The following is a 40,889-nucleotide window of genomic DNA, read 5'->3' on the forward strand; positions in this document are numbered from 1 at the left end:
GATGGAGCGTGCGGCCCTGGAGGAGGGTTTAAGAACCGCCATCCACGACGGCCAGTTACAGCTGCACTACCAGCCGCAGGTCGATGGCCGTGGCGTGATTTGTGGTGCCGAGGCCCTGGTGCGCTGGTTGCACCCGCTCCAGGGCATGGTGCACCCAGCCAAGTTCATACCCGTGGCCGAAGAAACCGGACTCATCTTGCCGCTAGGCAACTGGGTGCTGTACACCGCCTGCCAGCAGCTAGCGCACTGGTCGCACCACGCGGTATTGAAAGACTGCACCATTGCCGTCAACGTCAGTGCCCACCAGTTTCGCGATGCCCATTTCGTCACCACTGTGCTCCGCACCCTGTGCCAAACGGGTGCCCGCCCCGACCGCCTGAAGCTAGAGCTGACCGAGAGCCTTTTTATTGACAACGTGGAGGACATCATCGCCAAGATGCTCCTCTTGAAGGCCGAGGGCATTGCGTTCGCGCTGGACGATTTTGGGACCGGGTACTCCTCGCTTTCGCACCTCAAGCGCATGCCTTTGGCGCAGCTGAAGATCGACCAGTACTTTGTGCGTGATATTTTGGTGGACCCGAACGATGCGGCCATTGCGCGCATGGTGGTGGCGCTGGGGCAAAGCATGGGGCTGCATGTCATTGCCGAAGGGGTAGAAACCCAGGCCCAGGCCGACTACCTGGCCCACATCGGTTGCCAAGCCTACCAAGGCTACTTTTTTGGCAAACCCATGGCCATTGCTGCGTTTGAACACTTGGTGGCAGAACGCCTGAGCGGACCTGCACTGCCGGGCTAGGCAGCTGATCCTGGGTACGGTGTTGTTGCTATTGTTTTGATAGCTATTGGTGCAGGTTTTATATGGGCTAGAAGCCATTTTTGTTAATAAAATTGTCACTTGTTCACCCTAAACCCTTTGCGGCACACACGGGTTTGTTGAGAATTGCTACTATTTGACAATCTCAACCCCGTACATTGCCTTATGACCACCCGTACCGAACGCGACACCTTTGGCCCCATCGAGGTACCCGCTGACAAACTGTGGGGTGCGCAGACCCAGCGCTCGCTGCTCAACTTTGACATTTCGGGCGAGCAGCAGCCGCGTGAAATCATCCGTGCGCTGGCGCAGGTGAAACGGGCTTCGGCGGTGGTCAACCACGCTTTAGGCTTGCAGGACGCGCAAAAAACCCAGGCCATCGTGGCCGCCGCCGACGAGGTGATTGCGGGCCAGCACCCCGGCGAATTTCCGCTGGTGGTGTGGCAAACCGGCTCGGGCACGCAAACCAATATGAATGTCAACGAGGTGCTGGCCAACCGTGCCAGCGAGCTGCTGGGCGGCCAGCGCGGCGAGGGCAGGCTGGTACACCCGAATGACGACGTGAACCGTAGCCAGTCCAGCAACGACGTGTTTCCCACCGCCATGCACGTGGCGGCGGTGGATGCCATCACCCACAAACTGCTGCCCTCCATTACCAAGCTGCGCGACACGTTGGCCCAAAAATCGGCAGATTTCGACGACATCGTGAAGATAGGCCGCACCCATTTGCAAGATGCCACGCCGCTCACCCTGGGCCAAGAGTTCTCGGGTTACGTGGCCCAGTTGGACCACGGCGCGCGCCACATCCAGGCCGCCTTGCCGCACCTGTGCGAGCTGGCGCTGGGCGGCACCGCAGTGGGCACCGGGCTGAACGCGCCCAAGGGCTACGCCGAAGCGGCGGCAGCGGAACTGGCCCGGTTGACCGGCTTGCCGTTCATCACCGCGCCCAATAAGTTTGAAGCTTTGGCCAGCTGCGACGCGCTGGTGCATGCCCACGGTGCGCTCAAAACCCTGGCCGCCAGCCTGATGAAAATTGCCAACGATGTGCGCTGGCTGGCCAGTGGCCCGCGCAGCGGCATCGGCGAGCTGAGCATTCCCGAGAACGAACCCGGCTCCAGCATCATGCCGGGCAAGGTCAACCCCACGCAGAGCGAGGCTGTCACCATGCTGGCCGCGCAGGTGTTTGGCAACGACGTGGCGATCAACTTTGGCGGCGCGTCGGGCAATTTCGAGCTGAATGTGTTTCGCCCGATGGTGGCGCATAACTTCCTGCAAAGCGTGCGCCTGCTGAGTGATGGCATGGTCAGCTTCAACGACCACTGTGCCGCAGGGATTGAGCCCAACCGTGACCGTATCACCGCGCTGGTGAACGGCTCGCTGATGCTGGTGACCGCGCTGAACACCCACATTGGCTATGACAAGGCGGCCTACATTGCCAAGAAGGCGCACAAGGAAGGCAGCAGCCTGCGCGAAGCGGCAGTGGCATCCGGCCACGTCACGGCCGAGCAGTTTGATGCGTGGGTGGTGCCGGGGAATATGGTGGGGCGTTGAAAATGCTTGCTATTTAAAGAATAGCTGCTTGCGCTTGTTGTGTATGCGCTGGAGGCACTTTTTACTTAAATGCTCACATACCGCAGCAGCATCTCGACGATGTTCTCCCGCCGCTGGGCGATGGCCTCGGGGCTGTCCATGTCGCGCTTGAAGATCAGCGCGAAGGTGTGTCGGTTGGAGACGTTGAAGAAGCTCAGGGCGCTGATCGACATGTGCAGGTCCACCGGGTCCAGCCCGGGGCGGAATACGCCGCTGGCCACGCCGCGCTGGTAGACCTCGGCAATGCTGTCGATGGCTGGACTGTTGAGCTGCTGGATGCTGTTGCTGCGGGCCAGGGTGGCGCCGCGCTGGATGTTTTCGTTCATCACCAGCCGGATGAAATCGGGGTTGGTACGCTCGTAGTCCACGGTAAAGCCTACCAGGGCGCGCAGCGCCGCTATAGGCTCCAGGTCGGCCAGGTGCAGCTCGCCCTCGATGGTGCGGATGCGGCCATAGGCATCTTCCAGCACCGCCAGGTACAGGCCTTCTTTGCTACCAAAATAGTAGTAGATCATGCGCTTGCTGGTGCGCGTGGCTTCGGCGATCAGATCGATGCGGGCACCGGCAAAGCCTTTTTCCGAGAACTCGTGGGTGGCCACGGCGAGGATGTCGGCGCGGGTGCGCTCGGGGTCGTTGGTGCGGGGTTCGGGTTTTTTGGCGGGTGCAGGCATGGCAGGGAGTGTAGTCAGAGCACTTGCAGCAATGCGGCGTTGAACGCGTCGGATTGCTCAAACTGCACCCAGTGCCCAGCGGTATCCACCAGCTGCAAGGTTTGGAAGGTGGGCGCGGCTTGCAATGCGGTGGCCAGCGCGGGCAGCCGGCCTAGATACAGCGCGTCCTCGCGGCCGTAAATGGCCCACACCGGGCAGCGCACCTGTTGCAGCGCCAGCGACAGCACATCGGTGTACGACAAGCGCCGACCGGGTATGCGGTCGCGCAGCACGTTGGCGATGTGCAGGGCCAGGGTGTCGGCATCCACACTGGCCGCATCAAAAAGCATTAGCGCGGTAAGGTTGTGGCGGTGCCGGGCCTCTTGTGCGGCGGGGTCTGTCAGGTGCCGCCAAGCTTGCAGGCGCACGGTGTTGCGCTCCACCATGCCCAGGGCGGGCGCGCCCACCAGCACCAGCCGGGCCACGCGGGCCGGGTGGGCCTGGGCCAAAAAGCCGCCCACCATGCCGCCAAATGAGAAGCCCACCACGTCCACCGGGGTGTCGCCCAGCAGCCGCTGCAAGCCCGCCTCTAGCGGTACGGGCAGGGCATCGGCATCGCTGCCGCCGGGGGGCAGGGCGGAGTCGCCAAAGCCGGGCAGGTCGGGCACCCACACCTGCCGCCCGGCATCTGCCAGGCTTTGGATATTGCGCAGCCAGTGGGTCCAGCTGCCGCTGCCGCCGTGCAGCAACAGTACGGGCGGCTGGCTGCCGGGCTGGCCCCACACGTGCCATACGGTATGGCCGTCGCCGCAGGGCGTGGTGTGCTGGGTGGCGCGGGCGCGCAGGTGGGCGATATCGGTGGTGGGCATGGGGTGCGGCTGAAAATGAGTTGCTATGCTAATCATAGCTTTCTGCGCAGGTGGAATATGCGCGAGAGGCACTTTTTATCTGGAATTGCATGCGGGGGCAGGCCCCCACCCCGACCCTCCCCCGGCGGGGGAGGGGGTAATGCGGGTCCGGTATTTCTCCCTCCCCCTTCGGGGGAGGGCCGGGGTGGGGGCGGGCGGCTACTAACGGCGCTACCCCGGCGCAGGCCCCCGGGGAAGCCTCAGTTGCGCTGCTTCAGCCGCATGTCGTTGGGCAGCGGCGTAGAGCGGCGCAGCACATCTTCGCTGAGCCACAGCGCGCTTTTGCGGGCGCGGGCGGCCACCACCGGCAGGGGCAGGTTCACGTAGTCGTCGTTAAACACTTCAAAGCTGTAGTCGCCCCGGTAGCCCAGGCGGTCGAGCTTGAGCACCAGGTCCACCATCTGCTCGCTGTGCACGCCTTCGCCGGGAAACACGCGGTAGGTGCGGGCGGTGGTCATGCGCTCCTCGAAGGTCTTGGTTTCCTGCCACATGAAGTCGGCCAGTTGCACCAGAAAGATCTTGCTCGGGTCCAGGTAGTCGATCTCGTCCAGCGAGGTCTTGGCGGCCACGATGTGGTAGCCGTCAATGCCCAGGCCCAGGTTCGGGCAGTCGGCGCGGCACACCACGTCCCAGGCGGTGGTGAATTCGTTCACCGTGCGGCCCCACGACAGGCCCTCGTAGGCGATGCGGATGCCCAGCGGCACGGCCAGCATGGCCAGCTTGCGCAGGTCGCGGGCGATGTGGTCCAGGTCCTGGCTTGCGTGGGGCGAGGTGCTGGAGCAGGCCAACAGCACCTTGCAGTCCAGCGCCGCACACATCTGCAGCATGGCCTTGGCGATGTCGATCTTGTATTCGTGCAGGTGGCCGCTCAGCCCCTCAAAGTCGCGCAGCACCTGGAAACCCGTGCCGCGCAGGCCGCTGGCCTTGACCTCGGCCACGGCGGCCTCCATGCCGTCCGGGTGGCCCACGATGTCGTTGGCCTTGAGCATCACCTGGGTAAAGCCCGCGTCCTTCATCGCTTTGAGCTTGGCCTTGAGCGGCCCGGCCAGGGTGATGGTGTCCATGCCGAAGCCTTGGATGGCGTGGTCTTTCATGCTGCCAGCTCGCTGTGGACCAACTCGAATACGACGGAGCCCAGATAGGTTTTGGTGATCGCGCCCCGGCTTTCGGTGTGGGTGGTTTGGGTTTCCACAAACTCCACGCCCAGCGCGCGCAGGGCCTGCACGGCCGCCAGCACGTCGGGCACGCCCAGGCCGATGCGTTGCAGGCGCTCGTCTGCGTCATGCACATTCAGCTCGGGCTCGATCAGTTGCAGCATGAAGCTGTTGGCGGCCTCCAGCGCCGGGCTGCGCAGCAGGCTGCCCTTGGGCATGATGCCGAAGCGCTCGGCATCGGGGATCAGCGCCATGCCAAACAGGGCGTTGTAGAACTCGATCCAGTCGTAGCTGCGCTCGGGGCCGATGTACTGCACCACGCCAAAGAAGTGCAGCCCGGCGGTGGCATCGGGCTTTTGGTTGACGGAAGGAATCGGGATGAAGTCCACGTCATAGATCGAGAACTCTTTGTAGCGGTCCACAAAGTAGATGCGGCTGCCGCCCGCGCCGTGGATGGCGGGGATGTTCAGCTCCATCACCTCGGCGTGGGTGGTCACCTCCCAGGCGCCGCGCTCGCGCACGTAGTGGTAGGCGGCGCGGGCATCGCGCACGCGCAGGGCAATCGCCGAAATCACCGGCGACTCGCTGCCGTGGCCTGCGCCCTGGGCATCGGTGGGGTGGCCGTTGACCACGATGTTCAGCCCGCCCTGGCGGTACAGCTGCACCTCGCGCGAGCGGTGGCGTGCCACGGGTTTGAAGCCCATCATTTCCAGCACCTGGCCCAGCGCCTGGGGCTTGGGCGTGGAGTATTCGATGAACTCGATGCCGTCCAGCCCCAGCGGGTTGGCGGCATCGCTGAACGAAGCCTGTAGCGGCTCGCGGCTGGGGTTGACGAGTAGGTCACTCATGGATTAAACACTCCTTAATTAATAGCTGCTTGTGCAGGTGCAGCATGCGCTCCACCCAGAAATAGTCGTTCAATGTGCGGATCGGCAAGCAGTTCGGAGGCCGGTTTTTGTAGCACCAGGCGGCCGGATTCCAGTGCGATGGCGGTATCGGATATTTTGAGCGCACTTTTCACGTTTTGTTCCACCATCAACACCGTGGTGCCCTGGTCGGCCAACGTGCGCAGCAGCTTGAACACATCGGCCACCACCATCGGGCTCAGGCCAATGCTGGGCTCGTCGATCAACAGCACCTTCGGTTTCAGCAGCAGGGCGCGGCCAATCTCCAGCTGCTTCTGCTCGCCGCCCGACAAGGCGGAGGCCATGCTGTCCATGCGCTGCTTGACGCGCGGGAAGAACTCCAGCACCTCGGGGATGCGCTGGTGGGTCAGTTCCTTGCCGATGGTGATGCCCCCCAGCTCCAGGTTTTGCCACACCGTGAGCTGGCCAAACAGGTTGCGGCCCTGCGGCACAAAGGCAATGCCTTTGGCCAGCAGCTCTTTTTGCGTCAGCCCGAGCACGCTTTTGCCGTACAGCTGGATGCTGCCTTGCCGGGGTTTCAGCAGGCCAAACAGGGTTTTCAGCACCGTCGATTTGCCCGCGCCGTTGGGGCCGAGCAGCAGGGTGATGGAGCCGGTCTGGGCCTTGAAGCTGAGGTTGTTCAGGATCATGAAGTCCTTGTACCCAGCCACCACATCGTTGAACTCAATACAGGTTTCGCTCATTTTTATGCTCCCAGATAGGCGTCGAGCACCTGCTTGTTGCCACGGATCTCCGCCGGTGTGCCGATGGCCAGCACCTTGCCCTCCACCATCACCATGATGCGGTGGCACAGGTCCATCACGAAGTCCATGTTGTGCTCGATGACGACGAAGCTGCTTTTTTTACCCAAGGCCGGATTCCGGTTCAGGTCTTTCAATAGCGTCGAGATGCCGCCCACCAGGCTGGGGTTCACCCCCGCGCAGGGTTCGTCCAGCAGCACCAGATCGGGCTCGCTCATGAAGGCCATGGCAATGTCCACCAGCTTTTGCTGGCCGTAGCTGAGTTCACCGGCCTTTTTATCGGCCACGTGCTCGATGCGAAAGCGTTTGATGAGCGCATCCGCCTTGCCGCCCAGCCCCGAGTCGCTGGGGGCGAACATGCGGCTGAACATCGTGCCCTGGTGCTCCTGGGCGGCGACGATCAGGTTGTCGCGCACCGTCATCTTGCCGAAGACTTGCAGGGTCTGGAAGGTGCGGCCAATGCCCCGGCGGTTCAGCTCCAGCGGGCCGCACTGGGTCACGTCTTCGCCGTTGAGCTCGATCTTGCCGGTGTCGGGGGTGATCTGGCCCAGCATGCTGTTGAACAGCGTGGTCTTGCCCGAGCCGTTGGGGCCGATCACGCCGAAGATTTCGCCGGGCTGGACTTCAAAGCTCACACCGCCCACGGCCTGGATCGCGCCGTAGGCTTTTTTCAGGTCGGTGACCTTGAGAAGGGACTGGCTCATGGCTTGGCTCCTGCTTCTTTACCCATGTTCGCGCGGGCGGCACTGGCCTCGCGGGATTGTTTTTTAGCCTTCAGGCGGTCCGGCAGACTCAACAGCCCATCGGGCAGCCACACCATCAACAGCACCACGGCCGCACCGAACAGCGGCAAATACCAGTCGGACACGCCCGGCACATCGCGCAGCCACTCGGGCACGATCACGCCCACCGCCGCGCCCACCACCGGGCCGAAAAAGTAGCCCGGCCCGCCCACCACCACCATCAAATACATCATGATGGACGCACCCACGGCAAACGGAGCGGGCTCAATAAACTGCACCAGAGACGCAAACAAGGCCCCCGCCACCCCGGCATAGGCCGCGCCGATGGCAAACGACAGCAGGGTATAGGTGCGGATATTGACGCCTAAGCTCTCGGCCCGGATCGGGTTGTCGCGCAGCGCCGTAAATGCCTTGCCCCAGGGCGAGCGCAGCAGGCCCCACAGCAGCAGTGCCAGCACCACGGCCACGCCCAGCACCAGGTAGTAGTAGTGCAGGTTGCTGTCGGCAAACTCTGGCCGGGCGATGTTGTTGATGCCGAAGGTGCCGCCGGTCAGCCATTCTTCGTTGCGCATCACCAGCCAGACTGCGGTGTTGAAGCCCAAGGTGGCAAACGCCAGATAGATGGTTTGCACCCGCAGCGCCGGAAAGCCCAGCACCAGGCCGGTGCCGAAGCACAGCGCGGCCGCCGCCGGAATGCCCAGCCACCAGCCAAAGCCTGCTTTGAGCAGCAGCGCCATCGTGTAGGCCCCGATGCCAAAGAAGGCCGCGTGGCCCAGCGACTTTTGCCCGGCGTAGCCCACGGTCAAATTCAGCCCCATCGTGGCCACCACAAAGACCAGCCAGGTGGTTAGCAGGTAGATGCCGTAATTTTTAAGAAATAGCGGTGTGGCGCACAGCAGTAGTGCGGCGATAGCTATCGAAATGAGAGTGTTCTTTTTCATACCTTGCGCTCTTCTTTCTTGCCCAGCAGACCTTGGGGTTTGAACAGAATCACCACCATGAAGATCACCAATGCCACCGCGTCTTTGTAGGCGGGCGAAATGTAGGCCGCAGCCAGGTTCTCGCACACGCCCACGATCAGCCCGCCCAGCAGTGCGCCGCGCGAGTTGTTGAAGCCGCCGATGATGGCCGCAAAGAACGCCTTGGTGCCCAGCGATTCGCCCATGTCGAACTTGGCCAGGTACGTGGGTGTCACCAGCACCGCAGCCGCGCAGGCCAGCACGGCGTTGATGGCAAAGGTGTAGAAAATCATGCGCGGCACGTTGATGCCCAGCACGCTGGCGCTCTCGGTGTTTTGCGCCACCGCCTGCATGGCACGGCCGGTGATGGTTTTTTGCAGAAAGGCTTGCGTGGCAAACACCAGCAGCAGGGCCAGCACCAGCGTACCCACGTCGGCCAGGGTGATGGTGACCCCGCCGATGTTGAACAGTTTGTCGGCAAACAGGCTGGGGAAGGGGTGGGCTTCGGCGCTGTACCCGGCGCGCATGCCGTTGCGCAGGGCAATCGACAGGCCGATGGTGGCCACCACGATGGGCATCATGCCGAACTTGAACAGTGGGTCCACCACGCCGCGCTTGAAGGCCCAGCCCAGGACCAAAGTGGCGACGATGCAGGTCAGCAGAAAGCTCACCAAAAACGGCGCACCCATGTGGATGAAGGCCAGCATCATAAAAGCGGGCAGCATCACAAACTCGCCCTGGGCGAAGTTGATGGTGCCGGCCGCCTGCCACAAAAGCGTAAAGCCCAGAGCCGCCAAGGCGTAAATGCCCCCGGTGGCCAGGCCACTGAAGAAGAGTTGGAGAAAGTCGGTCACGGGGGCGGTTCCTGGTGTTCGGTTGTTACCCCTTCCCCCTCCGGGGGAAGGTCGGGATGGGGGCTTGCCCCGGTATCGTCTCAACGCGTGCCCCCATCCCAGCCTTCCCCCGGAGGGGGAAGGAGCAAGATGGGAGCTAGTGGATTTATTTTTTCGTCGCAGGCGTTTTTACGTTGATGTTGGCCACATTCAGCGGCGGCACCATGGCGATCACTTCCTGCTTGCCGTTCTTCACTTCCACCATGAAGCTCTCGCGGTCCAGGTCACCGTTTTTGTCGAATTCCACGTTCATCAGCACGCCGGGGTATTTGTCGGTGGTTACTTTCAGGCCGTGCAACGCGGCGGCTACGGCTTTGCGGTCGGCCTTGCCCACTTTCTCGATAGCGGCCTTCAGCACGTACACGCCGCTGTAGCCCTTCATGCCGTTGTGGTCCGACACATAGCCGTAGGCCTTTTCAAACTTGGCGCGGAAAGCGCGGATGGCGGGAATCGGCGCGTCCACCGTCAGGCCCACGTGGGCGATGGCACCGTTGGCCGCGTCGCCCGCCAGGTCAATCACCTTCTGGCCGGTGAGGGTGGTTTCGCCAATGATGGGCTTGCTCCAGCCCTGTTTGCGCAGCTCGCGCAGGGCGCGGGCGGACTCTTCCTCGTTGGAGTAGACGAACACCGCGTCGGCATTGCTTTGCTTGGCTTTGAGCACAGGGGCCGAGAAATCGACCTGGCCGCTGTCGGTGGAGATCTCGGCCACGATCTTGGTGTCGGTGGCGGCCAGGGCTTTTTTGATGGAATCCAGCCCGCCCTTGCCGAAGTCGTTGTTCACAAAAATCACGGCCAGGGTTTTGGCCTTGGTCACTTCGTTGATGTAGCGCGCCACCTTGGGCATGGCGGTTTCCTGCGTGAAGCTGGTGCGGAAGATGTAGGGGTTGCCTTGCTTGGTGATGCTGGCCGCCTCGCCGCCGGTGAAGTTGGGGATCTCGGCGCGGCGCGACTCGGCCATGCTGACCATGATGGAGCCGGAGAAAACCGGGCCGAAGATGGCGAACACCTCGTTGTCCACCGCCTTTTGCGTCAGGCCCTTGGCCACGCCGGGGTTGCTTTGGGTGTCGTTGGTGCTGGTTTCAAACTTCTTGCCCAGCACGCCGCCGTCGGCATTGATCTCTTTCACCGCCAGCTCCACGCCGTTCTTGAAGTTGGTGCCCGCCGTGGCCCCGCCACCCGACAGCTCGATGATGTTGGCGATTTTGATGGTTTGTTGGGCAAAAGTGCCGCTAGCGCACGCAGCAATTGCGCATGCAGCTATTAATTTGAGAGTGGCGCGTTTGGTCATGGTGTGTCTCCGGTGGTTGTTGTTAAAAAATCAAGGGTGCTTGCGGATTTCGCCCAGCAGCTCGGCAGGGTAGACCAGTGCGCGCAGAAAGTCGGCATCCTGGCGCACCTGGTGGGCCGCCTCGGTAAAGCCAAAAAAGTCCAGGTAGCAGTGGGTTTGCTGGATCATCATCTCAAACCCCGGCTCGGCCTGTAGGCCCCGGGCCCGGGCGGCGCGCACCACGGGCGTGGGTTGGTTTTTCATCAAAATATCCACCAGCGCCGCGCCCGCGTCCATGCGCGCCACATCGCAGGGCAGGGGGTCAGTGGCCTGCAAACCCAGGGGCGAGGCGTTGATGACCACATCAAACCCGGCGGGGTCGTTACGGGTGGCGGCAGACGCTGTGACCGTGGACCCGGCCGTGATGCGGGCCGCAGCCTCGGTGGCGCGCTGGGTGCTGGGGTCAAAAAAAGCGATTTCTGCCGGGGCCTGCGGGCCGGCCAGTGCCAGCGACGCGCCAATCGCCGCAGCGGCCCCGCCCGCGCCCAGTACCAGCACGCGTTTGGCGGCGTAGGCAATGCCAAAGTAGCCCAGGCTGGCCACAAAGCCCTCGCCGTCAAACAGACCGCCTTCGAGCGTGCCGTCGGCCCGGCGGCGCACCGCGTTGACCGCACCGGCCATGCGGGCCAGGTCGGAGCTGTGGTCTAGCCAGGGCAGCATCGGCGCCTTGTGCGGAATGGTGACCCACAGGCCCTGCACGTTCTGGGCGTTGAAGGCGTTTTTTACAAAACCGTGCAGATCTTGCGGGGCCACCCGCACCGGCACCAGTACAGCGTTGATGCCCAGCAGCGCAAAAATGCGGTTGAAGGTGGTGGGGGCTTGCACCTGTTCCACCGGGTCGCCGACGATGAAGTACACGGCGGTATGGCCGTTGATGGCGTGTACGCAAGCGCTGGAGAGGTCTGTGGACATGCGGCTGAGGGTAGGGAGCGGTGGGGCTGTGGGGCGGCGGTAATGCGAGGTGGAATGTAGAGGGTAGGGCCGGTTGGCGGTATCAGATGCTTGCAATTTTGCGCGATTGATGAACGATAGCGCGCGATAATCGGACGAAATAAGGGTTTTCTATGACTTCTTTCCCGCCTGAAAACCCGGCTTTGGCGCGCCGCGACTGGATTGCCGGGCTCGACAAAGGCCTGGGCCTGCTGGAGTCGTTTGACGAACAAAATCCGCGCATGGGCGCCACCCAGGCCGCGCAGCGCTGCGGACTGACCCGCACCGCCGCGCGCCGCTACCTGCTGACGCTGGCGCACCTGGGCTTTTTGGGCACCGACGGCAAGCTGTTCTGGCTCACCCCGCGTGTGCTGCGCCTGGGCCAGAGCTACCTGGATTCGGCCCGCTTACCGCGCATCGTGCAGCCGTTTTTGCAGCGCGTGACGGCGGGCACGATGGAGGTGGCGTATTTGAGCGTGCTGGACGGCGACGACATCGTCTACATCGCCCGCAACGGCCCCAGCCGCGCCATGAACACCGGTTATGTGCTGGGCGGTCGGGTGCAGGCGCAGGTCACGGCAGCGGGGCTACTGATGCTGGCGCAGCGCTCGGCGGCGGATCTTGAGCGCTGGCTGGCCCAGCGCGAACTGCAAACCTACACCACCCACACCATCACCCACAAAGACAGTTTGCGCACCGCGCTGGTCCATATCCGGGCCCAGGAATGGGCCTTGTCGGAGCAGCAACTGGAGCTGCATTACCGGGGCATCGCCGTGCCGCTGCGCGACCGTAATGGAGAAGCCGTGGCCGCCCTCAGCGTTACTATGCCGATGGGTTTTGAGCCCGCCGCCGACGCCGTGGCCCGGGTGCTGCCGGTACTGCGCGAGACGGCGCAGGCGATGCGCAATTTGATTTGAACCAGGCCCACGCAGCACCGGGGATGCCGTTTAAGTTCTATCAAAACCGGCTGTAAGTGGATGTATGCTGTCTACGTTTGTAGCAACTGCTTACATTCAATAATTAATTCCCGGAAAATGGATGAGACATGCACTTCTTTGCAAATATGAAAATTGTGACCCGGTTGAACCTTGGTTTTGGCCTGGTATTGGCTTTGTTAGTGTTGGTGATTGCAGTGGCTACGCTGCGCTTGGATGCGCTAGGCCAGATGAACCGCCACTTGGTGGACGAAGGACTCGCCAAGACGAGCGCTGCGGCCACGGTGAATGCCACCACCCGCGCGAATGCGCGGCGGATCATGGAACTGTTTATCCAAACCGACCCCGCCAAGCTCGCCCAGGTACGGGCGTTCATTGACACCAATAAAAAAACCATCGGCGAGGCATTGCAAACGCTAGAGACGCTGGTGGCCTCAAGCGAAGGCAAGGCGCTGTTAGGCCAGATCCAGCAAACCCGTGGCGAGTATGTTGCGTCGTTCAGCAAGGTCGATCAGTTGCTCAAGGGCGACCAGCGGGACGAGGCTACGGCCCTGCTGCTGGCCCAAACCCTGCCGACCCTGGACGCGCTACAAGAGCAAGTGACGGCCCTGGATGTGTTGCAAAAGAAAGTCATTGCGGACGAAGCGGCCAAGATCGATGCCAGCATCGCCAGCGCCCGTTTTTGGCTGCTGGTCTTGGGGGTCGTGGCCTTGGGGTTGGGCATCGCCACCGCGTATTCCATCGGCGAAGGGATTGTGGGGCCGTTGAAAGAAGCCTTGCTGATCGCCGACACGGTGGCCTCCGGCGACCTGAGCCAAGACTTTGAAACCTCGCGCGGCGGCGAGTTTGGCAAGTTGCTGGGTTCGATGGGCGAGATGGAAGACACCCTGACCGACCTGGTAACCCGCATCAAAGACAGCACCGAGTCGATTGCCTCGGCCTCCAAGGAAATCGCCAGCGGCAACGCCGACCTCTCGCAGCGTACCGAAACCCAGGCCTCGTCGCTGGAAGAAACCGCTGCCAGCATGGAGCAGCTCACCGCCACCGTGCGCCAGAATGCCCAGCGCGAGCAGGCCGCCAATGGCATGGCCATGAACGCCTCCAAGATCGCCCAGCGCGGCGGTGCCGCCGTGGGCGAAGTGGTAGACACCATGCAGGCCATCAGCCGCAGCTCGAAGAAGATCGTGGACATCATCGAGGTGATCGAAGGAATTGCCTTCCAGACCAACATCCTGGCGCTGAACGCGGCCGTGGAAGCCGCCCGTGCCGGCGAGCAAGGCCGGGGCTTTGCCGTGGTGGCCAGCGAGGTGCGCACCCTGGCCCAGCGCAGCGCCGATGCGGCCAAAGAAATCAAGAGCTTGATCGGCGACTCGGTGCAGCAGGTCGAAAGCGGCTCGCAGCGCGTGGACCAGGCCGGGCGCACCATGCAAGAGCTGGTGCAGGCCGTGCAGCAGGTGACTGAGGTGCTGGCCGAAATGTCCGAAGCCTCGGCCCAGCAAAGTGCCGGTATCGAGCACGTCAACCAAGCGGTGGTGCAGCTCGAAGCCGTGACCCAGCAAAACGCCTCGCTGGTCGAACAAACCGCCGCCGCCGCCGCGTCGATGGAAGTCCAGGTGGGCCAGTTGCAGGCGGCGGTGGATACCTTCAAGGTCTAAAAATGCGGCCGGGGGTCACACCCATACGGCGGTGTTTCTGGATGAAATTAGTCCTGATTTGATAGCTGCTAGCGCTTGATCTATATGCGCTAAAGCTCGATTTTGTTATTATTTATTTGCCCTGCACTGCCAGGGCATTTTTTTGGGTGGTGTGTGCCCCCAAGGGTAAATACTGCTTTCCTAAGGGTTTGACGATACGTACACTGAATATACATTCAGAATACTGATCGTCAAAACATCCATCCCCCCAAGGAGCCCCACATGTTCCCCAAAAACGCCTGGTACGTCGCCTGCACCCCCGACGAGATCGCCGACAAACCGCTGGGCCGCAAGATTTGCGGCGAATCTATGGTGTTTTACCGGGGCGGCGAGGGGCTGGTCACGGCGCTGGAAAACTTCTGCCCGCACCGTGGCGCGCCTCTGTCGCTGGGCACGGTGGTGAATGGCAACCTGGTCTGCGGCTACCACGGTTTGGAGATGGGTTGCAAGGGCCAGACGGTGGCCATGCCGGGCCAGCGCGTACGGGGTTTTCCGGCTATCCGCGCCTTTGCGGTGATCGAGCGCTACGGCTTCATCTGGGTCTGGCCCGGCGATATCGCGCTGGCCGATGAGGCCAAACTGCACCACCTGGAGTGGGCCGACAACCCCGAGTGGGGCTACGGCGGCGGCCTGTTCCACATAAATTGCGACTACCGTTTGATGGTCGATAACCTGATGGACCTGACGCACGAAACCTATGTGCACTCCAGCAGCATTGGCCAAAAAGAGATTGATGAAGTGCCGTGCAAGACCGTGGTCCATGGCGATGAAGTGGTTACCAGCCGCTTCATGGAAGGCATCTCGGCCCCGCCGTTTTGGCAGATGGCCTTGCGGGCCAACGAACTGGCCGACGACGTGCCGGTGGACCGCTGGCAAATCTGCCACTTCACCCCGCCCAGCCATGTGCTGATCGAGGTCGGCGTGGCCCTCGCGGGCAAGGGCGGCTACGACGCTGCACCCGAGCACAAGGCGGCCTCCATCGTGGTGGACTTCATCACCCCCGAGACCGAAACCTCGATCCACTACTTCTGGGGCATGGCACGCCAGTTCAAGCCCGGCGATGCCGCGCTGACCGACCAAATCCGCGCAGGCCAGGGCAAAATTTTCAGCGAAGACCGGGAGATGCTGGAACTGCAACAGCGCAATCTGCTGGCCCACCCCGACCGCAAGCTGCTGATGCTGAATATCGACGCCGGTGGCGTGCAGTCGCGCCGCGTGATCGACCGGATTTTGGCCGCTGAACAAGCCGCGCAGCAGGTGGCCGCATGAGCACGATCCGCGTGCGGGTAGCCCGCAAAACAGTCGAAGCGCTGGATATTTGCAGTTTTGAGCTGGTGGCCGAGGACGGTGCAGCGCTGCCCGCGTTCAGCGCCGGGTCGCACATTGACGTGCATGTGCCCGGCGGGTTGACGCGGCCGTATTCGCTGTGCAACGACCCCACGGAAATGCGCCGCTACCGCATCGGCGTGCTGCGCGACCCGGCCTCGCGCGGCGGCTCCCAGGCCATGCACGCGGCGGTGCACGAGGGCGATGTGCTGGAGATCAGCGCGCCCAAAAACCACTTTGCCCTGGCCCCTGGCGCTACCCGCAGCCTGTTGCTGGCGGGGGGCATCGGCATCACGCCCATCTTGGCGATGGCCCAAAGCCTGGCCGCCCAGGGCGCAGCGTTTGGCATGCACTACTGCAGCCGGGCCGAGGAGCGCACCGCGTTCAGGGGCGAAATCGCCCAGTCGGCCTTCGCCCGTAGCGTGCATTTCCATTTTGACGACGGCAGCAGCGCGCAAAAACTGTCCCTGCCCGACCTGCTGGCCGAGCCGCAGCCGGGCGTGCACCTGTATGTGTGCGGCCCCAGCGGCTTCATGGATGCGGTGCTGCAAACCGCCCGCGCCAGCGGCTGGCCCGAGGCGCGGTTGCATTGCGAATTTTTTGCGGCCAACGTAGCACCTTCGGCCAATGACGCGAGCTTTGAAGTGCAGCTGGCCCGCTCGGGCCGGGTGGTGCGCATTGCCGCCGACCAGACCGTCGCCAAAGCCCTGGCCCTGGCCGGGGTGGACATCCCCATGTCGTGCGAGCAGGGCGTGTGCGGCACCTGCCTGACCAAGGTGCTGGCGGGCGAGCCGGACCACAAAGACATGTACCTGACCCCGGAAGAGCAAGCCGCCAACGACCAGTTCACCCCCTGCTGCTCTCGGTCAAAATCAGCGCTCCTCGTTCTCGACCTTTAAGCTGATGCCCCTCTCCACGCCGCCCACCCTGATCGACCTGCAAGACCAACCCGGCCACCTGATCCGCCGCGCCCACCAGATTGCGGTGGCCAGCTTCCACGCCCATCTGGGCCGCGAAGTTACCCCGGTGCAATACGCACTGATGCGCACGCTGCAAGACCAGCCCGGCATCGACCAAAGCACCCTGGCGCTGGCGGTGGCGCTGGATACATCCACCACCGCCGACATCGCCGTGCGGCTGGAGGCCAAGGGCTGGATCACCCGGGCGGTGCTGGCACGCGGGCAACGCAGCCTGTCGCTGACCCCGGACGGCGCGGCCCTGCTGGCATCGCTGGTGCCGGGCATGGAGCAGATGCAGTCCACGCTGCTGGGCGGGCTGGAGGCCGAAGAGCAGGTGCAGCTGCTGCACTTGTTGCGCAAGTTTGTCGCGCCCGATTCGCGCAAACGCCTGGAGCGCTGAGCAAGCCCGATTTACGGGCGCTGCACTACCGCCGCCACTTCCCGCCCCAACTCGATCACCGCCATCGCGTAGTAGCTGCTCCAGTTGTAGCGGGTGATGGTGTAGAAGTTCTCCGTGCCTGCCACGTACTGCGGGGCATCGCCACCGTTGTGCAGCTCCACCAGCGCCAGCGGGCCGGGGTGTTGCAGGGCCGGGCCGTCCAGCACGGCACCCAGGGCCTGGAAGCGGGCCACGCTGAAGGTGGGCAGGATGTCCGGGGCCAGCAGCGCGTCCATGTCCAGGGTTTTGGGGTCGAACTGCACCGGGTAATAAATGGGCATGCCCGGCTGCCAATGAAAGGCCTTGAAGTAGTTGGCCACCGAGCCAATCGCGTCGGCCGGGCTGTTGAACAGATCGACCCGGCTGTCACCGTCAAAGTCCACCGCAAAATTCACCCAGCTGGTCGGCATGAACTGCCCCAGGCCCATCGCCCCGGCGTAGCTGCCGCGCAGGCTCAACGGGTCGATGTTGGCACGCTGGGTCAGGCTCAAATACTGCTCCAGCTCGCCCCGGAAGTAGGCGCTGCGCTCCTTGGCGCGCGGGTGGCTGGCGGGGAAGTCGAAGGCCAGTGTGGCCAGCGCGTCCAGCACCCGGAAGTTGCCCATGTTCTGGCCGTAAATCGTCTCTACGCCAATGATGCCGACGATGATTTCGGCCGGCACGCCGTATTCGCGCTCGGCCCGTTCCAGTGTGGAGCGGTTGGCTTGCCAGAAGCGCACCCCGGCGGCAATGCGTGTGGGGTCAATGAAGCGGCTGCGGTAGAGCGTCCAGTTCTTCACCGTGCCCACCGGCGCGGGGGCCATCAGGCGCGGCACGCTGGGGATGAAGCGGGCCTGCGCCAGCATCTGCTGCACCCAGGCCGGGTCCAGGCCCCGGCGCTCGGCAATGTCGGCGGCGGTGGCCTCCACGTCCATGCGGCTGGCGTACAGCGGGCCGGTGGGTGTGGCACTGGCGGTGGGTTGACTTTTTAAGGATTTTTGGCTCTTTGCGCAGGCGGGTAGTGCGCAGGTAGCTATTAAAATGAGAGTAATCGAGAAGAGTTTATGCATGGGATTGAAGAGGTGACCGCACGAGTCTAGCGCGGCCACACCAGCCGTTTGAAGGCCTGCCGCAGCGCCGCCAGGCTGTTGGGGCTGTGGGGCGCATAACGCAGGGCTTCCAGCTGCAGCAACCAGCTTTGCAGCGCCGGTTGGTCCGGCACCAGCGCGGCCAACTGCCGGGGTGCGGCACTGGCGGGCACGGTGATGCCCATCTTGGCCAATTTGCGCCGCGCCTGGTCCAGCATGCGCAGCCAGGGGTCGTGCTGGCGGCGTTCCCACTGGGTCCAGGCGGCACCGCCCAGGGCGGCCAGCACCAGCAGACCGGCCATCAGCCGGCCCAGGTCTTCCCACTCGGGGCTGTCAAAGCCGATGTTTTTCAGCAAACTGAACTGCTGGCCTTGGCTGTAGTTCAGCACCCACTGGTTCCAGCCGTTGTTGACCGCGTCCCAGGCGGCGCGCAGTCGGCGGGCGGCGTCGGGGCTGACGGTAGCCAGGGTGTTGGCGATGGCTCCGCGCGGGGCTTGCAGGCGGCTAAAGCTGCCCACCCGGCCGGGCGACACCGCGCCGGTGGGGTCCACCCGGGTCCAGCCCTGGCCCGCAATCCACACCTCGGCCCAGGCGTGGGCATCGCTTTGGCGCACCACCCAGAAGCCGCCCACGCTGTTTAACTCTCCCCCTTGGTAGCCGGTGACGATGCGCGCGGGCACGTCCAGCGCCCGCATCAGGATGACGAACGACGAAGCGATGTGCTCGCAAAAACCCTCTTTGCGGTCAAACCAGAATGCGTCGGCCGTGTCGCGCCCATACAGGCCGGGCTCTAGCGTGTAGAGGTAGCCGCCGGTGCGCAGCCGGGTCAGCACGGTTTGCACCAGCGCGCTTGTGTCGGCGCTGGGTTGGGCACGGCGCAGGTCGGCGGCCAGTTGCAGGGTGCGCGGGTTGAAGCCGGGCGGCAGATCGACATAGCGTTGCAGGCTGAGGTTGGCCTGCTGCGGGCCATAGCGGAACTGCGGGTAGCTTTGCGCCTGGTAGCGCCGCAGCTCGGTGGCCGGGCGGCTGGCCAGCCATTGCAGGTCGGGGGTCATCACGGCAGCCAGACCAGCCGGTAGGGTAGGGGCTAGCGGGGTGGCATCCAGTGTGAGCAGCCAGGGGCGCTGGTTGGGCTCCAGCGTCACCTGGTAGCGGATGGGCAGACCCGACACTTGCAAATCGTTGGGCTGGTTGCTGCTGAAGTCGCTGTACTGCGGCTGCCAGGTCAGCCCGTCGAACTGCGACAGCACCGGGCCGCGAAAGTACAGCGCGCGCTGCGCGGGCGGCGGGCCGTCAAATTGCACCCGCATGGCGATGCCGTCGTCCAGCGCCAGGCTGGCGATGGTGCCCACCTGCATGCTGGCAGACAGGCCACTGCGCCCGGCCATCGCGTCGCTGGGCACGCCCCACAGCGGGGCCATGCGCGGAAACAGCACAAACAGCACCGCCATGATGGGCGCACCCAGCAGCGCCATGCCGCCCGCAATCCGTGCCGCCTCGCGCAGCGGGGCCTTGTTTTCTACGGGCCCACTGTTCGGCATATGGGCGTTGACCAAAGCCGTCAACAGCCCCAGCAGCGCCACCAGCATGGCAAAAGCGGTCAGCAGCGATTGCGAGAAAAAGAAGTTGCTGAGCATCGTAAAAAAGCCCAGAAAAAACACCACAAACGCATCCCGCCGCGCCCGCAGCTCCAGGGTTTTGAGGGCCAGCAGCACCACGATCAGCGTCACCCCGGCATCGCGCCCCAGCAGGGTTTTGTGGGTGGCCAGCGTGGCCGCCAGCGCCACCCCCAGCAGCAGTGCCAGCCACCAACGCGACGGCAGCGGCCGGGAGCCCCATGCCAGCCAGCCGCGCCAGCCCAGCACCCCCGCCGTCGCCAGCGCGCACCAGACGGGCAGGTTGCCGACCTGCGGCAGCACCACCCAGGCGATGACGGCCAGCAGGAATAGCGTGTCGCGGCTGTCCCTAGGAAGGGTGGTGAAGGGTGTTAGCCAGCGCATAAAGTTTTTGCTATGAAATAAATAGCTTGTTGTGTAGATGGAATAAGCGTTAGAGGCCGATTTTGCATAAGGCCAACGCCTCCAGGCAGCGCCGCTTGTGTGCCTCGCCCGCGCCCGGCGCAATGTCTTGCCCCGGCAGGCGCAGCCCGTAGTCCAACCCGCGCTGGTCGGCCAGCAGCACCCAGGCGCACAGGCGCGAGAGTTTGGCTTCCCCGCCCAGCGACCCGGCTTGCATGTAGTTCAGCCACAGCTCGTGGCGCTGGGCTTGCTGGCTGTCGCGGCTGACCAGTTCGTCCGCCTTGGCCGCCTTCTTCCAGACCACCAGTTTCAGCGGGTCACCGCGCCGGTAGGGGCGCACGCCGTCGAATTCACCGCTGGCGTTGGGCGCGCTGTGGCTGGCCCCACCGGCGCGGGGCTGGCCCGGGGGCAGTGGCGGCGGGTGGGCTTCGGGCCGGGGGTAGACCAGCAGCTGCGCGGCGGGCCGCCAGTAGGTCCAGACGCGGAAGGTGCCCAGCGGGAAGCGGGTTTCGGCCGTGATGGAGGGCAGGGCTTGCAGGCCGCGCTGGGTGGGGGTGAAGGCAATCTGCACCCTGCTGCTGCCTTGCGCGGGCACGTCGGTCCAGGCCCAGTGGCCGCTGCCCAGCAGACCTAAGCCGATGCCGTGCCGGGTGGTTTTGCGGGTGCTGCTGATGTGTATGGCAATCGGGGCGCTAGCGCCCATGTACTGTGCGCTAGGTGCTATCAAATGCAGAGTCAACCCGCGCAGCGTGGCGTGGCCTACGTGCATACCGACCACGGCGCATCCGGCCAGCAAAAAGGTCAGCACATAGCCCAGATTCAGCTGGTAGTTGATGCTGGCCACCAGCAGCACCAGTAGCGTGGCCGCCAGCATAAAGCCGGGGCCGGTGGGCAGGATGTAGACGTTGCGCTGGGTCAGCAGCGTAGTGTCGGTAGGCTGGATGCGCGCCTGCCACCAGCGCTGGAAGCGGGCACGGAGCATGTTCACGGTAGCGGAACGGCTTGGATCATCGCCTGCACCTGCGCCACCGCGCCGCGCCCGGCATCCCCCACCGGCACCAGGCGGTGCGCCACGGTTTGCGCCAGGATGGCCTGCACGTCGTCCGGGGCCACGTAGTCGCGGCCGCTCAGCAGCGCCTGGGCTTTGGCGGCGCGCACCACGGCGATACCGGCGCGTGGGCTCAGGCCTTGCAGAAACCAGCGGCCGGAGCGGGTGGCGGCCACCAGGTCTTGCACGTAGTCGAGCAGCGCATCAGCCGCGTGGACTTGCAGCACCTGCTGCTGGAGCTGTTGCAATTCAGTGGCACTCAGCAGGCTGGGCAGGTGCTCTACCAGGTCGCGCCGGTCCTGCCCGGCCAGCAACTGGCGCTCGGCGGCGCGGTCGGGGTAGCCCAGCGAGATGCGCATCAAAAAGCGGTCCAGCTGCGACTCGGGCAGGGCGAAGGTGCCGAGCTGGTCCAGCGGATTTTGCGTGGCGATGACGAAGAAGGGCGAGGGCAGGGGGCGGGTTGCGCCTTCTACGGTGACCTGCTTTTCTTCCATCGCCTCCAACAGCGCACTCTGGGTTTTGGGGCTGGCGCGGTTGATCTCGTCGGCCAGCAAAATCTGCGCAAACAGCGGGCCGGGGTGGAACACAAAGGCCTCCTTGCCGCGCTCGTAGATCGACACGCCAGTGAGGTCGCTGGGCATCAGGTCGGCGGTGAACTGCACGCGCGAGAACTGCAAACCAAAGGTGCGGGCCAGCGCATGTGCAAGCGTGGTTTTACCCACCCCCGGCACGTCTTCGATCAGCAGGTGCCCCCCGGCCAGCAGGCAGGCCACGCAGTCTTGAACCTGCGCGGGTTTGCCCACAATCACCGTGTTAAGCTGATTTAGCAGTTCGTTGAGTTTGTTTTGTACGTGCATCCGCTGACATTACCCGAAATACAAAGACCCATTCCCGTGAACAAGACTGGTTACTTCACCCACCCCGATTGCCGCAAACACGAAATGGGTGCGGGCCACCCCGAATGCCCGGCGCGGCTGGATGCGATAGACGACCGCCTGCTGATCAGCGGTGTGGGCGACGCGCTGGAGCACCGCCAGGCCCCGCCCGCCCCGCTGGTCGATATTGCGTTGGCGCACAGCCGCAGCCACATCGCCAGCCTGCGCGGCCTGACCGACACGCTGCGCGAAGAAATTGCCGCGGGTGGCCCCACCCACGCGCAGGTAGACCCCGACACCAGCCTGAACATCCACACCTGGGATGCCGCCTTGGCCGCCGCCGGGGCCACGCTGGCGGCTACGGACGCGGTCATGGCGGGCGAGCTGGAAAACGCCTTTTGCGCGGTGCGCCCGCCCGGCCACCATGCGGGGCGCGAGTCGGCCAGCGGCTTTTGTTTTTTCAACAACGTGACCATCGCCGCCAAGTACGCGCTGGAGCGGCACGGGCTCAAGCGGGTGGCCATCGTGGACTTTGATGTGCACCACGGCAACGGCACCGAGAACATTGTGGCCGGGGACGATCGCATTTTGATGGTCAGCTTCTACCAGCACCCGTTCTACCCGGTGGGCGGGGCGCAGTCGGATGCTGCCAACCTGGTCAACATCCCCGTGCCCGCCTACACGCGCGGCATGGAGGTGCGTGAACTGGTCGAGACGGCCTGGATTCCGCGCCTGGAAGCGCACCGGCCCGAGATGGTTTTTATCAGCGCCGGATTCGACGCGCACCGCGAAGACGACATGGGCCAGATGGGCCTGGTCGAGCAAGACTACGCCTGGATCACCATGCGCATCAAGGACATCGCCCGCCGCTTCTCCAAGGGCCGCATCGTCAGCAGCCTGGAGGGCGGCTACGACCTGAGCGCGCTGGGCCGCAGCGTGGAAGCCCACATCCGCGTGCTGGCGGATTTGTAGATTTTTTTGTTTTCTCCATTGTTTTCATGAATCCTGTTTCCCCTTCCCGCCCCGCCCCCATCACCGATTTAGACAGCTGGCTGGCTGCGCTCTTGCAACCCACCGCTCTGGTCGAGCTGGCCTCGCTGGCCGGGTGTTTGGTGCTGGCTTTGACTCTGGTGTGGTTGCTGCGCCGGGCCGTGGGCACGCCGGACGCAAAGTCCATTCTGTTTGGCCGCCGTATCGTGGATGGCGTGATGTTTCCGCTGCTTTTGCTGGGCCTGGGTCTGCTGGCGCAGCTGCTGCTGGCGCAGTGGATTCCGCTGGCGCTGTACAAGATTGCCATGCCGGTGCTGGTGTCGCTGGCGGTGATCCGCACCGGGGTCAAGGTGCTGCAAGTGGCCTTTCACAACGCACCCATCGTGCGGCTGCTGGAGCGCACCATCTCCTGGGTGGCGTGGGGGGCGATGGTGCTGTGGGTCAGCGGCCTGCTGCCGGTGCTGCTGGACGAGCTGGACCAGTTCAAGTGGAAGGTGGGCGGCTCCACGCTGACCGCCCGCAACCTGGTGGAGGGTGCGTTGACGGCGGGCGCAGTGCTGATTTTTACGCTGTGGATTTCGGCTGCCATCGAGGCGCGGCTGCTCAAATCCGCCACCGGCAGTGCGCTGTCGCTGCGCAAGGCGATCAGCAACGCCACCCGCGCTCTGCTGATGTTTGTGGGGCTGCTGGTGGCCTTGTCGTCGGTGGGCATCGACCTGACGGCCTTGTCGGTGCTGGGCGGCGCGGTGGGCGTGGGGATTGGTTTTGGCCTGCAAAAGCTGGCCGCCAACTATGTGAGCGGCTTTGTGATTTTGGCCGAGCGCAGCATCCGCATTGGCGACTTCGTGAAGCTGGACAGCTTTGAAGGCCGGGTCACCGACATCAACGCCCGCTACACCGTGATCAGCGCCCCCAATGGCCGTGAATCCATCGTGCCCAACGAGATGCTGCTGGTGCAGCGGGTGGAAAACCTGTCGCTGAACAACTCCCGCATTGCGCAATCGACCTCGGTGACGGTGGGCTTTGCTAGCGATGCCGAGGTGGTGATGGCGCTGCTGCAAGATGCCGCCCTGCAAGAACCCCGCGTGCTGCGCGACCCGGCCCCGGCGGCCACGCTGGCCGAGTTTGCGCCCGAGGGGCTGGAGTTCCACCTAGGCTACTGGATCAGCGATCCCGAAAACGGCCAGGGCAACCTGCGCTCGGCCATCAATCTGCGCATCCTGCACGCCCTGCGCGCGCAGCAGATTGGCATCCGGCAGCAAAGCGTGACCGTACCAACACCGGGCGATGGGGTGTCGCCAAATTGACCCTGGGGCAGGATGTGCAGACTTGTTTGCCTCCTATAATTTAAAAAAGAACGACCGTACTATTTTTTCTTGCCACGCGTGTGTTGCGGCATAAAATCACGTTCGACAAGCATTTCCATAACTTTGAGGAGCCATAAGCATGAAGGTCCTGGTAGCCGTAAAACGCGTTGTTGACTACAACGTCAAGGTCCGCGTCAAGTCTGACAACACGGGCGTAGACATCGCCAATGTGAAGATGAGCATGAACCCCTTTGACGAAATCGCCGTCGAAGAAGCCGTGCGTTTGAAGGAAAAGGGCGTGGTCACCGAGATCATCGCCGTCTCCTGCGGCGTAGCCCAATGTGCCGAGACCCTGCGCACCGCGATGGCCATCGGCGCCGACCGCGCCATCCTGATTGAGACCGCTGAAGAACTGCAACCCTTGGCCGTGGCCAAGCTCCTCAAAGCCCTGGTAGACAAAGAACAACCCGGCCTCGTCATTTTGGGCAAACAAGCCATCGACGACGACTGCAACCAAACCGGCCAAATGCTCGCCGCCTTGGCAGATTTACCCCAAGCTACTTTCGCCAGCAAGATCGAAATTGCCGACGGCAAAGCCAGCGTCACCCGCGAAGTCGATGGCGGCCTGGAAACCTTGAGCGTCTCGCTCCCCGCCGTGGTCACCACCGACCTGCGCCTGAACGAGCCCCGCTACGTCACCTTGCCCAACATCATGAAGGCCAAGAAGAAGCAGCTCGACATCTTCAAGCCCGAAGATTTGGGTGTGGATGTGTCGCCCCGCATCAAGACCCTGAAAGTCTCCGAGCCGCCCAAGCGCAGCGCCGGTATCAAAGTCCCCGACGTGGCCACGCTCGTTGCCAAACTCAAAACCGAAGCCAAGGTGATCTGACATGACGACCCTCATCATTGCCGAACACGACAACGCCAGCGTAAAAGGCGCCACCCTGAACACCGTGACCGCCGCACTCGCCTGCGGTGGCGATGTCCACATCCTCATCGCCGGTAGCAACGCCGGTGCTGCCGCCGCCGCTGCCGCCCAGATCGCTGGTGTGGCCAAGGTTCTGCACGCCGATGCACCGGGCTTTGCCCACGGCCTGGCCGAAAACGTCACAGCCCAGGTGCTGGCTCTGGCCGCTGGCTACAGCCACATCCTGTTCCCCGCCACCGCATCCGGCAAAAACGTGGCCCCCCGCGTGGCCGCCAAGCTCGACGTCGGCCAGATCAGCGACGTGACCAAGATCCTCAGCGCCGACACCTTCGAGCGCCCGATCTACGCCGGTAACGCCATTGCCACCGTGCAAAGCCTGGATGCGACCAAGGTGCTGACTGTGCGCACAACAGGTTTCGACCCGGCCGCTGCCACCGGTGGCTCTGCCGCCGTGGAGGTGCTGGCTGCTGTGGCCGATGCCGGTAAGTCCACGTTTCTGGGCAGCGAAATCGCCAAGAACGACCGCCCCGAACTCACCGCCGCCAAGATCATCGTTTCGGGTGGCCGGGCTTTGGGCAGCGCCGAGAAGTTCAACGAAGTCATGGTTCCGCTGGCCGACAAGCTGGGTGCGGCGCTGGGTGCATCGCGCGCCGCCGTGGACGCAGGCTACGCGCCGAACGACTGGCAAGTGGGCCAGACCGGCAAGATCGTCGCGCCACAGCTGTACATCGCCGCCGGTATCAGCGGCGCTATCCAGCACTTGGCCGGCATGAAAGACAGCAAGGTCATCGTCGCCATCAACAAGGACGGCGAAGCGCCGATCTTCAGCGTGGCCGATTACGGGCTGGAAGCCGATTTGTTTGTCGCGGTACCTGAACTGGTTGCAGCCCTGTAAGGCACAGCACAGCAAGAGAAGGCATCCTGCGAGGTGCCTTTTTTTGACCCTTTTTTTGATTTTGGAGACACTAAATGAGCTACACCGCCCCGCAAAAAGACATGCTGTTCAACATCCAGCACCTGGCCCGCATCGACCAGATCGCTGCGCTGCCCGGCTTTGAGGACGCGGGGCTGGACACGGCCCAAGCGGTGCTGGAAGAGGCCGCCAAGTTCAACGAGGGGGTGTTGTCGCCGCTGAACTGGGTGGGTGACCAAAACCCTTCTAGCTGGAAAGATGGCGTAGTCACCGCTACGCCCGGCTTCAAGGCAGCATTCCAACAGTTTGTCGAGGGCGGCTGGCAGGGCTTGCAGCACCCGGCAGCCTACGGCGGTGCGGGCCTGCCCAAGACGATTGGCGCGGCCTGCGTGGAGATGTGCAACAGCGCCAACCTGAGCTTTGCGCTGTGCCCGCTGCTGAGCGACGGTGCCATCGAGGCGCTGCTGACGGCGGGCTCCGACGCGCTCAAAGCCACCTACCTGGAAAAGCTGGTCAGCGGTGAGTGGACCGGCACCATGAACCTGACCGAACCCCAGGCGGGTAGCGATTTAGCCCTGGTGCGCAGCCGCGCCGAGCCCGTGGGAGACGGCAGCTACAAGGTGTTTGGCACCAAGATTTACATCACCTGGGGCGAGCACGACATGGCCGACAACATCGTCCATCTGGTGCTGGCCCGGGTGGCCGGTGCGCCCGAGGGCGTGAAGGGCATCAGCCTGTTTGTGGTGCCCAAATTCATGGTCAACGCCGATGGCACGCTGGGCGCACGCAATGACGTGCACTGCGTCAGCATCGAACACAAGCTGGGCATCAAGGCCAGCCCCACCGCCGTGTTGCAGTACGGCGACCACGGCGGTGCTGTGGGCTACCTGGTGGGCGAAGAAAACCGGGGCCTGGAGTACATGTTCATCATGATGAATGCCGCCCGTTTTGCCGTGGGCATGCAGGGGATTGCGGTGGCCGAGCGGGCCTACCAAACGGCGGTGCAGTTCGCCAAAGACCGCATCCAAAGCCGCCCGGTGGACGGCTCGGCCCGGGAGAGCGTGGCCATCATCCACCACCCCGATGTGCAGCGCATGCTGATGACCATGCGCGGCCACACCCAGGGCTGCCGCGCCATGTCGGCCGTGGCGGCGGCGGCTTTTGATACGGCCCACCACCACCCCGATGCCGACACCCGCCAGCAGAACCAGGCGGTGTATGAATTTTTGGTGCCTTTGGTCAAGGGCTACAGCACCGAAATGAGCCTGGACGTGGCCTCGCTGGGCGTGCAGGTGCACGGCGGCATGGGCTTTATCGAAGAAACCGGGGCGGCGCAGTACCTGCGCGATGCCAAGATTTTGAGCATCTACGAAGGCACCACCGCCATCCAGGCCAACGACCTGGTGGGCCGCAAAACCCTGCGCGACGCGGGTGCCACGGCCAAGGCAATTGCGCGCCAGATCGTGGTCACCGAGACCGAGTTGGCCAAGAGCGGCAGCGCCGATGCGTTGGCTGTGGCCAAGCGCCTCAAAACCGCCCGCACCGCGTTTTTGGATGTGGTGACTTTCGTGGTGGCCCACGCCAAAACCCAGCCCAATGCCGTGTTTGCAGGCAGCGTGCCCTACCTGATGCTGGCGGGCAAGCTGGTGGCCGGTTGGCAACTGGCACGTTCGCTGCTGGCGGCCGAAACGCTGCTGGCCCAGGGTACCGATGCCGCCTTCATGCAGGCCAAGATCACCACGGCGCGGTTCTACGCCGACCACGTGCTGGTCACCGCGCAAAGCCTGCGCGACAGCATTCTTGAGGGCGCGGACAGCGTCACGGCATTGGCTATTGATAGCTATTAATTGCTATTAATTGCTATTAATTTCGTAGCTACTGGCGCAAGTGGTATCTGCGCTAGAGCCTTATTTCTTATAAATATCCAGATCTGGAGACAGCATGTCCAAGCTTCCCGGCGCATTGAGTGCCTTGCCCCTGCCCATCATCGCCTCGCCGATGTTCATCGTCAGCACCCCGCAGCTGGTGATTGCCCAGTGCATCGCCGGGGTGGTGGGCTCCATGCCGTCGCTGAACGCCCGCCCGGCCGCGCAGCTGGACGACTGGCTGGCCGAGATTTCTGAGACCCTGGCGGCCTACAACCTGGCGCACCCCGACAAGCCCGCCGCGCCGTTTGCCATCAACCAGATCGTGCACAAGTCGAACGACCGGCTGGAGCACGACATGCTGGCCTGCGTGAAGTTCAAGGTGCCTATCGTCATCACCTCGCTGGGGGCGCGCGAAGACATCAATGCGGCGGCGCACAGCTACGGCGGGGTGGTGCTGCACGACATCATCAACAACAAGTTTGCCCACAAGGCGGTTGAAAAAGGCGCCGACGGCCTGATCGCCGTGGCCACCGGCGCGGGCGGCCATGCGGGCATCAAGAGCCCGTTTGCGCTGATCCAGGAAATCCGCGAGTGGTTCGATGGCCCGTTGGCCCTCAGCGGCTCCATCGCCACCGGCGGCGCGGTGCTGGCGGCCCAGGCGATGGGTGCCGACTTTGCCTACATCGGCTCGGCCTTCATTGCCACCACCGAGGCCCGGGCCGCGCTGGCCTACAAGCAAGCCGTGGTGGACTGCGATTCGGACGACATCGTGCTGAGCAACCTGTTTACCGGCGTGCACGGCAACTACCTGGCCCCAAGCATCCGCGCGGCGGGCCTGGACCCCGAGAATTTGGCCGAGAGCGACCCCAGCAAAATGAACTTTGGTGGCGACACCGCCGCCAAGGCCTGGAAGGATATTTGGGGCTGCGGCCAGGGGATTGGCGCAGTCCGTAAAATCCAGCCCGTGGCCGACTATGTCGCCCAACTCACCCGCGAATACGCCGAGGCCAAAGCCCGGCTGTCTTTGTAACTTTTACCGGCGCACTGCGCCTCTGATACCCGTCCGCCCGCCGCTGCATTGCCAGCGGCGGGCGGACGTTTTTTGTGACGATGCCGATTTCTACACCCCGAGCTTCCCGCATTCCGTTATTGGATGTTCTCAAAGGCCTGGCCTGCCTGCTCATCGTGGCCCACCACCTGGTGTTTTACGGCCCCATGTCCACCGCCGCCTACCCGCTGGCCAGCGATGTGATGGACTGGCTGTTCAGCTATGGCCGCATGGCCGTGCAGGTGTTTTTGGTACTGGGAGGTTTTCTCGCGGCCAGCACCCTGGCGCCCACCGGCGTGGCCCGGTTTGACAGCCCGTGGCAGCAGGTGCAGCGGCGGTTTGTGCGCCTGTCCATCCCGTACCTGGCGGCCCTGTTGTTTGGTTTGCTGGCCGCCCAGGTGGCGCGCTACGGCATGGAGCACCCTTCCATCCCCAGTGAGCCCTCGCTGCCCCAGCTGCTGGCCCATGTGTTCATGCTGCAAGATCTGCTGGGCTTTGAAGCCCTGTCCGCCGGGGTCTGGTACGTGGCGATTGATTTCCAATTGTTTGTGCTGGCGGTGGCCCTTTGCACGCTGGCCCGGCGCTGGCCGGGGCGCTGGCTGGCCCCGGTGCTGGTGCTGGGGCTCACGGCGGCATCATTGTTCTACTTCAATCTGGATGCCGACTTTGATGCCCTGGGCCTGTACTTTGCCGGGGCGTATGGCCTGGGCATGCTGGCGTTTTGGGCCGGGCGTAGCCCCCGGCCCTGGGCCTGGCTGTCCGCCCTGGCCCTGCTGGGCCTGACCGCGCTGCTGCTGGATTGGCGCGAGCGCATCGCCGTGGCGCTGGTTACCGCTCTGGTGCTGGGCGTGTTGCAGGCCAGCGACTGGGCCCGCCAGTGCGCCCCTTGGCCGCGTGTGCAGCGGCTGGGGCAGATGTCGTACTCGGTGTTTTTGGTGCATTTCTCGGTGTGCCTGCTGGTCAACACCGTGTTCAGCCAGTATTTTCCCGAGCAACCGTGGGCCAATGCGGCGGGCATGGTGGTGGCGTTTGTGCTGTCGCTGTACGCCGGGCAGTGGCTGTACCGGCATGTAGAAATCCGGCTGGTCTGCATGCCCTCGGCCTTGCGTTTGCAGGGCGGGTTTTTGGCAGCCGGGTTGCTGCTGATGGGGCTTAAAGCGCTGTAGGGAAGGGCGTGCCCGCGCTGCCGGACTGCCACGGCGCAAACTTTTGCATCGCTATCGCAAACAGCGCGGAATCCTCGAAATCCACCAGCCATTTTTGGACCTGCGGCCAGGGTTGGGCGGCAAACCAGGCGGCATCCACATGGGCGAACTGGCGCACAAACGGGGCGATGGCCCTATCGGCCAGCGTGGGGTGCGGGCCGAACAGATAGGGCTGCCCGGCCAGCCGCTGCTCCCATTCGGAAACCATATGCCCCGCAGCACTGCGGTGCATATCCACAGTGCGTGAGCAGCTATCGTCTTCATAGCGTCCCGGGTATTTGTAACGGTCCAGGTGGTGTTTGAAGGGGCCGTCTACCTCGGCAATGAGGGCCAGCATCTCCGCCAGCGGTGCTTGCAGCCAGCTTGCCGGGTCGTGGCGGGCCAAAGCCCATTGCATGATCTCCAAGCTTTGCTCCAGCACCCGGCCCTCGGGCAGCACCAGCACCGGCACGGTGGCCTTCGGTGAAGCAGCCAGCAGCTCGGGCGGCTTGTTGCTCAGCACCACTTCGCGCAGTTCTACGCTTTGCCCGCTCACCGCCAGTGCCAGCCGCGCCCGCATGGCGTAGGGGCAGCGGCGGAAGGAGTACAGAACCGGCAGCGTCATTGGGCGAGCTTGGCACCCACGTGTACGGTCTGGCGCTCGCCCGCCAGCGCCATCTGCCGCTCGCGCTCGCGGTAACCCTGTTTTTGGGCTTCGGTGGTTTGATCGGCACAGCGGGCGCAGGCCACACCGCGCTCGAACTGGGGTGCGGCCAGGTCGGCCTCGGTCAGCGGGTGGCGGCAGGAGCGGCATAGTTCCAAGCCGCCGGGCAGCAGGCCGTGGCCCACGGAAACACGCTCATCAAACACAAAGCACTGGCCTTGCCACAGGCTGTCGGCCTCGGGCACGGTCTCCAGGTATTTGAGGATGCCGCCTTCCAGGTGGTAGACCTCGTCAAAGCCCTGGGCACGCAGGTAGGCGGTAGATTTTTCGCAGCGGATGCCGCCGGTGCAGAACATGGCGACCTTGGGTTTGCGCGGGGTATCGGCCAGTGGTTGGCCCTCAGAACGGGCCTGCGCCACCCACAGGGGCAGTTCGGCAAAGCTGCTGGTGTGCGGGTTGAGGGCGCCCGCAAACGTGCCAATGGCCACCTCGTAGTCGTTGCGGGTATCGACCAGCACTACGTCGGGGTCGCTGATCAGCGCGTTCCAGTCTGCGGGCTTGACGTACTGCCCGGCCAGCTGGGTGGGGTCTACGCCGGGCACGCCCAGGGTGACGATTTCGCGCTTCAGGCGTACCTTCATGCGGTAGAACGGGTCGCTGCGGGCCGTGGCTTCCTTGTGTTGCAACTGTGCCAGGCGTGGGTCGCTGCGCAGCCAGGCCAGCACCGCACGCACGCCCTCGGGCGGCCCGGCGATGGTGCCGTTGATACCCTCGGTGGCCAGCAGCACCATGCCTTTGACACCGTGCGCCTCGCAGCAGGCCAGCAGCGGGGCTTGCAGGGTGGTGTAGTCGGGCAGGGCGACGAATTGGTAGAAGGCGGCGGTTAAAAAGTTTGACATGCAGGCACAGGCGAGGACAGGGGGCGGCAGTTTAGTGCAGGTTGTTACGTGGATGTGCCGCAAAAAATCGCCACATCTCGGCCGATGCGTCCGGCCCCAGCGGGTCGGTGTAGCTGCCTTCGGCGCTGCCGCCGGACCACGCATGGCCCACGCCGTGCAGGGTCCAGTTTTCGGCGATGCTGCGGCTGCCGGCTTGGTAGGTGGTGCGGGTGTAGCGCTCGCCTTGGCTGGTGTGCGGGGTGGTTTGGGTGTGGCCGATGGCGGTTTGCAGCACGGCTTCGGCGTTGCGTGGGTGCACGGTCTTGTCGGCATCACCGTGGAACACGATGGTGGGCAGGCGGGACGCGGCTCCGGCGCGGCTGCGGCCCGATTTCATCACCGCCAAGGCGGTGATCACGTTGCGGGCCACGCCGCAGGCCAGGCCGGAATGCACACCCACGGCGGCAAATACGTCGGGGTGGGTGTGGCCCAGAATGCTGGCCATTGCGCCGCCTGCGGACAGGCCCGCCACGTACACGCGGGCCGGGTCGATGGAGCGGATGCGGCCCACTTGCTGCACCAGTGCGGCCAGCCAGGCGGCTTCACCGGTGTCGCGCTGCTGGTCGGCGGGGGTGAACCAGTTCCAACAGCCCTGGGCGTTGGCCGCCGGGTTTTGCGCGGGGTAGAGCACCACAAAGCCGTGCTCCAGCGCCAGCGCGTTCATGCCGGTGCCAGCGGCAAAGTCGTCGGGGTTTTGGGTGCAGCCGTGCAGCATCAGCACCAGCGGCAAGGGCTGTGCCGGTTGGGCGATGGCCTGCGGCGGGGTGTAGAGCTTGTAGCTGCGGGTGCTGTCTGCGTGGGTGAAGCTGGCCTCGGTGAACTCACCGGGCCCGTCGTTGGAGGCCGGATGCACGGGGGTGCGCAGGGGACGCACGGGCTCCGACACCGACGGGTGGATGGTCCGCGCCACCACGTCGATGGCATCGCTTTCGGCCTTGTGCGCGGACCCGGTGGATGGCGTTGCGGGCGGCATCGCACGGCCCAGCGCCTGCTGGATGGCGCGGGTGGCATCTTGCAGGCTGCCGTTCTTGGTAAGCCGGGTGGCTTCCTGCATGAATTTTTTGAAGAGGGCAGTCATGGGGGGCTTTCGGGGGGGGTTAGAGAATGCGGTCGACCAGGGCGGCTTTGACTGCGGGGCTGGCCTGCAACGAGCCCAGCACTTCGAGCGAATCAATGGTGGCCAGCGCCAGTTCGGGCGAAACATCGTGGCCGATGCTGGCCAGACCCAGCACGCGGACTTGCAGTTTTTGCTTGGCCGCCTGCACTGCCAGCAGGTCGGCTTGGCTGAAGTGTTGCAGGCCCAGCACCAGCATCTTGCGGGCTACCACCTGTTTGACCGCATCGGAATGCGTGGCTAGCTGGTTGCGGATGGCGGTGCGGATGAAGTCGGTGCGGTTGGCGTAAAAGCTCTCGGACACCAGCAGGTCGATGTGGCCAAGGTCTACGAAACCGAGGTTGATGGTGATTTTTTCGGAATCGAGGGACTTGGCGGTGGTTTTCGGTAGCATGCCCAGAGTTTAAACCATCCGGTTGGATGGTATGGGGATGTTTTTTGTAATGCCATTCCCTTGGTATGGGTAAATAGAATTTATAAGAAATAGGCCTCTAGCGCATATTTAATATGCGCAAGTAGCTATAAAAATAATAGCATTGATGGCATTTGCTCAGGGCGCTTTGGGCGCATCGTTGAGGCGGCGTTTTTCGCTTTGGTGTTCGGCAATCACCGAAACGTTGCCGTCGGCGCTTTGCCGCTCTAGCCGCACGTTGAAGCCCCACAGCGTGGCCATGTGTTTGAGCACCGTGCCGCTGGACTCGCCCAGCGGGCGGCGCTGGTGGGCGAAGTGGCGCAGGGTCAGCGAGCGGTCGCCGCGCAGGTCCACGTTCCACACCTGGATGTTGGGCTCACGGTTGCCCAGGTCGTACTGCTCTGACAATTGCTGGCGCAGGGCGCGAAAACCGCTGTCGTCGTGGATGCTCTGGATGTCCAGCGTCTTGCGGGCATCGTCGTCCAGCACCGAGAAAAAGCGGAATTCGCGCATCAGTTTGGGCGACAGGTACTGGGCGATGAAGCTTTCGTCCTTAAAGTTTTGCATCGCAAAGTCAAAGGTCTTGCGCCACTCGGAACCCGCGATGTCGGGGAACCAGGCGCGGTCTTCCTCGGTGGGCTCTTCGCAGATGCGGCGGATGTCGCGCCACATCGCAAAGCCCAGCGCGTACACGTTGATGCCCGAGAAATGCGGGCTGTTGTAGGGCGGCTGGTAGACCACGTTGGTGTGCGACTGCAAAAACTCCAGCATGAAGCCGTCGCCCAGGCGGCCCTCGTCGTACAAGGTGTTGAGCAAGGTGTGGTGCCAGTAGGTGGCCCAGCCTTCGTTCATCACCTGGGTCTGGCGCTGGGGGTAAAAGTACTGGCCGATCTTGCGCACGATGCGCACCACCTCGCGCTGCCAGGGGTCGAGCAGGGGGGCGTTTTTTTCTACAAAGTACAGCAGGTTTTCTTCCGGTTCCAGCGGAAAGCGGCGTTCTTCGCGGCTCTCTTCGGCCTCGGCGCGCGGCGGCAGGGTGCGCCACAGGTCGTTCACCTGGGCTTGCAGGTACTCGGCGCGTTCTTTGAGGCGGGTGGTTTCTTTCTCTAGCGACAACCGGGGCGAGCGCTTGTAGCGGTCTACCCCCAGGTTGCTCAGCGCGTGGCAGGCATCCAGCAGTTGCTCTACCGCCTCCAGCCCGTAGCGCTCTTCGCACTGGGCGATGTACTTGCGGGCGAACACCAGGTAATCGACGATGGCATCGGCGCTGGTCCACTGCTTGAACAGGTGGTTGCCCTTGAAGAACGAGTTGTGCCCGTAGGCCGCGTGGGCAATCACCAGCGCCTGCATGGGCAGGGTGTTTTCGTCCATCAGGTAGGCGATGCAGGGGTCGGAGTTGATGACGATCTCGTACGCCAAGCCCATCTGGCCGCGTTTGTAGCGGTTTTCGGTGGCCAAAAAGTGTTTGCCAAACGACCAGTGGTGGTAGTAGACCGGCATGCCGATGGAGGCGTAGGCGTCCATCATCTGCTCGGCGCTGATGACTTCGAGCAGATGCGGGTAGCCGTCCAGCCCGTAGCGTGCCGCCACTTCGCCGATGGCCTGGTCGTACTCTTCGATGGCCTCAAAGGTCCACTCGGAGCCCATAGGTAAAAGTTTCGGTAAGAGTTTCGACTTTGTCATGGGGTCAGGCCCTGCGTTTGAACAACTCTCGGAACACGGGGTAAATATCTGCCACGGTGGCGATGCGCTGCATGGCGAATGCGCCCTGTTTGCTGGCGGCCAGTTTTTGGTATTCGTCCCACAGGTTTTGCGGCGGACCGTCGGTTATTTCGATATAGGCAAAAAACTGGGTCAACGGCAGGATGGACTCCTCCAGCAAGGCCTTGCAGCGGGGCGAGTCGTCGTGCCAGTTGTCGCCGTCCGATGCTTGCGCGCCGTAGATGTTCCAGGCTTTGCTGGGATACCGGGCGGTGATGATTTCATGCATCAGCTTCAGGGCACTGGACACCACCGTACCGCCCGACTCGCGGGAGGTAAAAAACTCGTCTTCGTTGACTTCGGTGGCGATGGTGTGGTGGCGGATAAACACCACCTCGATGCGCTCGTAGTTACGCGTCAAAAACAAATACAGCAGCATGAAGAAGCGCTTTGCCACGTTTTTGCGGCCCTCGTCCATCGAGCCCGATACGTCCAGCAGGCAGAACATTACCGCCTGGGTGGTCGGCTGGGGCACGCGTACGCGGTTGTTGTAGCGCAGGTCGAAGGTGTCCACAAAGGGCAGGGCCTCGATCTTGGCGCGCAGCTTGGCGATGTCGCGGCGGGCTTGCTCCACCTCGGGGTCGTCTTCAGGGCGGGTGGCCAGCAGCTCCATCAGCACGGCTTCCAGCGCCCGGATTTGCGCCGCATACGGCCCGCCGATGGCAATGCGCCGCAACGCCGCGCCGCGCATGGTGCGGCTCAGGTTGATGTTGGTCGGCACCCCGGTTTGCACAAAGCCTGCGCGGATGCGGCGGTACTGCTCGATGCGGGTCAGCTGCAGTTTGACCAGATTCGGCAGCGCCAGTTCGTCGAAAAAAATGTCCAAAAATTCATCGCGAGTGAGGGTGAAGACAAATTCGTCCAGCCCCTCGCCGTCCTGGCTGGCCTGGCCCTTGCCGCTGCCTTTTCCGCCGCCGCTGGGCGGGCGCTCGACCTGGTCGCCGCGCAAAAACCGGTCGTTGCCGGGGCGCACCGTTTCCCAGACACCGCCTTTGCCGTGCTCAAACTGCGGCTCGCCGATGTCGCGGCCCGAAATGCCGATTTTTTCGCCGTTGTCCAGATCCTTGAGGCCGCGCTTGTTGACCGCGTCGGACACAGCCTTGCGGATCTGGCCTTTGAAGCGCTGGATGAAGCGGCTGCGGTTGACCGAGCTTTTGTGCTTGCTGTCGAACCGCCTGTCAACGATGCGTACGGTCATGGAGGCTCCGTTCAAATAAAACCGAACATCCGGCCCCCACCCCGGCCATCCCCCGGCGGGGGAGGGAGTGAAGCCGGGCCCCGCATTGCCCCCTCCCTCTTCGGGGGAAGGTTGGGGTGGGGGCGGGCGGTCATCCGCGATGCCCCTTCAAGAAGATTTGCGCACCCTTAAATACCACTCGCATAGCAGCCGCACCTGTTTCTCGGTGTAACCCTTCGTAATCATGCGGTTCACAAAATCCTGGTGCTTCTTTTGCTCGTCACCACTGCCCTTGGTGTTGAACGAGATCACCGGCAGCAGCTCTTCGGTGTTGGAAAACATCTTCTTCTCGATCACGGCGCGCAGCTTTTCGTACGAGGTCCACAGCGGGTTGTGGCCGTCTTGGCGGGCGCGGGCGCGCAGCACAAAGTTGACTACCTCGTTGCGGAAGTCTTTCGGGTTGCTGATACCGGCGGGCTTTTCGATCTTTTCTAGTTCGTCGTTCAGGGCGCTGCGGTCCAGCATTTCGCCGGTGTTGGGGTCGCGGTACTCCTGGTCCTGGATCCAGAAATCGGCATAGACCACATAGCGGTCAAAAATGTTTTGCCCGTACTCGGAATAGCTCTCCAGGTACGAGGTCTGGATTTCTTTGCCGATAAATTCGGCGTAACGCGGCGACAAAAATTCCTTGATGTAGCGCAGGTACTTTTCTTCCACCTCGGGCGGGTACTGCTCTTGCTCGATCTGCTGCTCCAGCACGTACATCAGGTGCACCGGGTTGGCAGCCACCTCGCGGTGGTCGAAGTTGAAGACGCGCGACAAAATCTTGAACGCGAAGCGGGTGGACAGGCCGGTCATGCCCTCGTCTACCCCGGCAAAGTCGCGGTACTCCTGGTAGCTCTTGGCCTTGGGGTCGGTGTCTTTGAGGTTCTCGCCGTCGTAAACCCGCATCTTCGAGAAACTACTAGAGTTTTCAGGCTCTTTCAGCCGCGACAGCACCGAGAACTGGGCCAGCATGCGCAGCGTGTCGGGCGCGCAGGGCGCTTGCACCAACGACGAGTTTTCTACCAGCTTTTCGTAGATGTGGATTTCGTCCGACACGCGCAGTGAGTACGGCACCTTGACGATGTAGATGCGGTCTAAAAAGGCCTCGTTGTTGCGGTTGTTCTTGAAGGCCTGCCATTCGGCCTCGTTTGAGTGGGCCAGGATCAGCCCGTCGAACGGAATGGCACCAAAGCCTTCGGTGCCCTTGTAGTTGCCCTCTTGGGTGGCGGTGAGCAGCGGGTGCAAGACCTTGATGGGGGCCTTGAACATTTCCACAAACTCCAGAATGCCCCGGTTCGACAGGCACAGCCCGCCCGAATACGAATACGCATCGGGGTCGTCTTGCGAATAGGTTTCGAGTTTACGGATGTCGATCTTGCCGACCAGGGCCGAGATGTCCTGGTTGTTCTCGTCACCCGGTTCGGTTTTGGACACGGCAATTTGCGACAGCACCGAGGGGCGTAGCTTGACCACCCGAAACTGGGTGATGTCGCCGCCAAATTCTTGCAGCCGCTTGACAGCCCAAGGACTCATGATGGTGCCCAGGTAGCGGCGTGGAATCTTGTAGTCGGACTCCAGCAGGTCCGCATCCTCATTCGGGTTGAACAGACCCAGCGGCGACTCGTGTACCGGCGAGCCCTTGATGGCGTAGAACGGCACCTTTTCGATCAGCGCCTTGAGCCGCTCGGCGATCGACGATTTGCCGCCGCCCACCGGCCCCAGCAGATACAGAATTTGCTTCTTTTCCTCCAGCCCCTGCGCGGCGTGGCGGAAGTAGGCGACGATGTGCTCGATCACCTCTTCCATGCCGTACAGGTCTTTGAAGCTGGGGTAGACCTTGAGCACCTTGTTGGCAAAGATGCGCGACAAACGCGGCTCTGTGCGGGTGTCTACCAGTGCGGGCTCGCCGATGGCCATCAGCATGCGCTCGGCCACGCTGGCATAGGCCGATGCGTCCCGTTTGCACAACTCCAGGTAGTCTTGAACCGACATTTCCTCTTCCTGTGCCGCAGTAAAGCGGCCTTGGTAGCGGGTGAAAATGGTCATGGCATTCTCCTAGTGTTGTGCTGTTGGGGGGCGTATGGGTCTGAGTCGCAAGGCTCGTGGGAAGTTCTTCTTTTAAGTTTTAAATCAGCTTGGAAATCATCATAGAGCCTTAGCCCGGATGCGTGTGCAATAGGGGCACTGCTTTAGTGCAGTATCTCCAGCAGCCGGTCCAAGCCACCGGAATTGATAGCCACCATCGCCTGGGCGCGCACGGCGGGCTTGGCGTGGTAGGCCACCGACAAGCCTGCCACGCCCATCATGGGCAGGTCGTTTGCGCCGTCGCCCATGGCAATCGCCTGGTGCGGGCCAATGCCTAGTTTGGCGCAGGTTTCCAGCAGCATCTTGCGTTTTTCTTCGCCGTCGCAAATGTCGCCCCAGGGCTGGTCTACCAGGCGGCCGGTGAGCAGGCCGTCCACAATTTCCAGCTGGTTAGAGCGGGTGGTGTCGATGTGCAGCAGGTCGCGCACGCGGTCGGCAAAAAACGTAAAGCCGCCGCTGACCAGCAGCACCTGCATACCCGCCGTCTTGCAGGCCGCCACCAAGGCGGCGGCTCCCGGGTTGAGTTGCAGGCGCTCGGTGTAGACCTGCTCCATGCTGGCCGCGCTCACGCCTTTGAGCAAGGCCACGCGCTGGCGCAGACTGGCTTTGAAGTCGGTGATCTCGCCGCGCATCGCCGCTTCGGTAATGGCCGCTACCTCGGCCTTGCGGCCTGCGGCATCGGCGATTTCGTCTACGCATTCGATGTTGATCAGGGTCGAATCCATGTCGAAGGCGATGAGCTTGAAGTCGCTTAAACGCAGCGGCGGCGTGATGCCTTGGAGGACGAGACCGGGGGGGATTTCTTGGGACATGGAGCAGGCACAGTTTGAAAGATCGCGTATTTTGCTTGACGTAGGCGGGGCTTGAATCCAATCGCCCATGCACTGCGTAATAGGTGCACAGATATGTCTCACAATCCGCTGCATGCGCCCACCCACCACCATCCCCTTGAATCCGGACACTGAACTCATGGACCTGCTCGACCGCGTTGCCCGCCGGGATGCCCTCGCCCTGAAAGCCCTCTACGAGCACACTTCGTCCAAGCTCTTCGGCCTGGCCATGCGCGTGGTGGGCAAGCGCGAATGGGCAGAAGACGTGCTCCAAGAGGCTTATCTGACCATCTGGCGCGTAGCCGGTGATTACCGGGCCAGCCTCAGCCCGCCGATGGCCTGGCTGGGCCTGATTGTGCGCAGCCGGGGGCTGGACTTTTTGCGCCGCCGTACCGCCGACCGCAGCGGCGTGACCCAAGAACTCGACGAAGTGATGGCCGAGACGCTAGAGGGCGACAGCCCCAACCCGATGGACACCACCCACGCCAGCCAGCAGGCCTGGGCGCTGCACCAGTGCATGGCCCGGCTGGAAAATCGCCAGCGCGAGGTGGTCAGCCTGGCCTATCTGCGCGACCTGAGCCACGGCGAACTGGCCGCACAGCTCAAGCTGCCGCTGGGCACGGTAAAGACCTGGATCCGGCGCGGGCTGGAGCAGTTGCGCACCTGCATGGCGCGGTTTGCGTAAGGAGCGAAGCATGCATTTGCCCCAACACCCCGAACTTTTAGACAAACTGGCCGCCAGCTACGCCCTGGGCACGCTGCGCGGTGGTGCCCGCCGCCGCTTTGAAGCCCTGGCCCGCGAACAAGCCCCGGTGCGCGCGGCGGCCCTCATCTGGCAGGCCCGCATCGGCAGCGTGGCCGAGTTGCAAACCCCGGCCGAACCCGCCCCGGCGGTGTGGACGCGCATCGCCAACCTGGTGCAGGCCGACCAGGAGCAGCAGGCGATGGCTGCCGCCCGTGTGCCCGATGCTGCCACGGGCTGGCTGCGCAACCTGTTTGTTTGGCGCGGTGCGGCTGCTGCGGGGCTTACGGCTGCCGTGATCGCCGTGGTGGTGGGCGCAGACCAACGCACCCAATTACGCATGCAACTCGGGGCGCAAATCGCCAGCCTGCAAACCCAGTTGCAAGCCGCCCCGCAGATCGAATACGTGGCGGTGCTGGCCGATGGACGGGCCGACGCGTCCATGTTGGTTACCTTCGACCCGAAGAGCAAAAAGCTGCTGCTGCAACGCGTGGGCGGCTACCAAGAAGCCAGCGACAAGTCGCTCCAGCTCTGGGCCTTGCCGCCCAAGGGCGGGCCGCGCTCGCTGGGCGTGCTGGGGGGCGACAAGCTCTTGCGCCTGACCGCTGCCGAGGGCGATGTGCGCGAAGTGCCCACCCTGGCCATCAGCCTGGAGCCCAAGGGCGGCGTGCCGAGCGCAGGTGGCCCCACCGGGCCGGTGCTGTTCACGGGCGCGTTGATCCAGAAGATGCTGTAGTGGGAATTTAAGGCCTATTTTTTAGGCATTAAATGGGCTCTCTTCCGTTTCGGGTGGCGCACCACGGGCTAGAAAATTGTGTTGACATCCAATCCCAAAGGAGAAACACAAATGCAAGAAGCGTTATTTTGCCAAGCACTGGGACTGTCAGC

The 40,889-nt window shown here is 63.4% G+C and carries 38 protein-coding genes (1 of these 38 running past the window's edge); 16 read left to right on the top strand and 22 right to left on the bottom strand.

Going from position 1 to position 40,889, the window contains the following annotated elements; all coding sequences use genetic code 11:
• Positions 1-796 carry the final stretch of a sensor domain-containing protein gene (locus AC0969_RS13590; RefSeq protein WP_479624681.1) on the top strand. It extends 1,739 nt beyond the left edge of the window, so the window shows 796 of its 2,535 coding nt (coding positions 1,740-2,535); the start codon falls outside the window, past its left edge; the stop codon is at positions 794-796.
• 183 nt (positions 797-979) lie between these two features.
• Positions 980-2,365 (top strand): class II fumarate hydratase, encoded by a 1,386-nt coding sequence (gene fumC / locus AC0969_RS13595; protein WP_479624682.1) that lies wholly within the window; start codon positions 980-982, stop codon positions 2,363-2,365.
• Positions 2,366-2,430: 65 nt separating this feature from the next.
• Here fumC and AC0969_RS13600 read toward each other — a convergent pair whose 3' ends face one another.
• The 10 genes from AC0969_RS13600 to AC0969_RS13645 form a co-directional block, all read right to left on the bottom strand.
• Positions 2,431-3,075, bottom strand: coding sequence for a TetR/AcrR family transcriptional regulator (locus tag AC0969_RS13600; RefSeq protein WP_479624683.1), 645 nt, complete (start codon positions 3,073-3,075; stop codon positions 2,431-2,433).
• A gap of 14 nt (positions 3,076-3,089) precedes the next feature.
• Positions 3,090-3,923, bottom strand: a complete 834-nt coding sequence (locus AC0969_RS13605; RefSeq protein ID WP_479624684.1) for an alpha/beta fold hydrolase — start codon at positions 3,921-3,923, stop codon at positions 3,090-3,092.
• Positions 3,924-4,162: 239 nt separating this feature from the next.
• Entirely contained in the window at positions 4,163-5,056 is an 894-nt protein-coding gene (locus AC0969_RS13610) for a sugar phosphate isomerase/epimerase family protein (RefSeq protein WP_479624685.1), read from the bottom strand.
• Entirely contained in the window at positions 5,053-5,964 is a 912-nt protein-coding gene (locus AC0969_RS13615; protein WP_479624686.1) for a VOC family protein, read from the bottom strand. Before AC0969_RS13615 ends, AC0969_RS13610 begins: the two co-directional genes overlap by 4 nt.
• 14 nt (positions 5,965-5,978) lie before the next feature.
• Positions 5,979-6,725: an ABC transporter ATP-binding protein gene (locus AC0969_RS13620; RefSeq protein ID WP_479624687.1), complete on the bottom strand. Its 747-nt coding sequence runs from the start codon at positions 6,723-6,725 to the stop codon at positions 5,979-5,981.
• A gap of 2 nt (positions 6,726-6,727) precedes the next feature.
• The gene (locus tag AC0969_RS13625; protein ID WP_479624688.1) at positions 6,728-7,486 is read right to left on the bottom strand and encodes an ABC transporter ATP-binding protein; all 759 of its coding nucleotides are present in this window, start codon (positions 7,484-7,486) and stop codon (positions 6,728-6,730) included.
• Entirely contained in the window at positions 7,483-8,466 is a 984-nt protein-coding gene (locus AC0969_RS13630; RefSeq protein ID WP_479624689.1) for a branched-chain amino acid ABC transporter permease, read from the bottom strand. Before AC0969_RS13630 ends, AC0969_RS13625 begins: the two co-directional genes overlap by 4 nt.
• Positions 8,463-9,338 (bottom strand): branched-chain amino acid ABC transporter permease, encoded by an 876-nt coding sequence (locus tag AC0969_RS13635; protein WP_479624690.1) that lies wholly within the window; start codon positions 9,336-9,338, stop codon positions 8,463-8,465. The genes AC0969_RS13630 and AC0969_RS13635 overlap by 4 nt, the downstream gene beginning before the upstream one ends.
• A 145-nt stretch (positions 9,339-9,483) precedes the next feature.
• On the bottom strand, positions 9,484-10,665 hold the full coding sequence (locus AC0969_RS13640; RefSeq protein ID WP_479624691.1) for an ABC transporter substrate-binding protein: 1,182 nt from the start codon (positions 10,663-10,665) through the stop codon (positions 9,484-9,486).
• Between the two features lie 30 nt (positions 10,666-10,695).
• Entirely contained in the window at positions 10,696-11,616 is a 921-nt protein-coding gene (locus tag AC0969_RS13645) for a shikimate dehydrogenase family protein (protein WP_479624692.1), read from the bottom strand.
• A gap of 152 nt (positions 11,617-11,768) precedes the next feature.
• Between AC0969_RS13645 and AC0969_RS13650 the strand changes: the two genes are divergently transcribed.
• The 5 genes from AC0969_RS13650 (at position 11,769) to AC0969_RS13670 (ending at position 16,948) form a co-directional block, all read left to right on the top strand.
• Positions 11,769-12,551, top strand: a complete 783-nt coding sequence (locus AC0969_RS13650) for an IclR family transcriptional regulator domain-containing protein (protein ID WP_479624693.1) — start codon at positions 11,769-11,771, stop codon at positions 12,549-12,551.
• A gap of 128 nt (positions 12,552-12,679) precedes the next feature.
• Complete coding sequence (locus AC0969_RS13655; RefSeq protein ID WP_479624694.1) at positions 12,680-14,224, top strand: methyl-accepting chemotaxis protein; 1,545 nt, start codon at positions 12,680-12,682, stop codon at positions 14,222-14,224.
• 261 nt (positions 14,225-14,485) lie between these two features.
• Positions 14,486-15,532 carry a Rieske 2Fe-2S domain-containing protein gene (locus tag AC0969_RS13660; protein ID WP_479624695.1) on the top strand — a complete coding sequence of 349 codons (1,047 nt, stop codon included), beginning with the start codon at positions 14,486-14,488 and terminating at the stop codon, positions 15,530-15,532.
• Positions 15,529-16,488 (top strand): PDR/VanB family oxidoreductase, encoded by a 960-nt coding sequence (locus AC0969_RS13665; protein ID WP_479624696.1) that lies wholly within the window; start codon positions 15,529-15,531, stop codon positions 16,486-16,488. Before AC0969_RS13660 ends, AC0969_RS13665 begins: the two co-directional genes overlap by 4 nt.
• Before the next feature lie 4 nt (positions 16,489-16,492).
• Positions 16,493-16,948: a MarR family winged helix-turn-helix transcriptional regulator gene (locus AC0969_RS13670; protein WP_479624697.1), complete on the top strand. Its 456-nt coding sequence runs from the start codon at positions 16,493-16,495 to the stop codon at positions 16,946-16,948.
• A gap of 11 nt (positions 16,949-16,959) precedes the next feature.
• Here AC0969_RS13670 and mltB read toward each other — a convergent pair whose 3' ends face one another.
• Genes mltB through AC0969_RS13690 form a run of 4 tightly spaced genes read right to left on the bottom strand, consistent with a single transcriptional unit; the run spans position 16,960 to position 21,977 of the window.
• A complete protein-coding gene (gene mltB, locus AC0969_RS13675) occupies positions 16,960-18,036 on the bottom strand; it encodes a lytic murein transglycosylase B (protein WP_479624698.1) in 1,077 nt (358 codons plus the stop codon).
• A 26-nt stretch (positions 18,037-18,062) separates the two neighbouring features.
• Entirely contained in the window at positions 18,063-20,054 is a 1,992-nt protein-coding gene (locus AC0969_RS13680) for a transglutaminase TgpA family protein (RefSeq protein WP_479624699.1), read from the bottom strand.
• A 49-nt stretch (positions 20,055-20,103) separates the two neighbouring features.
• Complete coding sequence (locus AC0969_RS13685; protein WP_479624717.1) at positions 20,104-21,054, bottom strand: DUF58 domain-containing protein; 951 nt, start codon at positions 21,052-21,054, stop codon at positions 20,104-20,106.
• Between the two features lie 2 nt (positions 21,055-21,056).
• A complete protein-coding gene (locus AC0969_RS13690) occupies positions 21,057-21,977 on the bottom strand; it encodes an AAA family ATPase (protein WP_479624700.1) in 921 nt (306 codons plus the stop codon).
• A gap of 36 nt (positions 21,978-22,013) precedes the next feature.
• On the opposite strand from AC0969_RS13690, the gene AC0969_RS13695 reads away from it, so the two are divergent.
• The 7 genes from AC0969_RS13695 (at position 22,014) to AC0969_RS13725 (ending at position 30,215) form a co-directional block, all read left to right on the top strand.
• The gene (locus AC0969_RS13695) at positions 22,014-22,967 is read left to right on the top strand and encodes a histone deacetylase family protein (protein ID WP_479624701.1); all 954 of its coding nucleotides are present in this window, start codon (positions 22,014-22,016) and stop codon (positions 22,965-22,967) included.
• Between the two features lie 26 nt (positions 22,968-22,993).
• Entirely contained in the window at positions 22,994-24,292 is a 1,299-nt protein-coding gene (locus tag AC0969_RS13700) for a mechanosensitive ion channel family protein (RefSeq protein WP_479624702.1), read from the top strand.
• Between the two features lie 139 nt (positions 24,293-24,431).
• Entirely contained in the window at positions 24,432-25,181 is a 750-nt protein-coding gene (locus AC0969_RS13705) for an electron transfer flavoprotein subunit beta/FixA family protein (RefSeq protein WP_479624703.1), read from the top strand.
• Between the two features lies 1 nt (position 25,182).
• On the top strand, positions 25,183-26,115 hold the full coding sequence (locus AC0969_RS13710) for an electron transfer flavoprotein subunit alpha/FixB family protein (protein ID WP_479624704.1): 933 nt from the start codon (positions 25,183-25,185) through the stop codon (positions 26,113-26,115).
• A 74-nt stretch (positions 26,116-26,189) separates the two neighbouring features.
• Entirely contained in the window at positions 26,190-27,980 is a 1,791-nt protein-coding gene (locus AC0969_RS13715) for an acyl-CoA dehydrogenase (protein WP_479624705.1), read from the top strand.
• A gap of 94 nt (positions 27,981-28,074) precedes the next feature.
• A complete protein-coding gene (locus AC0969_RS13720; RefSeq protein ID WP_479624706.1) occupies positions 28,075-29,031 on the top strand; it encodes an NAD(P)H-dependent flavin oxidoreductase in 957 nt (318 codons plus the stop codon).
• A gap of 80 nt (positions 29,032-29,111) precedes the next feature.
• Complete coding sequence (locus tag AC0969_RS13725) at positions 29,112-30,215, top strand: acyltransferase family protein (RefSeq protein ID WP_479624718.1); 1,104 nt, start codon at positions 29,112-29,114, stop codon at positions 30,213-30,215.
• Here the strand turns inward: AC0969_RS13725 and AC0969_RS13730 are convergent.
• The 8 genes from AC0969_RS13730 to serB form a co-directional block, all read right to left on the bottom strand.
• Entirely contained in the window at positions 30,202-30,858 is a 657-nt protein-coding gene (locus tag AC0969_RS13730) for a glutathione S-transferase (protein WP_479624707.1), read from the bottom strand. The two genes, AC0969_RS13725 and AC0969_RS13730, sit on opposite strands and share 14 nt — an antisense overlap.
• Entirely contained in the window at positions 30,855-31,796 is a 942-nt protein-coding gene (gene trhO, locus AC0969_RS13735) for an oxygen-dependent tRNA uridine(34) hydroxylase TrhO (RefSeq protein ID WP_479624708.1), read from the bottom strand. Before trhO ends, AC0969_RS13730 begins: the two co-directional genes overlap by 4 nt.
• A 31-nt stretch (positions 31,797-31,827) precedes the next feature.
• On the bottom strand, positions 31,828-32,913 hold the full coding sequence (locus AC0969_RS13740; protein ID WP_479624709.1) for an extracellular catalytic domain type 1 short-chain-length polyhydroxyalkanoate depolymerase: 1,086 nt from the start codon (positions 32,911-32,913) through the stop codon (positions 31,828-31,830).
• 19 nt (positions 32,914-32,932) lie between these two features.
• On the bottom strand, positions 32,933-33,343 hold the full coding sequence (locus tag AC0969_RS13745; protein ID WP_479624710.1) for a CopG family transcriptional regulator: 411 nt from the start codon (positions 33,341-33,343) through the stop codon (positions 32,933-32,935).
• A gap of 156 nt (positions 33,344-33,499) precedes the next feature.
• Positions 33,500-35,044, bottom strand: a complete 1,545-nt coding sequence (locus tag AC0969_RS13750) for a SpoVR family protein (protein WP_479624711.1) — start codon at positions 35,042-35,044, stop codon at positions 33,500-33,502.
• A 4-nt stretch (positions 35,045-35,048) separates the two neighbouring features.
• Positions 35,049-36,320, bottom strand: coding sequence for a YeaH/YhbH family protein (locus tag AC0969_RS13755; protein ID WP_479624712.1), 1,272 nt, complete (start codon positions 36,318-36,320; stop codon positions 35,049-35,051).
• A gap of 147 nt (positions 36,321-36,467) precedes the next feature.
• Positions 36,468-38,390, bottom strand: coding sequence for a PrkA family serine protein kinase (locus AC0969_RS13760; protein WP_479624713.1), 1,923 nt, complete (start codon positions 38,388-38,390; stop codon positions 36,468-36,470).
• Positions 38,391-38,533: 143 nt separating this feature from the next.
• On the bottom strand, positions 38,534-39,241 hold the full coding sequence (serB, locus tag AC0969_RS13765; protein WP_479624714.1) for a phosphoserine phosphatase SerB: 708 nt from the start codon (positions 39,239-39,241) through the stop codon (positions 38,534-38,536).
• 112 nt (positions 39,242-39,353) lie between these two features.
• Between serB and AC0969_RS13770 the strand changes: the two genes are divergently transcribed.
• Both AC0969_RS13770 and AC0969_RS13775 read left to right on the top strand, forming a co-directional pair.
• On the top strand, positions 39,354-39,944 hold the full coding sequence (locus AC0969_RS13770) for a sigma-70 family RNA polymerase sigma factor (RefSeq protein WP_479624715.1): 591 nt from the start codon (positions 39,354-39,356) through the stop codon (positions 39,942-39,944).
• Between the two features lie 10 nt (positions 39,945-39,954).
• Positions 39,955-40,737 carry an anti-sigma factor gene (locus AC0969_RS13775; RefSeq protein ID WP_479624716.1) on the top strand — a complete coding sequence of 261 codons (783 nt, stop codon included), beginning with the start codon at positions 39,955-39,957 and terminating at the stop codon, positions 40,735-40,737.
• Positions 40,738-40,889: the final 152 nt, after the last annotated feature.

This window comes from Rhodoferax sp. LB1P47, from assembly GCF_056521445.1.

What these genes read in the sequence shown, in the direction of transcription:
- fumC (WP_479624682.1), top strand. Translation starts at nt 980, where the DNA reads ATGACCACCCGTACCGAACGCGACACCTTTGGCCCCATCGAGGTACCC.
- AC0969_RS13600 (WP_479624683.1), bottom strand. Translation starts at nt 3,075, where the DNA reads ATGCCTGCACCCGCCAAAAAACCCGAACCCCGCACCAACGACCCCGAG.
- AC0969_RS13605 (WP_479624684.1), bottom strand. Translation starts at nt 3,923, where the DNA reads ATGCCCACCACCGATATCGCCCACCTGCGCGCCCGCGCCACCCAGCAC.
- AC0969_RS13610 (WP_479624685.1), bottom strand. Translation starts at nt 5,056, where the DNA reads ATGAAAGACCACGCCATCCAAGGCTTCGGCATGGACACCATCACCCTG.
- AC0969_RS13615 (WP_479624686.1), bottom strand. Translation starts at nt 5,964, where the DNA reads ATGAGTGACCTACTCGTCAACCCCAGCCGCGAGCCGCTACAGGCTTCG.
- AC0969_RS13620 (WP_479624687.1), bottom strand. Translation starts at nt 6,725, where the DNA reads ATGAGCGAAACCTGTATTGAGTTCAACGATGTGGTGGCTGGGTACAAG.
- AC0969_RS13625 (WP_479624688.1), bottom strand. Translation starts at nt 7,486, where the DNA reads ATGAGCCAGTCCCTTCTCAAGGTCACCGACCTGAAAAAAGCCTACGGC.
- AC0969_RS13630 (WP_479624689.1), bottom strand. Translation starts at nt 8,466, where the DNA reads ATGAAAAAGAACACTCTCATTTCGATAGCTATCGCCGCACTACTGCTG.
- AC0969_RS13640 (WP_479624691.1), bottom strand. Translation starts at nt 10,665, where the DNA reads ATGACCAAACGCGCCACTCTCAAATTAATAGCTGCATGCGCAATTGCT.
- AC0969_RS13645 (WP_479624692.1), bottom strand. Translation starts at nt 11,616, where the DNA reads ATGTCCACAGACCTCTCCAGCGCTTGCGTACACGCCATCAACGGCCAT.
- AC0969_RS13650 (WP_479624693.1), top strand. Translation starts at nt 11,769, where the DNA reads ATGACTTCTTTCCCGCCTGAAAACCCGGCTTTGGCGCGCCGCGACTGG.
- AC0969_RS13655 (WP_479624694.1), top strand. Translation starts at nt 12,680, where the DNA reads ATGCACTTCTTTGCAAATATGAAAATTGTGACCCGGTTGAACCTTGGT.
- AC0969_RS13660 (WP_479624695.1), top strand. Translation starts at nt 14,486, where the DNA reads ATGTTCCCCAAAAACGCCTGGTACGTCGCCTGCACCCCCGACGAGATC.
- AC0969_RS13665 (WP_479624696.1), top strand. Translation starts at nt 15,529, where the DNA reads ATGAGCACGATCCGCGTGCGGGTAGCCCGCAAAACAGTCGAAGCGCTG.
- AC0969_RS13670 (WP_479624697.1), top strand. Translation starts at nt 16,493, where the DNA reads ATGCCCCTCTCCACGCCGCCCACCCTGATCGACCTGCAAGACCAACCC.
- mltB (WP_479624698.1), bottom strand. Translation starts at nt 18,036, where the DNA reads ATGCATAAACTCTTCTCGATTACTCTCATTTTAATAGCTACCTGCGCA.
- AC0969_RS13680 (WP_479624699.1), bottom strand. Translation starts at nt 20,054, where the DNA reads ATGCGCTGGCTAACACCCTTCACCACCCTTCCTAGGGACAGCCGCGAC.
- AC0969_RS13685 (WP_479624717.1), bottom strand. Translation starts at nt 21,054, where the DNA reads ATGCTCCGTGCCCGCTTCCAGCGCTGGTGGCAGGCGCGCATCCAGCCT.
- AC0969_RS13690 (WP_479624700.1), bottom strand. Translation starts at nt 21,977, where the DNA reads ATGCACGTACAAAACAAACTCAACGAACTGCTAAATCAGCTTAACACG.
- AC0969_RS13700 (WP_479624702.1), top strand. Translation starts at nt 22,994, where the DNA reads ATGAATCCTGTTTCCCCTTCCCGCCCCGCCCCCATCACCGATTTAGAC.
- AC0969_RS13705 (WP_479624703.1), top strand. Translation starts at nt 24,432, where the DNA reads ATGAAGGTCCTGGTAGCCGTAAAACGCGTTGTTGACTACAACGTCAAG.
- AC0969_RS13710 (WP_479624704.1), top strand. Translation starts at nt 25,183, where the DNA reads ATGACGACCCTCATCATTGCCGAACACGACAACGCCAGCGTAAAAGGC.
- AC0969_RS13715 (WP_479624705.1), top strand. Translation starts at nt 26,190, where the DNA reads ATGAGCTACACCGCCCCGCAAAAAGACATGCTGTTCAACATCCAGCAC.
- AC0969_RS13720 (WP_479624706.1), top strand. Translation starts at nt 28,075, where the DNA reads ATGTCCAAGCTTCCCGGCGCATTGAGTGCCTTGCCCCTGCCCATCATC.
- AC0969_RS13725 (WP_479624718.1), top strand. Translation starts at nt 29,112, where the DNA reads ATGCCGATTTCTACACCCCGAGCTTCCCGCATTCCGTTATTGGATGTT.
- AC0969_RS13730 (WP_479624707.1), bottom strand. Translation starts at nt 30,858, where the DNA reads ATGACGCTGCCGGTTCTGTACTCCTTCCGCCGCTGCCCCTACGCCATG.
- trhO (WP_479624708.1), bottom strand. Translation starts at nt 31,796, where the DNA reads ATGTCAAACTTTTTAACCGCCGCCTTCTACCAATTCGTCGCCCTGCCC.
- AC0969_RS13740 (WP_479624709.1), bottom strand. Translation starts at nt 32,913, where the DNA reads ATGACTGCCCTCTTCAAAAAATTCATGCAGGAAGCCACCCGGCTTACC.
- AC0969_RS13745 (WP_479624710.1), bottom strand. Translation starts at nt 33,343, where the DNA reads ATGCTACCGAAAACCACCGCCAAGTCCCTCGATTCCGAAAAAATCACC.
- AC0969_RS13750 (WP_479624711.1), bottom strand. Translation starts at nt 35,044, where the DNA reads ATGACAAAGTCGAAACTCTTACCGAAACTTTTACCTATGGGCTCCGAG.
- AC0969_RS13755 (WP_479624712.1), bottom strand. Translation starts at nt 36,320, where the DNA reads ATGACCGTACGCATCGTTGACAGGCGGTTCGACAGCAAGCACAAAAGC.
- AC0969_RS13760 (WP_479624713.1), bottom strand. Translation starts at nt 38,390, where the DNA reads ATGACCATTTTCACCCGCTACCAAGGCCGCTTTACTGCGGCACAGGAA.
- serB (WP_479624714.1), bottom strand. Translation starts at nt 39,241, where the DNA reads ATGTCCCAAGAAATCCCCCCCGGTCTCGTCCTCCAAGGCATCACGCCG.
- AC0969_RS13770 (WP_479624715.1), top strand. Translation starts at nt 39,354, where the DNA reads ATGCGCCCACCCACCACCATCCCCTTGAATCCGGACACTGAACTCATG.
- AC0969_RS13775 (WP_479624716.1), top strand. Translation starts at nt 39,955, where the DNA reads ATGCATTTGCCCCAACACCCCGAACTTTTAGACAAACTGGCCGCCAGC.